Annotated in this window: 48 protein-coding genes and 1 pseudogene (2 of these 49 only partly in view); 34 read left to right on the top strand and 15 right to left on the bottom strand. The window is 40.9% G+C overall.

What is annotated here, in order from left to right:
- From EGC82_RS16155 to tnpC, 8 genes are all read left to right on the top strand, one after another.
- On the top strand, positions 1-183 hold the 3' portion of the coding sequence (locus EGC82_RS16155) for a hypothetical protein (RefSeq protein ID WP_124731669.1). It extends 330 nt beyond the left edge of the window; 183 of the gene's 513 nt are visible here — the last part of the coding sequence; its start codon lies off the left edge, out of view; it ends in the stop codon at positions 181-183.
- Positions 180-362, top strand: a complete 183-nt coding sequence (locus tag EGC82_RS16150; RefSeq protein WP_124013269.1) for a hypothetical protein — start codon at positions 180-182, stop codon at positions 360-362. The genes EGC82_RS16155 and EGC82_RS16150 overlap by 4 nt, the downstream gene beginning before the upstream one ends.
- Before the next feature lie 83 nt (positions 363-445).
- On the top strand, positions 446-682 hold the full coding sequence (locus tag EGC82_RS16145) for a DUF4160 domain-containing protein (RefSeq protein ID WP_124013270.1): 237 nt from the start codon (positions 446-448) through the stop codon (positions 680-682).
- Positions 645-905 (top strand): DUF2442 domain-containing protein, encoded by a 261-nt coding sequence (locus EGC82_RS16140; protein ID WP_124013271.1) that lies wholly within the window; start codon positions 645-647, stop codon positions 903-905. The genes EGC82_RS16145 and EGC82_RS16140 overlap by 38 nt, the downstream gene beginning before the upstream one ends.
- Positions 906-921: 16 nt before the next feature.
- Entirely contained in the window at positions 922-1,155 is a 234-nt protein-coding gene (locus EGC82_RS21865; RefSeq protein WP_425272655.1) for a hypothetical protein, read from the top strand.
- Between the two features lie 27 nt (positions 1,156-1,182).
- On the top strand, positions 1,183-1,512 hold the full coding sequence (tnpA, locus tag EGC82_RS16135; protein ID WP_124730989.1) for an IS66 family insertion sequence element accessory protein TnpA: 330 nt from the start codon (positions 1,183-1,185) through the stop codon (positions 1,510-1,512).
- A complete protein-coding gene (tnpB, locus tag EGC82_RS16130) occupies positions 1,506-1,853 on the top strand; it encodes an IS66 family insertion sequence element accessory protein TnpB (protein ID WP_124730990.1) in 348 nt (115 codons plus the stop codon). Before tnpA ends, tnpB begins: the two co-directional genes overlap by 7 nt.
- An 83-nt stretch (positions 1,854-1,936) precedes the next feature.
- Positions 1,937-3,532, top strand: coding sequence for an IS66 family transposase (tnpC, locus tag EGC82_RS16125; RefSeq protein WP_124730991.1), 1,596 nt, complete (start codon positions 1,937-1,939; stop codon positions 3,530-3,532).
- 177 nt (positions 3,533-3,709) lie between these two features.
- On the opposite strand, the gene EGC82_RS16120 is transcribed toward tnpC, so the two are convergent.
- Positions 3,710-3,976, bottom strand: a complete 267-nt coding sequence (locus EGC82_RS16120) for a DUF4209 domain-containing protein (protein WP_124731668.1) — start codon at positions 3,974-3,976, stop codon at positions 3,710-3,712.
- Between the two features lie 417 nt (positions 3,977-4,393).
- On the opposite strand from EGC82_RS16120, the gene EGC82_RS16115 reads away from it, so the two are divergent.
- From EGC82_RS16115 to EGC82_RS16080, 7 genes and pseudogenes are all read left to right on the top strand, one after another.
- The gene (locus EGC82_RS16115; protein ID WP_124731667.1) at positions 4,394-4,684 is read left to right on the top strand and encodes a helix-turn-helix domain-containing protein; all 291 of its coding nucleotides are present in this window, start codon (positions 4,394-4,396) and stop codon (positions 4,682-4,684) included.
- Positions 4,674-6,026 (top strand): type II toxin-antitoxin system HipA family toxin, encoded by a 1,353-nt coding sequence (locus EGC82_RS16110; RefSeq protein WP_124731666.1) that lies wholly within the window; start codon positions 4,674-4,676, stop codon positions 6,024-6,026. The genes EGC82_RS16115 and EGC82_RS16110 overlap by 11 nt, the downstream gene beginning before the upstream one ends.
- A gap of 17 nt (positions 6,027-6,043) precedes the next feature.
- A complete protein-coding gene (locus tag EGC82_RS16105) occupies positions 6,044-7,048 on the top strand; it encodes a YecA family protein (protein ID WP_124731665.1) in 1,005 nt (334 codons plus the stop codon).
- A 10-nt stretch (positions 7,049-7,058) separates the two neighbouring features.
- Entirely contained in the window at positions 7,059-8,177 is a 1,119-nt protein-coding gene (locus EGC82_RS16100) for a hypothetical protein (RefSeq protein WP_124731664.1), read from the top strand.
- Between the two features lie 267 nt (positions 8,178-8,444).
- Positions 8,445-8,693: pseudogene (locus tag EGC82_RS16090) on the top strand (HipA domain-containing protein); the annotation flags it as partial.
- Positions 8,694-9,321: 628 nt separating this feature from the next.
- Complete coding sequence (locus EGC82_RS16085; RefSeq protein WP_233768636.1) at positions 9,322-9,852, top strand: mobile mystery protein A; 531 nt, start codon at positions 9,322-9,324, stop codon at positions 9,850-9,852.
- Positions 9,849-10,451 (top strand): mobile mystery protein B, encoded by a 603-nt coding sequence (locus EGC82_RS16080; RefSeq protein ID WP_124013277.1) that lies wholly within the window; start codon positions 9,849-9,851, stop codon positions 10,449-10,451. The genes EGC82_RS16085 and EGC82_RS16080 overlap by 4 nt, the downstream gene beginning before the upstream one ends.
- Positions 10,452-11,045: 594 nt before the next feature.
- Here the strand turns inward: EGC82_RS16080 and EGC82_RS16075 are convergent.
- The gene (locus tag EGC82_RS16075; RefSeq protein WP_124731663.1) at positions 11,046-11,435 is read right to left on the bottom strand and encodes a Cd(II)/Pb(II)-responsive transcriptional regulator; all 390 of its coding nucleotides are present in this window, start codon (positions 11,433-11,435) and stop codon (positions 11,046-11,048) included.
- Between the two features lie 75 nt (positions 11,436-11,510).
- Between EGC82_RS16075 and EGC82_RS16070 the strand changes: the two genes are divergently transcribed.
- Positions 11,511-13,592 (top strand): TonB-dependent receptor plug domain-containing protein, encoded by a 2,082-nt coding sequence (locus EGC82_RS16070; protein WP_124731662.1) that lies wholly within the window; start codon positions 11,511-11,513, stop codon positions 13,590-13,592.
- A gap of 46 nt (positions 13,593-13,638) precedes the next feature.
- On the opposite strand, the gene EGC82_RS16065 is transcribed toward EGC82_RS16070, so the two are convergent.
- Positions 13,639-15,048: an MBL fold metallo-hydrolase RNA specificity domain-containing protein gene (locus tag EGC82_RS16065; RefSeq protein WP_124731661.1), complete on the bottom strand. Its 1,410-nt coding sequence runs from the start codon at positions 15,046-15,048 to the stop codon at positions 13,639-13,641.
- Between the two features lie 237 nt (positions 15,049-15,285).
- On the opposite strand from EGC82_RS16065, the gene EGC82_RS16060 reads away from it, so the two are divergent.
- From EGC82_RS16060 to EGC82_RS16035, 6 genes are all read left to right on the top strand, one after another.
- Entirely contained in the window at positions 15,286-15,972 is a 687-nt protein-coding gene (locus EGC82_RS16060; RefSeq protein ID WP_124731660.1) for a DUF6933 domain-containing protein, read from the top strand.
- Positions 15,973-16,099: 127 nt separating this feature from the next.
- Entirely contained in the window at positions 16,100-18,568 is a 2,469-nt protein-coding gene (locus EGC82_RS16055; RefSeq protein ID WP_124731659.1) for an alpha/beta hydrolase family protein, read from the top strand.
- A gap of 1,172 nt (positions 18,569-19,740) precedes the next feature.
- Complete coding sequence (locus tag EGC82_RS16050) at positions 19,741-21,282, top strand: OmpA family protein (RefSeq protein WP_124731658.1); 1,542 nt, start codon at positions 19,741-19,743, stop codon at positions 21,280-21,282.
- Positions 21,283-21,305: 23 nt separating this feature from the next.
- On the top strand, positions 21,306-22,925 hold the full coding sequence (locus tag EGC82_RS16045) for a hypothetical protein (protein ID WP_124731657.1): 1,620 nt from the start codon (positions 21,306-21,308) through the stop codon (positions 22,923-22,925).
- Positions 22,925-23,764 (top strand): hypothetical protein, encoded by an 840-nt coding sequence (locus tag EGC82_RS16040; RefSeq protein ID WP_124731656.1) that lies wholly within the window; start codon positions 22,925-22,927, stop codon positions 23,762-23,764. The genes EGC82_RS16045 and EGC82_RS16040 overlap by 1 nt, the downstream gene beginning before the upstream one ends.
- Positions 23,765-24,005: 241 nt before the next feature.
- Entirely contained in the window at positions 24,006-25,793 is a 1,788-nt protein-coding gene (locus EGC82_RS16035; protein WP_124731655.1) for a zinc ribbon domain-containing protein, read from the top strand.
- Positions 25,794-25,883: 90 nt separating this feature from the next.
- Here the strand turns inward: EGC82_RS16035 and EGC82_RS16030 are convergent, their stop codons facing one another.
- From EGC82_RS16030 to EGC82_RS16015, 4 genes are all read right to left on the bottom strand, one after another.
- Positions 25,884-27,389 (bottom strand): S8 family serine peptidase, encoded by a 1,506-nt coding sequence (locus EGC82_RS16030; RefSeq protein WP_124731654.1) that lies wholly within the window; start codon positions 27,387-27,389, stop codon positions 25,884-25,886.
- 22 nt (positions 27,390-27,411) lie between these two features.
- Complete coding sequence (locus EGC82_RS16025) at positions 27,412-28,362, bottom strand: hypothetical protein (RefSeq protein WP_124731653.1); 951 nt, start codon at positions 28,360-28,362, stop codon at positions 27,412-27,414.
- 401 nt (positions 28,363-28,763) lie between these two features.
- Positions 28,764-29,429 (bottom strand): hypothetical protein, encoded by a 666-nt coding sequence (locus EGC82_RS16020; protein ID WP_124731652.1) that lies wholly within the window; start codon positions 29,427-29,429, stop codon positions 28,764-28,766.
- 128 nt (positions 29,430-29,557) lie between these two features.
- Positions 29,558-30,730, bottom strand: coding sequence for a hypothetical protein (locus EGC82_RS16015; protein ID WP_124731651.1), 1,173 nt, complete (start codon positions 30,728-30,730; stop codon positions 29,558-29,560).
- 532 nt (positions 30,731-31,262) lie between these two features.
- Here EGC82_RS16015 and EGC82_RS16010 point away from each other — a divergent pair.
- Positions 31,263-34,115, top strand: a complete 2,853-nt coding sequence (locus EGC82_RS16010) for a serine/threonine-protein kinase (protein WP_124731650.1) — start codon at positions 31,263-31,265, stop codon at positions 34,113-34,115.
- A 23-nt stretch (positions 34,116-34,138) separates the two neighbouring features.
- Complete coding sequence (locus tag EGC82_RS16005) at positions 34,139-34,747, top strand: sigma-70 family RNA polymerase sigma factor (RefSeq protein ID WP_124731649.1); 609 nt, start codon at positions 34,139-34,141, stop codon at positions 34,745-34,747.
- 367 nt (positions 34,748-35,114) lie between these two features.
- On the opposite strand, the gene EGC82_RS16000 is transcribed toward EGC82_RS16005, so the two are convergent.
- From EGC82_RS16000 to EGC82_RS15985, 4 genes are all read right to left on the bottom strand, one after another.
- Positions 35,115-36,437, bottom strand: coding sequence for a hypothetical protein (locus EGC82_RS16000; protein WP_124731648.1), 1,323 nt, complete (start codon positions 36,435-36,437; stop codon positions 35,115-35,117).
- A 34-nt stretch (positions 36,438-36,471) separates the two neighbouring features.
- Positions 36,472-36,810 (bottom strand): hypothetical protein, encoded by a 339-nt coding sequence (locus EGC82_RS15995; protein WP_124731647.1) that lies wholly within the window; start codon positions 36,808-36,810, stop codon positions 36,472-36,474.
- Between the two features lie 327 nt (positions 36,811-37,137).
- Positions 37,138-38,469, bottom strand: coding sequence for a hypothetical protein (locus tag EGC82_RS15990; RefSeq protein ID WP_124731646.1), 1,332 nt, complete (start codon positions 38,467-38,469; stop codon positions 37,138-37,140).
- Between the two features lie 405 nt (positions 38,470-38,874).
- Positions 38,875-39,924 (bottom strand): diguanylate cyclase, encoded by a 1,050-nt coding sequence (locus EGC82_RS15985; RefSeq protein WP_124731645.1) that lies wholly within the window; start codon positions 39,922-39,924, stop codon positions 38,875-38,877.
- A gap of 335 nt (positions 39,925-40,259) precedes the next feature.
- Between EGC82_RS15985 and EGC82_RS15980 the strand changes: the two genes are divergently transcribed.
- Positions 40,260-41,390 carry an FIST signal transduction protein gene (locus EGC82_RS15980; protein WP_124731644.1) on the top strand — a complete coding sequence of 377 codons (1,131 nt, stop codon included), beginning with the start codon at positions 40,260-40,262 and terminating at the stop codon, positions 41,388-41,390.
- A gap of 11 nt (positions 41,391-41,401) precedes the next feature.
- Positions 41,402-43,294, top strand: coding sequence for a sensor domain-containing protein (locus EGC82_RS15975; protein ID WP_124731643.1), 1,893 nt, complete (start codon positions 41,402-41,404; stop codon positions 43,292-43,294).
- Between the two features lie 60 nt (positions 43,295-43,354).
- Here the strand turns inward: EGC82_RS15975 and EGC82_RS15970 are convergent, their stop codons facing one another.
- On the bottom strand, positions 43,355-43,927 hold the full coding sequence (locus tag EGC82_RS15970; protein ID WP_124731642.1) for a TetR/AcrR family transcriptional regulator: 573 nt from the start codon (positions 43,925-43,927) through the stop codon (positions 43,355-43,357).
- Between the two features lie 127 nt (positions 43,928-44,054).
- Here EGC82_RS15970 and EGC82_RS15965 point away from each other — a divergent pair, with 127 nt between their 5' ends.
- The 4 genes from EGC82_RS15965 to EGC82_RS15950 all read left to right on the top strand — a co-directional run bounded on the left by EGC82_RS15965 (position 44,055) and on the right by EGC82_RS15950 (position 52,002).
- Positions 44,055-44,699 carry a peroxiredoxin-like family protein gene (locus EGC82_RS15965; RefSeq protein WP_124731641.1) on the top strand — a complete coding sequence of 215 codons (645 nt, stop codon included), beginning with the start codon at positions 44,055-44,057 and terminating at the stop codon, positions 44,697-44,699.
- Positions 44,700-44,713: 14 nt separating this feature from the next.
- Positions 44,714-45,802, top strand: coding sequence for an L-dopachrome tautomerase-related protein (locus EGC82_RS15960; protein WP_124731640.1), 1,089 nt, complete (start codon positions 44,714-44,716; stop codon positions 45,800-45,802).
- 359 nt (positions 45,803-46,161) lie between these two features.
- A complete protein-coding gene (locus EGC82_RS15955) occupies positions 46,162-51,051 on the top strand; it encodes a PAS domain S-box protein (RefSeq protein WP_124731639.1) in 4,890 nt (1,629 codons plus the stop codon).
- 3 nt (positions 51,052-51,054) lie between these two features.
- Entirely contained in the window at positions 51,055-52,002 is a 948-nt protein-coding gene (locus EGC82_RS15950) for a diguanylate cyclase (protein ID WP_124731638.1), read from the top strand.
- Positions 52,003-52,450: 448 nt separating this feature from the next.
- Here EGC82_RS15950 and EGC82_RS15940 read toward each other — a convergent pair whose 3' ends face one another.
- Positions 52,451-53,419, bottom strand: a complete 969-nt coding sequence (locus EGC82_RS15940; protein WP_124731637.1) for a DUF3187 family protein — start codon at positions 53,417-53,419, stop codon at positions 52,451-52,453.
- Positions 53,420-53,672: 253 nt separating this feature from the next.
- Here EGC82_RS15940 and EGC82_RS15935 point away from each other — a divergent pair, with 253 nt between their 5' ends.
- From EGC82_RS15935 to EGC82_RS15925, 3 genes are all read left to right on the top strand, one after another.
- Entirely contained in the window at positions 53,673-53,882 is a 210-nt protein-coding gene (locus EGC82_RS15935; RefSeq protein WP_124731636.1) for a hypothetical protein, read from the top strand.
- A gap of 366 nt (positions 53,883-54,248) precedes the next feature.
- On the top strand, positions 54,249-54,446 hold the full coding sequence (locus EGC82_RS15930) for a hypothetical protein (protein ID WP_124731635.1): 198 nt from the start codon (positions 54,249-54,251) through the stop codon (positions 54,444-54,446).
- Positions 54,446-54,787 (top strand): hypothetical protein, encoded by a 342-nt coding sequence (locus EGC82_RS15925; protein WP_124731634.1) that lies wholly within the window; start codon positions 54,446-54,448, stop codon positions 54,785-54,787. Before EGC82_RS15930 ends, EGC82_RS15925 begins: the two co-directional genes overlap by 1 nt.
- Positions 54,788-54,869: 82 nt before the next feature.
- On the opposite strand, the gene EGC82_RS15920 is transcribed toward EGC82_RS15925, so the two are convergent.
- Both EGC82_RS15920 and EGC82_RS15915 read right to left on the bottom strand, forming a co-directional pair.
- On the bottom strand, positions 54,870-55,181 hold the full coding sequence (locus tag EGC82_RS15920) for an EscU/YscU/HrcU family type III secretion system export apparatus switch protein (protein ID WP_124731633.1): 312 nt from the start codon (positions 55,179-55,181) through the stop codon (positions 54,870-54,872).
- Positions 55,182-55,192: 11 nt separating this feature from the next.
- On the bottom strand, positions 55,193-57,247 hold the full coding sequence (locus EGC82_RS15915) for a superantigen-like protein SSL4 (protein WP_124731632.1): 2,055 nt from the start codon (positions 57,245-57,247) through the stop codon (positions 55,193-55,195).
- A 343-nt stretch (positions 57,248-57,590) separates the two neighbouring features.
- Between EGC82_RS15915 and EGC82_RS15910 the strand changes: the two genes are divergently transcribed.
- On the top strand, positions 57,591-57,671 hold the 5' portion of the coding sequence (locus tag EGC82_RS15910) for an MlaA family lipoprotein (RefSeq protein WP_124731631.1). The gene runs 699 nt beyond the window's last position; the window shows 81 of its 780 coding nt (coding positions 1-81); the start codon lies at positions 57,591-57,593; the stop codon falls past the right edge of the window.

Below are 57,671 nucleotides of genomic sequence, written 5' to 3'. Positions count from 1 at the left end.
AAAGCAGGAATGAGCACAAATGATATCATGATCACAACAGGCTTTAGTGATGATTCCATTAGCAAGATCCTCGCAATGGATTATACGGCTTTTAGTCCGATTGCAGAGTGGTTTATCAAAAGAAAAGCAACAAAACAAAAAAGGTTAGAATCCTTCAAGTTGAGAAGAAAGTGGATGATATGACAAATAAAGAACAAGGCGAATTTTCAAAGTATTGCAAAGCTAATTGTGGCCTAGATGCAACAGAAGTCGCAGATCTCGCCCAGGTTCCACGCCGTACCTTTTATGATTGGTGGAAGACCCGCCGCCGCGCCGTTGAATTGATAGTGTTGGGTTTGAAAATAGAACGTGATAGCAAATAGTGTGCAGTATTCGCTCAAAATAACGTTGCATGTGAGCGGCAATCGCTCATAATAGTTTTAAGTTAATCAGATAAGGCGTACAGATGAGTCCAGCAATTTACCTAGAAAGAGGGTTTAAGTTCTTCTTTTTTTCCAATGAAGAAGCAAGAATGCATGTTCATGTCGTAGGGCATGAAGGCGAGGCAAAGTTCTGGTTAGAACCTGAAATTGGCTTAGCCAGCAGCTACCACCTTTCAGTTAAAGAGCTTTCTAAACTTGAGCGCAGCGTTAAGGATCACGAAGATGAAATCAGAGCAGCTTGGAATAAACACTTTGGCTAAGGTCTTGGGAGTTACTCCCCATGGTCTTTGGCTGTTTGCTAAAGGGGAGGAGCACTTCTTAAGTTTTGAAGCCTTTCCTTGGTTTAAGGATGCGGCTGTAAGCGCCGTCTTTAATGTTGAAGAGCAAGGTCGAGATGGTTTTTGTTGGCCAGATCTTGATGTGGACTTATCTATGGACGGTATTAAACACCCTGATAAGTACCCATTGAAAGCCAAGCACTGACAAAGGAAACAGGCACATGGAAATTGAGGGGGTAATTAGCTCTTTACGCTCGACTGATAGGTATGTTGAAACCATATTTCTTGAAGGTGGGTGTTACCAATTTCACCAGTTTCTGGCCGCTCTGTTTCCTGAAGCCAAAGCCGTGATTAATGTGGGGCGAGATCACGTTGTTACTCTACTAAATGACACTTGCTATGTATGCGTCCGGGCAAGTACGTCTTCAACTGCGCTCATCGAGCCTTTATCTTAACGACTGGTAATGACATCAGGAGTTAACATGGCTACACGTTCACATCAAGATTGGGCTGCTTTGATACAACAGCAATCCGCTAGCGGCTTAACGATTTCAAATTTTTGTCGTGTGCACAAGCTTAGTCTTAGTGGGTTTTACGCCCGCAAAGCGGACATGGCTAAAACGGGCACCCAACAGATAGCGCCGTTTGTTAAGGCTACCGTGACATCGCCGACAGCGATGACAACCCAAGCTCAACCTTCCGCTTCAGCCCAGGCTATCCATTTTCAGCATCATACAGGGCTATGGACTTTCCCCAGCACCTTGCCTGCACGATACCTGCTTGAGATTATAAAAGGCCTACAAGCATGTTGATGTTTCGTGAGCTTCCGTGTGTTTATCTGCACCGTGCACCGGTGGATTTTCGTAAATCGATAAATGGCTTAGCTGTTATCGTTGAGCAGCAATTATCCTTACAGGCCACCGACGGCAGTGTGTTTGTCTTTTGTAATAAAGGCCGTGATAAATTAAAAATCCTCTACTGGGATAACACCGGCTTTGCACTTTGGTACAAACGCCTCGAGCAGGATAAGTTTAAGTGGCCGACGAAAAGTATTGATGAGTGCCTGAGTTTATCTGAGCAACAGTTTCATTGGCTGTTATCTGGCTTTGATGTGTTGGGTCATCAGCATGTGAACGGCTTGAATTACAGTTAATTGATCGCCATTGCGAAGGCTGTTTTCGATAATTAGATCACTGCTTTAGCCTTATTTAATGGGATATTTGATATAATAACACCATGAAACTAAACCCTGATAACTTACCCAATGACGTTGATTTACTTAAGCAATTATTGCTTGAGACGCTGGCGGCTAAAGATAATGTTATCGAGTTGAAAGACGCTGAAATCGCCGAACTTAAACACTCTGTGCAGCGTTTGCTTGAACAATTTCGCTTAGCCCAGCAACAACGTTTCGGCGCCAGCAGTGAAAGCCATGATTATCAAGGTGAGTTGTTTAACGAAGCTGAAGTCACGGTTGATGAGCCTGTTGAATTAACAGCAGATACTGACGCGCCTGTGTCACCTAAACAGCGCGCCAAGCGTAAATTACTGCCTAAAAACCTGCCACGTGAAGTGATTATCCATGATATTAGTGATGAAGATAAGCAGTGTGAGTGCTGTGGTCATGAGCTGGCGTTAATGGGCCAAGACAGTAGTGAGAAGCTGAAGTTTATTCCGGCGCAAATCAGTGTGATTGAGCACGTTAGATTAAAATACAGCTGCAAGCATTGTGAGACTAAAGGACCCCAGGCCAATATCAAACAAGCGCCCGTGCCAGTCAGTCCTATCCCTAAAAGCGTGGCGACGTCAAGCTTGTTAAGCCAACTCATTACCAGTAAGTATCAGTACGCATTACCCCTTTATCGGCAAGAAACCTTATTCAAGCAACACGGTATCGCCTTAAGCAGGCAAACCATGGCGGATTGGATGATGAAATCTGCAGCGCTGTTCAAGCCATTATATGATTTACTCCACCACCATTTATTAACACAAGATGTCATCCACGCCGATGAGACCACGCTCAAAGTGATTAACGATGAGCGGGTGAAATCCTACATGTGGGTGTATTGCGCTGGCGCGGATAAACCAAGCACTGAGCCTCGATATCAAAGTTTGCGCAATATAGTACTGTACGACTATCAAGACGGTAGCCGCGCGGGCACCTGCGTGAGCCGTTTTCTGGCTACCGAGCAAACGGTATTTAATGGTTATTTACAAGTCGATGGCTACGCGGCTTATCAGCAAGCAAACAATAAACTGGTCGGTTGTTGGGCTCATGCGCGGCGTAAATTCAAAGAAGCGCTAATAGCACAAGGCAAGCCCAAAGTAGGCAAAATCAGTAAAGCGGATATGGCGCTGAGCATGATAGCCAAGCTGTACCGTATTGAAACCCAAATACAAGCACTGAGCCTGGAAGAGCGATTGTATTTTAGGCGCACCCACTCACGTGCTCAGCTGGGGTTATTTAAGCAATGGTTGGATAAATCAGTGCTGCAAGTATCAAAGGAAAGTCCGCTAGGCAAAGCCATCCATTACAGCCTCAATCAATGGTCAAAGCTGAGTTGTTACACGCAAGACAGTCGCCTCAATATCGACAACAACCGCGCAGAGCGGGCAGTAAAACCGTTTGTGATAGGGCGTAAAAACTGGCTATTCAATCACAACCATCGCGGCGCTGAGGCGAGTGCAATTTTGTACAGCATCATAGAAACGGCTAAAGCGAATGGACTCATCCCGTTCGATTACATCGAACACTGCTTAGAACAATTATCCTACCCTGATTGTGACCTCAACAGTCTCTTACCCTGGCAGGTTAGGCTAGACAAGACGTAGTTCGCCGGACGCATACCTTGCTATGACATTATTGGAAAGGTTGAAAGCGCTGGGTATCATGAGTTGTCGAGATAGGATTTATCGCTTGTAGAGAGCTGGAGCTTTTCAAGGACAAGACATAGGGGATATTTCCTGAATAAAGTAGGGAGAGCATTGTGCTGCACTGCCTGCTTTAGATTACTCAACAGCCTCTTCTACTTTGTAGTTTTCTTTCCAATGCCTCGCGAGAGGCAGCATTAAAATGTGAAGAGCAAGCCACCATAAATACTTCGGAGCAGTTCCCCAATAGTTTGATGCAGGCATATACCCATGAGATAGCTGGTTTCTGAAATCTCCGTACATTTTATCTAACAGGATCACTTGCAGGTTACTTGTAATATCAGAGCCAAGCGTATCTATAATGGCTTGGTGTCCTAGCAATGCTTTTATGCTGCGTAATAACATGAAACCGATCGCTCAATAACATTGAAGACGATCACTTTTTTGTTTTCCAGTAGACCTAGAGTGTGAAAAACTGGGTTCAGCTAAACCAGCCGACTTGGGGGAGTCTGTAAGGCTGCCAGAATAAAAGCTATACCGTCACTAATAATACGTCACTAGCTTATCGAAAAGAAACTGTTCAAAAATGCCTGTTTGCCCACCACTTGCCTATGGCTTTTACTCAATTTTAGTGGAGCTTCTTGGTTATGAGTACGAAAAACAGTGGTGTTTTCACTTTGCTGTTAGAGCTAAAAAATAGCCGTTTTGAAAGGCTTTATCGAGTAAATTTTCAATACCTTTTCTATTAATGGATACAATAGTGGCTATTTTTGCTTCTTTACCGCTACAATGGATATAACTGTATCCACTGAGTCGTTGCGGATGAATTTTACCTTACTTGATGATACCGATGTGAGCCAAGCCTATGCTGCTTATTTGCGTGAGTTACGCCAACGCGCAAAACTATCACGAACGGCATTGGCAGAACGCAGCTGCGTGCCTGCGTCCACCATTAAGAAATTCGAGCTGACAGGGCAAATTTCATTTTGCCAATTGCTGTTGCTTTGGCAGACTCTCGACTCATTGGATAGGCTTTATCAGCTCACCCAACCTAACAAAGAGCGCGTTGCTACCCCCATTAGCATTGATGAGGTCCTAAAAGATGAGTTTTAAACCCATTCAAAAACTCACCGTAACCCGCACGTTAAGCTCAGGTGAGCAGGTATCGGTAGGGGTCTTGGCTCAGAACCGGCAAGGCGTTTTTTTTCAGTATGCAGACAGCTATTTGCAGCAGTTTGGCAATTTATCGCCTTTTACTTTACAAGCTCATACGCAAGTTCAAGCAGCACCTAAACAACCGCATCAAGGTGTGCATGGCGTATTTGGGGATTGTTTGCCCGATGGTTGGGGCATGCTGTTACAAGATCGTATTTTTCGGCAAAAAGGGATTCTGCCTAATCAATTAACAGCGATGGACAGGCTGGCCTTTGTTGGTGATAAAGGCATGGGGGCGCTGTCTTTTTCTCCGGAGTCTGAGTTTTCAACCTCGACGCACGCTGATATTGATTTAGCAACCTTGGGCTTAGAAGCACAAACGCTGTTCGATTCTTCAATGTCAGGTTATATGGATGACAACAACGATGATTTAGATGGGCATACTCAACAAGTGTTGGCCGCATTAGTCGCTGGGGGGAGTTCGGGTGGAGCAAGACCAAAGGCGCAGATTTATATGCCTGCCGGGGAAACTCAGCATTGTCGAACCGTAGCCCAATCCGGTGATGAAGCTTGGCTGATTAAGTTTACCTCGAAAAATCTAGCGCTCGGTCATGAAGAAGGCTTGTGTGAGGCGGTCTATTTGCAAATGGCCGAGCAAGCAAAGTGCCAACCGCCAATTTGGCAACTTATTGAAGCACCAAATACAAGCGGTGCGCCTGCTTGGTTGGCGCTCAAGCGTTTTGATTACTTCACTGAACAGACCCATTTAAGCAGCAAGCGCAGTTCAGGCCGCTTGCATATGCACAGCGCCTGCGGGCTGCTGGATACAGACTTTCGAACGCCAAGTTTAGATTACATTGACTTGATCAAAGCCAGCCGTCAGCTGTGTAAATCTCCAGCCGCTGGGCAACTGCAATTTCGCCGCGCCATTTTTAATCTACTGTCGTCTAACCAAGACGACCACAGTAAAAACTGGGCGTTTTTGCAAGCTGATGATGGCCAATGGAATCCTGCACCTTTTTTCGATGTTACGTACAGCCCACATCCATTTAACGAACACGCCACTGCATTCGGAGGTTATGGCAAAGCGCCACCGATTAAGGTGATGCAAAAACTTGCGAGCAGTGCAGGCTTTTCGAATTGGAGTGATGCAAGGCAAGTTATTGAAGAAGTTGCTGAAGCACTCAGCCAATTTACTTATCTTGCACAGCAACAAGGGACCAGTAAAACGACAGTATCTGCGATTGCTAAGACATTGGAGCAGCGTAAACAGGAAAACGCAGCGCTTTTTCTACAATAATAAGAAGGGACATAACAATGAAGCTTGGTCGTAACGATCTTTGCCATTGTGGCAGCGGTAAAAAATTTAAACGTTGCTGTATGAGCAGCCTCTCCAAACAACATGCCCAAGTCTTTGATGATGTCGACGCCATGCTGGCAATGAAACCAAATTTGACCCTTGATGAACTCAACGCTGCTTTACAGCACAAAGTCCAGGATCGCAATAATCAACCTCATCCCGATTTTTGTGGTGTGACACCAACGCAAATGGCCAATTGGCTTTATGCGCCTTTCGATGAATTACAGTGGGTGACAATCAGCACACCATATGAGCTGTTGGCCAGCCCGGTGATGCGTTATCTCGCTCTCATTCTTGATGAGGCCATGGCGCAAGATGGATCATTCAAAGCAACGAGCAAAGGCAACTTACCGGCTAAATTGGTCAAACAGGCCAGTGAGTTATTGCCTGAGTTTGCCGTTGCTCAATTCGATCGTCACATTAGTATCAGTGAGTTTGCAGGTAGTAACGAAGATAAGTTTAATGCTTTGCACTACACCAGAGTGCTAGCCGAAATTAGTGGCATTATTTATCGACGCAGCGGCCGCTACCATGTGAAAAAATCAGCGCAAAAACAGTATCAGGCCGAAGGTATACAAGCATTTTTCAAACTTATGTTAGAAGCTGCAATCAGCAAATATAACTGGGGGTATTTGGACGGTTTTGAATACAATATCGACTTGCGACCCTTTTGGTTGTTCATGCTGTGGCGTATTCAAAGCCACAACAGTGTGGATCAGCTGGTTGAAGAGGTTATGACGGCATTCCCCGATTTACGACAGTCTTTCCCTACGGAAGATGACTTCTCGTCAGAAAGAAGTTTAAGCATACTCATTGAATCACGTTTTATTGAGCGATTTTTACAGTTTTGGGGATTTGTGACCATTGACCCCAGACGTTATTTAAACGCTGAACCCGTCGCCAGAGTGGTTCAGGTACAGCCTTTGTTAAAACACACCTTTCAATTCACCATTAACGCATAGCAAGGTCATCGTGAGCGAATATCAATACTATAAATTCGAGCGATTGGATGGGTACTTGGATGCTAAGGCACGCCAATCACTCAGAACCGTTTCAAGCCGCGCTGAGATCAGCGCTACGTCCTTTCAGGTGTATTACACCTACAGTGACTTAAAGGCAGAACCCGCTGAGCTGATGTTAACATACTTCGACATTGGTTTTTACTATGCCGATTGGGGCACAATCGATGCTTACATCAAGCTACCAGCAGGAACTCTTCCTGATGCGTTACTTGGTTTTTCACGTGATGGGTTTCATGTACACGAAAGTGAAGAATGGCAATTGCTGATTTTTTCCCTCGAGGAGTATTATGAATATTTTGACGATGAAAATGCTAACGACTTTTTCCAGTATTTAGCTGGTTTACGCAGCGAGTTAATCCAAGGTAATTGGCGCCTTGTGTACTTTATGTGGCTCAAAGCGTTAGATTGTAATGACGAACTTGAGGAAATACCTTTAATTCAATTCGATTTTGAGCATCTTAGTGAGGAATTACAGGCTTTTTCTGCGTTGTATGATATTTCCTTAGCTTGGGTTAAAGCACTTGCGATGGTACTGAACGAACAACCACGTCACCAAGCAAAACAAGCCCAATTTCAGTATGATGTGTGGCTGCATAATCTCACGGAAGCGGAGAAAAACACGCTATTAAGCACGCTTTTTGAACAAGGCCAGCTAACCCGTCATCAAGCCTTAGCGATGACGCGAAAAGAATCTGCCAACAAAGACGAAACCTATCAGTATTGGTTAACCCCCGACGTGATTTCTTCTTACTTTGAACAAGCTCAAAGCCAATTACAGCAGGAGCAAGCCGCAGCGATCGCAAAAAAAATGGCGATTGAAAAAGCGGAAAAAGAGAAAATGTTGACGGATCTCTACAATCAGCGTGAGCGCTGCTGGCAGCAAGCACAAGAGCAAGCGGATCGAACTTGCGCCAGTGGTTACGATGCGGCATCACGCGATTTGCATCAGCTGAACGAAGCCTATCAGTTCAAAGGGGATCGTCCTGCTTTTGAACAGAGTTTCAAATGCTTCATTGTGGCTAATAGTAGCCGTAAAGCGCTGTTAAACCGGCTCAAAGATCTACTTTAATAGGGCGTCCCGTTTCGCCCCTTCCTGTAGTACAAACATGTGATAGCCAAACTCGCCTAGTTAGCGTCAATCACCCTAAGCAGCAATACACCCACCTCGTCAGCAGCGGGTTTTGCGTTTGCCCGAGGTGAAGGTAAAAACTGGTTTTGGCCGCAGTACCATATTATGCCCCTGTTTATACAAAGAGAGAGGCCAACGGTGAATTTCCTCTTTGCTGAGCATCCTGTCTTTACTAGACTCAACGCCACGGGCATCATCTACTGTAAATGGATTATGCGTTTGCCCCAAGAGGACTTTTGCCAAGCATTAAACATTCCGCTAGCGAGAAAATATGAAAGCCACGGCGGTCCCGATATTGAGCAGATTATGTCATCTTTATTAGGCTCCACCAATTCAGAGCAAGATCGAGTTAACTTCATGAAGTCTCAGGTGCTGTTTTGGCTATTAGCGGCAACCGATGGTCACGCTAAAAATTTCTCACTTTTTATTGAGGCGGGTGGTGGGTATCGACTAACTGTGGTCGAGTAATAAAGTGCCATACCAAGTATTAAAGTATCATACTGGTTGCTCAGCGGTTCATTTTTCTCGACATATTAGATAAAACAGCCCTTTAACCATAAAGCCAGACTTTAACCATTGTTCCTAGGTTCATCTGGTGATACAGATGGTTCACTCAAAAGCGGTGAACAGCGCTTCATACGACCTCACGTCGCACGCCCCAATGTGAGCTACGGCTCAAGTTGTGTTTTTTTGGGGGGGTTACTGATTTTAAAATACAAAAAGTAATGGGTGATAAGAGGCAACACTTGACCTCATTGTCTTGCGCGAGCTACTCACCTCAGCTAGCCTTCAAGCACAAAAAGGCCGCTATTAAGTGGTTTTTTGTATCTTAATCCAATTACAATAGTTAATTTGATGTATCCTTTTTAAGATACAAAATCATAATTAGTATCTATAATCTCATACGCCTAACAAAATATGTATCTTAATTAAGATGCATTTACTGTTTTTTTGTAATCAAAACAAATGCAATACAAAATATTATGTATCTATTATGTGATACAAATATCAAATTTGTGTCATCATATTGAAATACGCAAAATGGAAAGTGTATCTAATTTCGATTACGCTTAAGACATAAACAATGGAAAACGAGGTTACTATGTACTCTTTTCGAAGCAATCCGCACAAGCAACAACCCGTTAAGAAAACGGTTTTAAGACAGTACAGAGAACTGGTTGATGCAGTTAAGGGAACGCTAATCCCCTCAATACCTAAAGAGGGCTGGATTAGAACAGTAAGAAAAGCTCTGGATATGTCAGGCGCCCAGCTAGCAGATAGAGCTGGCATGACAAGAAATAGAATTTCAGTCCTTGAAAGGCGCGAGGCTGATGGCGACATAACTCTAAATCAGTTAAGGCAACTGGCTGAAGCTCTAGACTGTGACTTCTCATACACTCTAAAACCTAAAAAGGCTGTTTCTGACATAATGCAAGAGCGTGCGCTGATGATTGCGACAATAGAAGTAAAGAAAGCATCTAAAAATATGTTTCTAGAGGCGCAATCAGTTAGCAAAGAGAAAGAAAATATCTTAATAAATGAACTAGCCGAAGAAATTATGCGTGCCGGTGGGCGTAAGCTATGGGGTAAAAATATGGAAGACAAAGTATTTTGATTATTGATGAACCAGAAGCTGCTACACCGCTTGATCCAGATGATATGGAAGGGTTGAAACACCCACACGTAACAACAAGAGAACAACTTAACGAACTTGAACAATCCAATATCCTAGCAGGCCAGCAATGGGTTAGTGGTATCTCTGGCCTAACGCTGGATTCTATTTTCTCGGCTGAGTTCGTTCTTGCCCTCCATCAGCACCTATTTGGTGATGTATGGACCTGGGCTGGGGCCACTCGAAACAAAGAGTTAAGCATTGGCTGTGATCCCTTCCAAATCAGGCCCAAGCTCCACAACTTTCTAGAAGATGCCAAGTGCTGGGTAAAGTTCAAACACTACTCACATCTAGAGCTCAGCGCTCGCATACAGCACAAGCTTGTTGAGATTCACCCTTTCCCAAATGGTAACGGCAGGCACTCGCGTATATTTACCGATGTTGTTCGCATGGTTTTACTAGAAGAGCCACCGCTTAACTGGGCAGAGGGCAACCTAGAGAAAGTGAGCGAAGAGCGCAAAGCTTATATCTCTTGCCTTAAGGAAGCTGACAAAGGTGATTTTGCTCCGTTCGTTAAATACCTAGAGAACCTTGGCAATTAACTTAAACAACAGACACAAAAATGTATGGTCCGCCTCGTTATTGCAAATGATATTGTCGATAACGAGGTTGGTTTGCGCTAATGTATTCGGAGTCTTCATTAGGTGCTTCACCACCCGCTCCACGATGAGTTCCGCGCTAGATTGTCCTCAAAAAGCCCAAAGCAGAAAATCGAAAATCGTTATCCAATGCCACCCTCTCAGATAACAAAGTAGCGTTTTCCACATAGTGGAAAATCGAAATTCGTTATCCAATGCCACCCTCTCAGATAACAAAATAGCGTTTTCCACATAGTGGAAAATCGAAATTCGTTATCTCAGCACCTCACTCAGTTAACAAAATAGCGTTTTCCACATAGTGGAAAATCGAAATTCGTTATCCCACGACACCCTCTCAGTTAACAAAATAGCGTTTTCCACATAGTGGAAAATCGAAATTCGTTATCTCACGACCCCACTCAGTTAACAAAATAGTTTTCCACATGCTGGAAAATCGAAAATCGTTAGCTCCCGAAAGGCGAACACTCATTGCAAATGTTCACTGGATTACCCCATTGCCTTTGCTAACGGTACCTGTAAGGTACTGTTTTAATTCACTTAAACCGATTTCAGCGTTTGTAAAATACTGCAATCTTTGATCTGATGGCTTTTACAGCAGCTCGCGAGTGCCGCTAATGATTGTTCTAGTAATGCCAACTCTCGCTGGGTTTGTTGAATGCGGGCAAGTTGTTCGGCAATGATATTGTCGACTAGTGCGCACGACGATTTTGGGTCTTGTTGTGTATCAACCAAGCGCTTGATGTCATCGAGTCCGATGTTTAATTCTCTGCATCGTCTTATGAACACTAATGTCTCAATGTCTTTTTGTTGGTAATGACGATAGCCATTACTGGTACGGATTGGCGGAGAGAGTAAACCAATTTGCTCATAATATCGGATGGTTTTAACCGATACCTGGGCAATTGATGCCAATTCACTTATTTTCATATTGACCTTCCAGTGGCTGTAACCTTTAAGCTTAAGCATATCATTTTCGGTAATGTGTTGTTAAAAGGAAGTTGTATGTTGAGTTATTCCGCGGCGTCATTAATTTTGTCGCTAGGTGTTATTGGGGTGAGTGAAGCCAGTGTGGTGGACGACTCGATAAATACGTCTGGACAGAGTGCAAATCACAGTGAGAATGACAGTAAGAGCCAGACTGAAAACCATGAACATTCTGAGCATGATGCCCCAAAAGTGGATGTCGATGAACACGAGCATGAACACGAAGAAGAAATGGAAACCATTGTCATACAAGCCACTCGCTCTGGGCGAATTGCCGATGAACAACCTATTCGAGTTGAGGTCATTAACCGCGAAGAGATTGAAGAAAAAGCAGCGATGAGACCGGGTAATATTTCTATGCTAGTGGCAGAAACGGGTGGGGTAAGGTTACAAACAACTTCACCTGCGTTAGGCAGTGCTAATATTCGCCTACAAGGCTTGTATGGTCGTTATACCCAATTATTGGCCGATGGTTTACCGTTGTACGGTAATCAAGCAGGATCGATTGGTTTGTTGCAAGTGCCGCCGACTGATTTAAGTCGCGTTGAAATTATTAAAGGCTCGGCGTCATCACTTTATGGTGGTTCAGCACTCGGCGGGGTCATTAACCTTGTGTCTCGAACGCCTGGTGATGAATTAAGCGGTGAAGTGTTGGTCAATGCAACCACGCGCGATGGTCAGGATGTGACCACCTATTTTGAGTCGCCATTGAGCGAGAATATAAAAGGGTCGGTGACGGCAGGTGCTCATTATCAAGACAAGCAAGATATAGATGATGACGGCTGGATCGATCTGGCAGGTTATGAGCGATACACTGTACGTCCTCGATTATTTTGGGAAGGGCAAGAAGGACAAACACTGTATGTGACTAGCGGGTTTATGACCGAGCAGCGTACTGGCGGTACTTTAGGTGATAATACGGTCGCTGATGGTACTTCGTTTGAGCAATCGCAAGATTCAGACCGGCTTGATGGCGGCCTTGTGTTTAGTATGCCGTTACTGGAGACTCTGACGTTTAATACTCGCGCATCGGCGATGGTACAAGATCATGTGCATGTTTATGGTGCCGATATAGAAGAAGACCAACACGAGAGTTATTTACTTGAAAATAGCATCGCAGGTTATACCGATAACAGTGATTGGGTTGTTGGTTTAGCCTATCAGTCTGAAATTTTTGCCTCTGAGACTTTTCCTGAGTTTGATTATTCTTATAAAGTGCCGGGTGCATTTGCTCAACTTGATTATGAGCTGACAGACCAAATCACCACTTCTTACAGTGCGCGCATTGATGATCACAGTGAATATGGTACTCAATTTAGCCCAAGAGTGTCGGTGCTTTATCGCCCAAGTGACTTAACCATAAGAGGCTCTTATGGGGAAGGGTACTTTGCTCCTACACCGTTTGTTGAAGAGATTGAGGCTGCAGGATTATCAAGGTTAGCGCCGATTGACAACTTACAAGAAGAGCGCGCGAAAACGGCTTCGCTTGATGTGAGTTATACCTTTGATGATGTGGAAACGAGTTTGACCTTGTTTGGCTCGAATGTGGATAACGTCACGGGTTTAGAGGCTTTCTCTGCCAATAACGATGGTTCCTTAGACGCTGTTAGGTTGGTTAATGCACCCGGCGAAAGTCAGATCCGTGGTTCTGAAGTGTTGCTGCGTTACTATTTAGGCGATGTTAAGTTGACCGCAAGTTACTTGTATCTAGATGCAACTGAAGTGTCACCCGACGGGGACGGCAGAAGAGCCATTGCCTTAACACCACGTCACTCTGGTGGTTTTGTCGCTATGTGGGAGCAACATGGCAATTTTAGAGCGGGCTTTGAAGCTTATTATACCGGTACTCAAAACGTTAACGATAACCCTTATATTGATGAAACCAATCCTTATTGGCATCTGGGTTTAATGGGCGAAATTACTGTTGGCAGAGTCAGTTGGTTTATTAACTTAGAAAACTTACTCGATGTAAAACAAACCGATGAACATCCTATGTTACTGCCTAATAGATCGCCTAGCGGCCAATGGACTACTGATATCTGGTCACGTAATGATGGGTTTATTGCTAACGCAGGTGTCAGAGTTAAATTTGGTCATTAACTTGTCATCTCACCGGTGAACTGTTTTTGATTGCCGTTTGGTGTTGTTAGGCTTTACCGATCTCAATCTCTGCCATGGGTAACAATGCTTGATATGCTGAGGCCAACGCTTGTTTAGCCTCATCATCGCCATGAACAATACGAATATGTTTAGGTTTGTGGTGCATGCGTTTAACAAAATTGATGAGGTTGTGTTGGTCTGCGTGAGCGGAGTAACCACTGATGGTGTGAATCGTGGCGTTAATATCAATCTTTTGTTCGTTGATATACACGTATCCGCCTTGAGGTCCGTATTCTTGTATGTCTCGACCTGTGGTGCCTTTAGCTTGGTAGCCGACAAATAATACGTCGGTAGTGGCTTTGGGTAAAAAGCGGCTAAGGTAGTTGCTAATTCGGCCTCCCGTGCACATGCCCGATGCGGCAATGATGATGGCGGGCTTATTGACCGAATCTAAATAGTTGATCACCGCCAAGTGATCTTGATGGCTGTCGATGGTGGTGAGTTGTTCAAAATCTAACGGATGACGGCCTTGTTTAAGTTTTCGCTTAGCCTCTTTGTCCCACAGGTTCTTAAATTCCCTGTATTTTTGGGTGAAGTTTGCTGCCATGGGGGAGTCGACAATAATGTCGATATTTTGCCACATGGGGTTGTGTTGATTACGATAAATGATGTGTTCAAACTCGTAGAGCAACTCTTGTGTACGTCCGATACTAAATGCAGGGATTAATACCACGCCATTGTCCTGTACCGCTTTTTTAATAATCCCCCTAAGCTGTTTGCTGCGATCTTTGCGGCCTTGATGGTTTTTATCGCCGTAGGTTGATTCAATGACTAAGGTATCTGCTCGGTAAGGGCTTTTAGGGCTGGGAAGTAAAGGTGCATAGGTTGCGCCTAAGTCACCTGAAAATACCACTCGATGTTTGTTATTCGGCCCTTTTAGGTCAAGCTCGACATAGGCTGAACCAAGAATATGCCCCGCAGGTTTAAATTTGAGTTTAATTTGATTAACAGGCTGAGTCGCATTGGAACTCAGATTAACAGGCAGTGAAATCCATTGGTTGTAATCTATCGGCACAATGAGTTTGTTGAGCTGATTTAAACACGCTTGAATCAGCTTTTTATCGCGAGTCACGCCCACTTTTAATGCATCTTCAATCACTAATGGCAATAACGACGCGGTTGCCGTAGTGGCGTAAATGGGTTGATTAAAGCCTGCTGCGAGTAGATAGGGAATTCGGCCAACATGATCGATATGACAATGAGTGACGATTAACGCTTTGATATTGTCGATAGTGAAGTCTATTTGCAATTGATCCGCTGAGTTTTGACCTGCGGTTTCAGCCCCTTGAAATAAGCCACAATCGATAAGGTAACTGCTTGGGTGTTGTGGGTTAATGTCGAGCTGATGGCAAGACCCCGTTACTCCATTAACCGCGCCATGGTGAATGATCTGCATGTTAATCCTTGAATTGAATGAGTACCTCGTTAACTTAGCAGTGGATACAGTATTTTGCGAGATAACCATTATCATGCGATGGCAAACGGGGCGGGTGCTCACGAGCAATGCTACTGATAATAAGCGCTTACAAACTAAGCATGATATTTGGCGTTAATTAACCTTGTGTAGTGGTCGTTAATATCCTGTTGTTGATATAATCAGTTCAATTTCTGGCTTATGTTCGATGGATTGCTGATGTTAGTGTTTAACTGTACCAAAGCGGCTGCAGAGTTTTTTAGTGTCACTCGCAAAGGCGAAGTGTTGTCTTGTTTAGAGGCTGCACCGCATAAAACCATTGCTGAGTCAGTCGCGACTCCTGTTTTCCCTTTAGATGTTGAACCGCATGAGCACGATGGCATTCAATGGCATTGGGTGGTGCATTGTGTCACCGTTAAGCGCAAAAAATACTTATTAGTGATGGATTATGTTAGCCGCTATTGCTTGACATTTTTGGCGACAAAAAAGGGTGATGAAATTGATTTTCTCAATATGTTCGAGAAAATGATGCTGTCTAATTTTATGTTTTTAGCCAATAAAAAAGGCGTTGATAGTGTTGAGGCTGACTTAGCCATCGCACGATATCACGATAAATTTACTACCTGTGCATTTCATCCACGAGGTGATCGTAGCGTACAAGGGCATTTAAACGAAGTTGCCTGGCACTTAGAGCAACAATGTCATAAAGATGGAATGTTGTTAATGCCCAATCAGTTTATTGAATTTAGCGCCTTTATGGGACAATTCCCTCGAAATGCAAAAGGGCGCAGTAGCCACTTTTTTGCTAACGATGTGTTTATCGATACCTGGTTACAAGATCTTGATGTTGAAGATGGCCCGGTAGACACCACGAATGTGGTTTACCTTAGCGATTATCGAAAATAGATAGCGATGAATAATAAATAACTCACTAAAAATAATTAACTGGCCTATTAAAAACTGATTTATTACAAGCTGGTTAATTACGCACTGGTTAATTACGCACTGGTTAATTAAAACAAAAGGACATGTAATGAAAGCTTTTTCTCTGGTATTGACCAGTTTAGCGATGGCCATTTCGGGCATGGCTCACGGCGTCGAGATTGATGCTAAGCACATTGAGCGTATTGGCCCTGTGACACAAGCCTCTGCTACGACGTTATCTAAAAGCGCTCAAGCCGATGCCTTGCGTGCCAATGTAGTGGCAAAGCTCAGTCAAGCAAATAAGGCCAGTAAGGTTAGGGTATTTAATCAAGCGCTTTCCTGGCAAGCCGCCACATCGAAAGTAGAAGGAGAGGGCTGGTTAGCTTATCGTTTACCTGTTTCTACACAGCGATTTACGCAAGGTACATTAACCGTTAAAGGCCTTGAAAACCCTCAGGTGTACCTTAATGGCCAGTTAGTGAAATCAGCCGACAAGGTCGAGCTTGAACTTGCTAACGGTGATTATCAACTCATGTTGCTTGCAGATGGCTTACAAAAAGACGTGCCTTTTGGCCTCGATTGGCAAGGTAAAAGCGATGTTGATGAGCTCGATGTTACCGCGCAACAAACACAACGCGTATCGGCAGAGCAGCTTTTTGACTCAAAAGTGATTAGCAATTTAACCTTATCGCCAAATGGTAAATATCTACTGCAATCAACCATTGAGTATCAAGCCGCTCAGGGCGATAAACCGATCCAAGTGACAGAGCTGCGCAAATTGCCAGACAACAGCGTAATTTATCGCTGGCAAGATAGCCGCCCGAGCAGTGCGGTATGGTCTGATGATTCAAGACACCTCGCGTTTGTGGCTAACAAGCAAATTCAATTATTCAATGTCGCTGATTTAACTATCGATATTGCCGCCACTGAGCTTGATAATGTGTCTGGGTTACAGTGGTTTGGCGACAGTTTACTGTTTAGTTGGGAAAAGCCGTTTAAAGCAGATGACAAAGCCACCTCAAAGCGTTTTCAAGCATTGGAAGATCGCTGGAGTTATTGGCGTAACAATAGTCAGCTTTATCAATTAGATGTGGCCTCGGGGTTTATTCGCCAACTTACCGACAGTAAAATCACCAGTTCGCTGTTAGACAGTAATGCCGATAACGGCAGCTTGTTGCTGACTCGATCACCTGTGGATTACAAAGCACCAGCTCATGGTATCACTCAGCTCATCGAACTTAAGGTAGCGGATTTAAGCGAAACTATAATTGGTGAATATCGCAGCTTCAGTGGTGCTTTATATGCAGATGATGGCATGTACATTACCGCTGGGCCGCGCTTTATGGACGGCACAGGCATGCAAGACCCCAACATTGAGGTCAATGATTATGATGGTCAGTTATATTGGCGTGATGCTAAGGGCAATGTCAGTGCATTAAGCAAAGCGTTCGACCCAGCCATTGGCAGCATGATCAAGCTTGAAAATGATGATTTATTGGTCACCGTTACCGAAGGCGATCGCTCACCGCTTTACTTGTTTGATAAGCGTAAAAGCCGTTTTAGCCTCATCGACACCGGTGTCGATATGGTTGACGGTTTCAGTGTGGCCACCAAGCAATCTTCGCCGACCTTAGTGGTTGCAGGCACCTCGGCCACTGCGCCGCAAAAAGCTTACCGTATGTCGCTTAATTCAAGCCGTAAACAGGTGTTATTTGACAGCCAAAAGCAAAACTATGCCGATACGCGTTTAGGTAAAATTGAAGATTTTGATTTTACCAACAAGCATGGGCATAACATTGACGGCCGTGTGTACCTACCTGCCGATTTTGATGCCAATAAAAAGTACCCTGCATTGGTGTACTACTATGGCGGCACTTCACCGGTAGGGCGTCACTTTACTGGCCGCTGGCCATTTAATTTATGGGCAGCCCAAGGGTATGTGGTGTATGTGTTGCAACCTAATGGTGCCACCGGCTACGGCCAAGCCTTTAGCGGACGTCATGTTAATGCCTGGGGCAAGTACAGTGCAGACGACATTATTGAAGGCACTAAAGCATTCTTGAATGCCCACAGCTATGTTGATGCAAAACGAGTCGGTAACATGGGCGCGTCGTATGGCGGCTTTATGACCATGTACTTGGCGACAAAAACCGATATTTTTGCCGCGTCGATGTCACATGCGGGGATCAGTAATTTATCATCGTACTGGGGTCATGGCTGGTGGGGGTATGGCTATTCTGGCGTCGCGAGTCGCGGCAGTTTTCCGTGGAATAATCCTGAGCTTTATGTCGAGCAAAGTCCGCTTTATCATGCCGATAAAATCACTACGCCGTTATTGCTGATCCACGGCAATGCCGATACCAACGTGCCGGTGGGCGAAAGCCATTACATGTACACCGCACTTAAGTTGTTGGGTAAAGAGGTGGAGCTGGTGGAGTTTAATGATCAAGACCATCACATCAATACCCGCCAGGCGCGCTTTGATTGGTGGAACACCACCATGGCCTGGTTTGATATGAAACTTAAAGACGAGCCACAATGGTGGAACAGCCTTTACCCTGAGACGACAGATAAGTAGGTAAGTGCTTTCTTACCAAGCCAAATGGATAAGCATGTAATGACATATTGATAACGAGGTTGTCACTCTTTACTCGCTGCTGCGCGAGATAACATGTGACGTAAAGAGTGACGACCTATATCAATTGGATGGGCATGTGTCGTTCCAGTGATGGAAAACACTCGTGACAACAGGTGCTGTAAACCTAACCCATGTGTATTTCAAACCGCTGCCAATAATGAACGGTCTGTCGGTTAACCTTGCCTTGCAGAGCGAAGGAAATGGCTTTCTGTTATCGAGAAGGGGCTTATTCAGCGCATAAAACAGATCCCATCTGACCTATTCTTAGGCCCCCCACGTCAGAGGTCTCATTTTGCAACGTCTGATAATGGTGTCTCAATGGCTGGCTTTTTGGCCATTTTCAGTCTCAGGAGGAAATCGCGTTAAGTGAAAAGGTTATTTTAAATCAGGGGCATAGGGTTTGCTTGTTTGCATGTGTAAAATAGCCTAGAACTATTTTTTCTTGATTCTATGATGTGGACACTTTAGCCGAGGCAGCCTATTTTAGGGGGCGGGTATTTTAGCCTTGCCCTGTGTGAAACTCCACCTAACCACCTAATTAATTCAGTTTTCCACCTATTTAATGCGCATTTCTCCCCGTGGCAGTTAGAGCAATCCATTCATCAAAATTAATGGTATTAAAATCTACATCAGCTTATGAGGAAAATGGGTACTGACTCTGCGTGTAGGACTTTTTCGCCGCTGATAGAAATCACATGAAGTGGATATTTAGGTTTTGTTCGCGTGAACACCATTGACAACAAAAACACGAACGGGAGTTGGCATAATTGTCTCATAGCTTAACGAGCTTAACGCGGCTAACTGAATTCAGTTGGCCAGATAATGTCATAACACATCAGTTTACAATGATATAACGGTAAGCTTTTTGGCCATATCATTCCCATCATGAGCCGCAACAATTGATTATGACAAGCTCAGTTGCTTAAAAGAACAATATGAGCTGGCAACAAAATATAATCGACCAAAAAGTGTTCTGATTCATTTTTTAATTGAACATTGTCAAACTAACCCCTTTTTTTAATTGACTTTTTAACTGAATCTCTTTCTAATCGTTAACAATAGTTAATCATACGAAAGTATTCTTGTGGAGCATCGCCTTGTTAAGGAATGACATGAAAATAAAACCTATCGCGGTAGCCGTAGCTGTCGTTTTTTCACTGACCAGTTGTGTATCAACGGATCCATTGAAAAAAAATAAAGAAACATTGATTGGTTGTGCCATCGGTACGGGTTTAGGCGCATTACTGGGTAATTATATTGCTGGTAAGGACGGGATTGCCTATGGTGCCGCTGCTGGGGCCGCGATTGGTTGTACGATTGGGTATGATGTTCAGAAAAAACGCGAAGCCTTAGAAGCATTAGCCAAAGCCGAAAACCTCAATATCCAATATGCCTCGATTAGTACCAGTACTGCTGAAGATTCTCCATCGAGTATATTCATCAACTCCACCGACAATACGGTCACCGGTGAAGATGCAGAAAAGTACGCCGACTACCAGGATGTCGGCATGGCGGCGACCATTTCAAGTAACGATGACACCATGTTCGTTTCGGGTTCTGCTATCGCAACCAATAAAGCCAAAGTACAGTTTCAAAAATTGTCAGAGATTTACAAAGACTCATCAGCAAACATCTTGATAACCGGCCATACAGATTCTAGTGGCAGTGAAGAGTTGAATCAAAGTTTAAGCGAGCAAAGAGCACGATACGTTGCCCAAATATTCAGTGAAGCGGGCATTGCACCGGAGCGATTATATTTCCAAGGTGCTGGTGAAAGTCAGCCTGTCGCGGCCAATCGCGCTGAATCCGGTAAAGCTCAAAACCGTCGAGTTGAAGTCATTGAGATTGTTGGCAAACCAGAACAATTACTCGCATATTCATCAAAACAAAAATCAAACTTAGCGTATCTATCTCGTCGCTCACAAGACCGGGTTAATTCGGTTGCAGCGCCAGCAAAAGAAACAACACGTTCAAGCTCGGGGTCACAAACCCCTCAAATTGATTTAGCCAAGGTGTCTCAAGCTCAAGTGAAAAAATTGGTCAAGCCTACCAGCCTTAAGGTACCAAGTGTCGATTTTGGTGGTACAGAAATGACCCAAATAGCATCAAATTTTGCGTATTTAGTGGGTGAGAGAAAGCAAGATAGTTTTGCCCTGTTTAGTAAAGCGTATGCATCAGAAATATCAAATTTAAATTGTGCTGCAGAAGGTCCTCGAGTTGATGGTGAGGTCAAGAGCCTGGCAACCGGCGATCGTTATCAAAAGAGTGATTACAATACTGGTGATTACTTACCTGGCATGAATGGCACTGTGTGGGTTGAAAAAGTCAATGGTCATTATATTGGCCTTACGCCTGTTGCTGTTATCAGTAATGGTGGCGCTGCGGTTACAGCGCCGGTGATTAACATTTGGAAAGATTTTGATAGTGGTAAAACACAAGACACCCCAAGCTACCAAGTCAATAGCTCAATAGAAACCTATTACGGCGAAACAGGTCTATTATACCGCGTTTTCTCTACGGACCGTAATGCTCCAGTTCGTTGCATGGATATTGTTATGCCAATTGATAAAACGGCAAAGGCGATCGCTGGCAAATTATATTATGAAAAAAATAAAACAGTTTACGAAGCTAACTTTGAACCTAAATTGTTATAACAAATAAGTGTTATGGAGTAAAAATGGATTTTTTAACAACCCTATTTAATGAATACCGAATATTAGTATCTGCACTGCTAACGACTTTGATGTTGATCGTCATGATCACCATTTGGTGGGATAAAGTCAGTTTTTGGTGGCTCAATGTGTATTACTCGTTACCCTTGGTCGGTAAAGAGAAGCGTTTGTCAAAAGATTATGAGACACCCGTAAAAGTGTACAATAAAACATGGTTAAACAGTGAAGTGTCATTATGTGCTGATTTTGCCAGTCATTATGAAAAAGTGAATAAAGATGAAGAGTTATTTGCTAAAAGCCAAGATTATCTTGGCAAAGTAACTGAAAATGGCCGTAATAACTTGCACGCCATTGGTTGGGTGCTCATTGCCGCATTAGTGTTTGTTGAAGCTATGGGGTTCAGTTATGTACTGTCTGGTTTTACCATTCCGGGCGCATCTGAATCGATGCAGCAACAAGGTGCTATCGGTATAGCCTTTATTATTTCAGTACTGCTTGTGGGCTTAACTCACTTTACGGGGCATGAACTTCACGGTAACTCGCTAATCAAAAAAGCAAAAGTATGGTGGAAAAATGCGAAAAACAGAGATCGAAATACACCTGAACTTGCGCCCAATACCCGTATTAATTTAGATAAAACATTTGAAGATGATGCTGAGCCACAATATAAGCAGCTAATTAATCGTATCGCGACCAATGCTGAGGTGAAACCACGTTACTTGGTGACTATTATTACTGCTGTCGCAATTATCGTTATCGCGGTACTGGCAACATACGTACGCGGTCAAGTATTAGAACGAGAGCATATTGAAACGGTGATTATTGACACTAGCTCTTCTATGTATCAAGAACAAGATCCATACGCAGAAGCTGTACCCGCTATATTGTTACAAAATAAGCAAGAGACCGATGCTAAAAGTGATGAAGATATATGGGACCGTGAGAAAAAAGGTGGTTGGGGTACATTTATCTTCTTGGCGTTCTTATTTGTGCTATTACAAATATTCGGCATTTTAATCGGTTTTAAAACCGGTTTTGCCGGTAAACACTCTAGTGATGCACGTAAAGAAATTGGTCCTTTTAAAAGTGAGCGAGAATTTAAAGCCCACTACTCCCGTTTGAAGCAACAAGTTGCTCGTATTGCGCAAAAAAGATTGACCAACCTGCAACAAAAAATGAATCAGCGTGCAGAAACCAACTGTCAAGATCCTAAAGTGTTGCACGTATTAGAAGCCTGCGGCGATCGCTCATTTTTAACATACATGGAAGAGCTTGGGGCAGCCGAAACTAAATTTGACCAGTCGACTCGACGAAGAGAGCACCAAACTCAAATTGATAACAGGGCATTACATGCTTCTAATGCTCACCCCGAAGCAGCAGTCGCTCCTACACCAGCAGAGCTCGTTGCACCTGTATTAGACGCAGTCGTTGTGCCAGAAACCATTGTTGTTGAAACCGTTGTGGCACCAGCCGTTGCAGCAGTAGAAACGTCAGCCGAAGCAGAAGCGCGAATTCGTCAAGAGTTGCTCGCTGAAATCGCTAAAAGCAAAGCTGAAAAAGTGGTTGAAACCGAAGAGCAAATGCGTGAGCGATTACGTAAAGAGTTAATGCAGGAGATGAGCTAATGGCATTAAATGCAACCAAGATAGGATTATGTAGTGCATTATTTCTAGCATCGACTCAGTATGGTGTTGCTGCTGAACGAAATGATATTAAAAGTTGTTATGACTATGCTAAAGTCAATCCTCAAACGGCAACTCAAGTCGCTGAACGTCATCTATTTGTGGCAATTGATGGCACGTTTTCGCCTGACATGAATATTAAAAAGCTTGTGCATCAAAAAGTGCAGCTTTTTTTACAACCGGGCGACAAAATTACCATCATTAATTTTAGTGCCTACGTAGAAGATTTTTATACCAATATATTGTTCACGGGTAAGTTAGATACCGATATTGAAGATCGTGATGATGTATCGAAAAAGCTCTTGAGAAAGTTTGATAATTGCATGAACCAACAAGGCACGTTTGTGCAGCGTAAAGTGGACTCGAGCATTATTCAGTCCTTTAAAAAAGACGCTGTTGATGTGCCAAAAACGGAAATATTGTCAAATCTATCACAAGTTATTGCACCGATAGTCGCCGCCGACAGTGAAGGTCGCCGTGTATTATTGTTAGTGTCAGACATGGTTGAAAACTCAGACGTGACTAGTTTTTATGCCAGCAACTCATTGAAAACCATTGCACCAGAACAAGAAATCACCAAAGTGACTCAGGCAAATATGCTCAGTGACTTTAATCAGGCTGATATCTATGTACTTGGCGCAGGTTGGATAGCGTCGGACACAAAAGGGTTTCGTGGCGGTGAGAAAATGCTGCCATTAAAACAATTTTGGAGCCAATACTTTAAGCAATCTAATGCGAAGTTAAAAGCATTTGGGCAACCTGTGTTAATGGTTGATATGTAATAAAAACACCGCCTGTAGAGCCTAGCGATACAGGCGGTGTCATTTATACAGTTTGTGTACTGCTGGGCAAACGTGACATTAATGCCAACGTTTACTCACGGCGTTAACGAAGATTGATTTATTAATAGCAAGCCTACCGCTAAATAAGCCACTAACTAACCTAGTCGCACCATCACTTAATTTAACGTCTTGATGTTTGTACGGACAACAAAGCGCATTGCGTAAAATAAAGGATTATTGAATGAAACATTGCACGACAACGCTGACGATTGAAGATCACTATTGCCCAGATTGTGGCGATAAAATAGATAACCTTGTCACCATAAAATCAATAACTGTATTACATCCAGATATTATTGATGAACTAAAAGTACATTGTCCTAATGCGACGATTTATACTGGTTGGGTAGAAAAAACGCATTATTACAAACGCCGTTTTCAATCCGGCGGAAGTAATAGCGAAACGTTATATTATTCATACTGGTTTTTAACATTTAACAATGAAAATGGTGAGCAAAAAACGGTCAGTATCAGCGCAGAAGACAGCTCGCTTGCTCGAGTCGTCAAAGGCGATGTGATAACTATTTTAATGCCAACCGACTACAGTGCTAATTATCCATTAGCGTATAAGAGTGAAGCCAACTTAGTGACTCATAATGAGCTTGCTCCCGTTGTCGTTTTTCATCGTGATAGTGGCCAGGAATCTATACGTGAACCTGGTTATCGCGTTGAAGATTTTTCTAAATTCGGTATTTTTATCAGTGCTTTATTTCTTTGTTGTATATTGGGTGTTATAGGGGGGTATTTTGCGTTATACCCCTTTGAGTTGGGTGCGACACTCACCGTCATCGCTACCATTATTAGCTCATCAATGTGGATCAGCCGCCGCACAAAAACATTTGATGCAGAGACCGCAAGATTAGATGAAATAAAGAATACAACGAAACGTATATTAAGTGTGTCGATAGACGACATGGGCTATAACCAGCGTGCTCGACAAGCCAAAAAAGACGATGTGTACTGCCATCATTGTGATGCGCTTAACGATAACCAATACCGGTATTGCTCATCTTGTGGCGCATTGCAAATCAACGAGATGGCCAGTGAATTGATTGTGGACGCTAACAAAGCGCATAACGAACGTGACACTCATTCGTTAACAGAGCTTGGCAACAATACCATTGAGCGTGTTGTGCCACCTTCGCGCCTCACAAGACAAGAGAAAATACAGCAAACTTGCCACCCTTTCATTACGCACAATGAGAGTGATTACTTGCATAAGCATGTATTGGTGTCTCATTTCCCTTGCACAATTACCAGTTATTCCCAACTTGTGAAAGTGATTGATAAGAGTGTCCAATCAGACGTGAGTGACAATACGCAAGTTAGTTCGAGAACAACACGTACCGATTATAAAAATCACTATGGCATGACTATTCGCTCAGAGTACAACACCACCACCACAAGTCATCGTCAACGAGACTCTAGTATTTATGGCGAATTGATGGTCGAAACTCCAGAAGGGGAAGAAAAAGCGTTTAAGGCACCTCAATCACTTTTAGGTACTGCAGATATCGGTGATTGGATTTTATTAGGTTACAGTAGGGTCGAAGGTCGTGATACCAATGACGATTACAATGAGTTTTATTTTAATATTAATAAGAATGAAACGATAAAACCTGAAACCGCAACGCATTGGAGCAGGACGTCAAATAAAAGTCAGATGATTATTTTAATGCTTTTAATATTAGCCATTGCGGTTACCGTATATTTTCAACCCGTCATGAATGCTATTTTTTCTATTATTCCGTATGCAGTGGGTTACCCAGTATTTAAACTGACTGATATGTTGCATATTCCCATTAATTACTCACCACTAGTGCTCTTTACCCTCGTTTTTATATTATTAATCATTATAAAATCGAAGTTTAATCGTAGTAATCAAAAACGTCGTACCCTTGCGCTAGGTTCTTTATACGACACGCTACAACAATGTCAACGTGCAAGAGAACCTTTCTTAAAGCTATAGTCTACTAGGTAGTTTCAATACAAAAAAACGGTCATCGTGAATACGATGACCGTTTTTTTTATCGGTTTTTTATCATGAAATCGTTATTGTTTATTCGCAGCTAGCGTCTTTTTCTTCGTATGTTGTGATGTGAATAACATCATCAGAACAATCATCTGAGAAGCACACTGTAAATCCATAGTCGAATGATTCGATATCGAAATCAGGTACTAGCTGTGTTGTCTTTTTCGTGTCACTGATGAATAACTCAGTGGCACTGTCATTCACATCAATAGCGGTGCCTTTTGGTGCACGATAGACGTTATAGGTTACATGATCTCTTTCTGTACCAAGCGCATTCAGTGTTAATTCAAGCATTCCGCATAACGGAAGTGACTCGCCAAATGTTTCAATCAGTAGCTGTTTATCACATGCATTACCATAAGGAAGTGCCTGCTTGATGTAGCTTAAATTGCCCGCCTGATAAAGTTCACCCGCTTCAACAAGTTTGTCATTGTTAAGATGACCTTCACCACAGCTATCAACAGTACACGTTGTGGTGTCACTAAACTCAGTAGATGTTGATAAAAGAAGGTATTTCACTTCTGCTGGCGTTAGCCCGTCAGTAACACTAAGTACGTTGGCAATCGCTGATGAGACTAGAGGGCCAGAAAATGATGTTCCTGATCCAATGTATGTCTTATTAGGCAAAGATGGATCATCTAAGCCATAAAGGGCAACATCAACTCCGCGAGAAGTAATGTCATTTGCATGCCCATAATTTGTAAAGCTTGCCTGGTTGTCGTTTATATCAGTAGCAGAAACAGTAATAACACCCTTACAGCCTGCCGGCCACGAAAGTTCTGTTTCGACGTTACCATTTCCTGCTGAAGCGACAACGGTAATGCCTTTTGACATAGCATAATCAACTGCTTCCTGAATATCGATAGGACATCCACCATAACCACCACGACTAACATTAATAACATCAACAGAATGACTGATATCGGCGATACCTTCATCAGCAAAACTTCTTCCAGCCAGCCAAGCTATGCCGTCACTTGTTTCAAAGTTGCTTCCTTGGCCACAGGCAGCCACTCGTGCTGGGACGACTTCAACGTTATTGCCAGCACCAAAGATACCCACGCCATTATTGCTTTTTGCTGCAATGATTGAAGCGACATACGTTCCGTGAGGAGTGCATGAGGATGACTCACGCATTATCTTTTCACTGTATGCATCATTGTCATTTTCAAAAAAGTCGGCACTTTCATTCGCGTAGTTGATATCAGGATGAGGAGCAAATCCCACATCAACAACTCCAACACGGATTTTTTTTGTCTGCTTGGTTTGTGATTTTAGCCACGAGCCAATAAAGTAATTGCCGACCGTTGCCTCAGTTAATGAAGAGTGCATGTAAGAATACTGTAGGCGTTGAAACTCAGCATCGTTAGGCAATGAGCCATCAGATGACACAGACTGTTTACCAGTAGGCTGGGGCGCAAGCTGTGGCGTAAAGTAACGTTCAGTAATCTGCGTTTCTTTTGGCGCAGACATTGCTGCTGTTGCTACGAAAGACGCGAGTATTGCCATTGATAAGGTAGTTAATTTTTTCATGATATTCTCCGGTAATACAGCGTTATTCTGCGGCACAAGTTGATGAAATGATTTTGCCGATTAACGCAAATTCGCTATTAAAAACCCACTGGCCGTTCACATATGAGCCCATGGATGGATTACCAATTAAAGATGACATGCCAGTCAAGGTCATACTTAACTCACCCGGAGTAAACACCGGTAGCTTGTCTGAAAGCGCTGCAATATCACTGATTTTTGTCGCCAAAGTGGTGTTGATTGAAAGAATGTAGGTTTGCAAGCCGCTTATAGTTGAATCAATATCGGTCTCACTCAGTGCGCCAGTCTTGTAGTCTGCAAGCATTTTGGTGATTGCTGCTGAAGAGTAAGAACTGTTTTTGGCTAAGGTGCTGTATGCCACTGTTTGCGAGTCACTAAAGGCATCTTGATAATCATCTGCATCGGATGCTGTTGTTTCGCCAACATACACCCCAGCACTACTGTAAAAGCGGTAAATATTCGTCATGTCAGCAAATAATGATTTTTGGCTCACTGATGATGCGTAGGCGGTTAAAAACGAAACCTTACTGACGGCTGATGTGTTTTTAACATTGGCCGTGAACGTAACGGTATGTGAAGTTTTGCTGTCTTTAGCGGTAACGACAAACTGCTCAATGAGATCGTTGTTCATTTCAGGGGCAGTAAAGGTCACATTAACTGAATTACCACTAACATCAATTTTGACTTTTCCTTTGCCTGAATAGCTACTTGTTGCCGACAGTGTGCCATTAACATTGCCTGCTGAGAATGAGCCAGAAACTGAGCCTAGCTCATCTACTGAGGTGCTAATCAAAGACGTACTAACTGTCATTGGTTGAGATGGCTGTGTGGTTACTGGTGGCGTTGGTGTTACCGAGGAGCTATCATTTTCATCGCTGTCACTGCCCCCACCACAAGCAGAAAGAAAAACGGTTATAACCGCAGTATAAATAAACAGAGCGATGTTCTTTTTCATTATATAATCTCGATTAACAGAGTTGATTAAACTGGACATATATAATTGATTAATACTGATTCTTTTAAATAATTCAGCATTAATTAATTACTATGTTATTTGTTATTTGTTATTTGTTATTTGTTATTTGTTATTTAAATCTAATTGCATAATCCATTATTGCAGGGCGAGATCGCGAACGTTTTACGAACAGATTCAGTATATTTTTAAAACTACATTTGTTCAGAACGTTATCATTTCATGAATGATTGGAAGTGGTTCTGTATTGATACTATTCATTATGAACAAAAAACGCACACTCATGCGGTTACCCTGTCCATTATTGCCACCTATTTAACAAAATACTTGGTAATAATTAACTGCCAACTTTACCTGCCAGGTATTATAATTAATTCATCATATTATTGTGGCGGATAAAACATTGGTGACGGTTGAGATTCAATTGTTTGGTTTAATATTTTCTCTATAATCAAAAGCCACTTCTCTGCTTCATTATACTCCATTTTCGCAAACACTTTTGGCATTAAAATATTGTCTAAACTAAAATAAAGTCCAGTTTCAAGACTAGAATTAACCTGAGAGTTAATGTTTTTTGTTAAAACACTGTGTTTATCCATTGTACTAGCATGGCCAATGACATCTGTTAAGGTATGCCCAGGAGAGTAGGCTTTGTAATCCTTTATGATTTTTGCGTCAAAAGTTATAGGTGATAATAATTTTAACTTTCTATCAGTAGCAACAACGACAATAATGTTATTTACAACATCAACACCCATAGCACTACCTGCGGAAGTGTAATAGTAGTCGGTATTCTCAAGCAGTTTTTTTACATTACTCTCAAGTAAGTCAGCAGACTCGTTGAGTTTATTTATTTTCCTAGATGTATGAAAGTAACTTAATGCTATAGGAGAGCATATCAACCCAAAGAAAAACGCGGTGCTATTGTATTGATAACCTAAAAAACCACCAATTATTAATCCTAAAAAAATCCAAATTGGAGATAGGACCATAAATGAAAGAAAGTATAGGCCAAATGATTTATTTTTTACTATTCTATGACTACTCATGATTACCCTTTATACATTTGTTAAAATTGTTGCAATGAGAAAAATGTTATTGTGCAAGATAAATGTGTTACTAGGAGATAGACGTTTAATTTGAAATTAGGGTAACTTATCGCTGCCCCTAATTTATATTATTTCCAGTCGGCTACCCATGTTTGATAATTTGATTTAAATGAACTGTAAGTCATTACTTGCCCATAATGATTCTTTAATCCAAGCGCATCAAACGCTGACTCAAAACTAGTGATACCGCTTGCTGTATTTGAATATAACTTGTTTATGGTATCAATATCGTTATTTAGGTGAAGATAGCTATAAGCCAACCCATATTCTTCATAGTACAAGTTTTTATCTGATGCGTTGTTCATATCATCAATTGATGTATTTGATACTTCGCTTCGTTTAGCTATTGATTGGCCTGAAAGATACACTGCCTGACCTTCTACAAGCCAGTACGGAAGGTTGTATATGCCTATAACAGAACCATCAGTGACTCGATAGTGTTGCATTTGAACATGGTGAATAAGCTCGTGCTTGGTGTATACTGATTCTAATACACGACTATCCGTTTCTGGCTCAGCGAAGTTTAGCCCTCGAAATGTCCCTTCAGCAAAACGACTTTTGTTCATGTGTCCAGCAAGACAGACAATAACTTTGTCGCTGCGTTTTTCAACTTCCGTTCCTGATAGTTCGCTAAATTTTTCGGTTAGAATTAAAGCCGTGTCAATAGCGCCCTGAGTGTCAAGAGACTGATAATGATCTGGAATGCCATAGATAACATCGCTAGCGGTCATTGACTTCCAATCAAGATCTTTATGAATGCCGGTATAGACATAGTTATACGCAAGTTCATCATTGTATTCGTTTGTTTGTAAAAAACGATTTGCGATAGTTGGTGCGTATTGCGGCATAAATTCTTTTAGGGATGCCGTGGTAAAGTTCATTTTCCCGTAGGAAAAAGACATGTTGTTCTGAACAATTGTTGCAACAGCCATTAAGTCATTATTGCCAACTGCGCTGTTAGCATAAACTCGTACAAATTCGCTTTCAAAATACTTGTCAGAACTACCATTACAGTAATAACCCTGACCTACATCTTCTGTTGGATATTCTATATAGCCAGCACTACCAGATTGCACCGTATTACCAGACACATAGGTTTTAGATGGTGTTGTATCTGATGGGACATCGGTTTCTTTTTCTGAGTCAGCACCACCGCCACCACAAGCCGATAACACCAATGATGCTAATAATGTATAAGAATGTTTTTTCATTTTAATGTCACAGAATCTCAATAACGCCATTAATATCCATCCACACATTAAATGTGTGGTGATAAAAGCTAATGTAAAAACAACAATGCTTCGTTGTTTTCAGCCTCAGTGTTTAGTACCCAATTAATTACTCGCAATGAGCAGTAAAGGGGACATGAATGCGCAAACACCCTATAAAAAAATAACCCAATTTACAGAGAATGGCTACAGACGGATTTTTTAAAAAAAACCACATCAGAATCGAATATTTTTTATATTATAGCGTTTCAGGTCAAATTTTAAGCATTTAAATCAGTCTGTTATAGACTTTTAAACAGTTAAGGATATAGTCATCAAATTACACGGTGTCATACTTTGTGATGACTCTGCGATACGCTTGATCAAGGAGTCAATTACCCTATGTTGCTGCGTAAACGTTAACGGTGCAGCACTAATAACGACATGTTGATTTTGTGAAAGATTAATAACATAGCTTTGGTGTTTATATGGTTTCATTATTTGCGTGTTGTTGAGCATTTTAGGCATCTTTATACGGATATAACTCTCATTCACAGGCGGGAACGTGACTTCACTTTACGATATTTTTATTCAAGCAATCTCACTTCCTGCTACACAACAACGTGCATTTATTCATCAGCAGTGTGAAGGTGAACAAGCATTAATTGATGAAATTAATGTGCTTATTACCAATGACAACGAGCTTGCTGAACATGATTGGTCAAGATTAATGGCAGACCAGTTTGACAGCTTATCTAACCATGTGACCGCGTTAACAGGCTGTTTTGTGGGGGCATTTAAATTGGTGGAACTCATTGGCCAAGGTGGCATGGGAGCCGTTTATTTAGCCGATAGAATTGATGAGAAATTTGAACAGAAAGTGGCTGTTAAAATTATTAATCATCAATTAGAGTCATTTATAGGTAAAGAAGCCTTAATTCGTGAAGCCAGCTTTATGGCAAAGCTCAATCATCCTAATATTGGTAAGGTTTTTGACGCGGGGATCTCCGCTGAAGGTTATTCTTACATTGTGATGGAGCTCGTTGATGGAAAGCCAATTTCAACGTTATGGGCCGATAACAGCGTTCGATTAAAAGATAAGTTAAGCGTTTTTTGTAGCTTATGTGACGCCATTCATCATGCGCACCAAAATCAAATTGTTCATGCAGATCTTAAACCCGCCAATATTCTGGTCGATAATAGCAATCAAATAAAGGTATTGGATTTTGGTATTGCGCGTATCTTTTGTAATAGTGACGAACCAAGCCAACAGATATACAAAACGTATGTTAAGGCGTTAACCCCCATTTATGCCAGCCCAGAAGTTAAACTCGGCGAACTTGCCAATACAACAAGTGATATTTACTCACTTGGGTTAATTTTAAAAGACTTACTGCTTTGCTCAGATGAATATGGCAAAAGTGTGGAGTTACATGCGATTGCTGATAAAGCATCCAGCCTTGATAGTTCGTTACGTTATCTTTCTGTTTTAGATCTTAAATATGATATTGAACGCTATTTAAGTCATCAAAATGTAACTGCGTATTCGGGCAGTTATAGGTTTAAATTAACAAAGTTTATTTTTAAGCGATACCCTATCCCAACATTGACAGCGGTGAGTTTTTTAGCCGCGATAACTTATCTAACTGTGAATTTATATATACAGTTTGAAGACCTTAAAGTGGCTAAGAATCAGTCTGACTTGGTGGTAAAAAAGTTATCTGAGCTATTGGAAATGGCAGACTTAAAAAAATCGAATGGTAAAGAGTTACTCGCGGTAGATTTATTAGATAATGCTAAAAAAATCGTCAAAGATGATAAAGTCCTTAATGCCGATTCTATTGCGAAAATCAAACTGACTCTGGCTGATAGTTATGAGTCTATTGGTAATATTGCACAAGCTAAAGTTCTGTATCAAGAAGTGATAAATAACGTTGCATTATTAAACGACGCTGATACGGCTTTTAAAGCAGGTGGACAATTAGTGCAATTGTACAACTATTCAAATGAATTTAGTTTGATTGACCCTAATACAAGTGTGTTACTTGACCATTTAACATTTTCGGATGTTGAGGGGTTACCTGATACACCATTGCAAGCCATTTTTTATCACAATTACCTTAATGGCCAGAAATACCATTTATATCAAAGTATGCCCAGCGATATGGGGTTACAACACATTAATTTACTGAGAAATATCAAAGCCCATTATTGGAGTGAATTAACCGATGAGCTTAAAGGTAATGTGCTTGGGGCACTTGGTGGTGCGCTAGAGAATCAAATACCCATTGGGATAGAGTTTAACTTTGAGCAAACCGATGAACTCATTTTTGACTCTCAATATAAACCACTTATTGAAGAAGCCGCTGTTGCCCTTAATCAATCGGTCGAGATTTATACTGGTTTGAACAACCAAATTGAAGTGTTAAAAAAGCAGTTGGTATTAGGCCGGGCGTACATAGAATTAGACAGATTTGAAGAAGGACAGCGTGTAATGAACCAGGCGCTGAATAACCACAAAAAAATTGTCGGTGAACAACATCCTAATAATATTTACTTTTATCGCATGATTGCTGGTTTTTATGCTTATGATGCGCCGCAATTAAGTTATCAAGCGGCGGTAGACGGTGTCACGTTAGCGGAAACATATTTGGCGACTAACCCCGGTTTATATCTGAATTCGCTTGAGGTACTGTTGTTCACGTTATACAACATAGGGGATTTTGAACAATATCAACAATATGCTAATCGGTTGTTTAATGTGTATTTAACCCTTGGTACTGATAAGCGGGACATTGCATCGGTGACGTTAGCAGCAAAAATTATAGATGAGTATTTGTCTATTATTGGGAAAGCCCCTGAAAACTTGCCCGCGATTGTGACTCAAATTTTAAATGATGTTGATGGGCTGGTGAGTGGCAAAGACAATATTTCAGAGCGAACAACAGCGCTATTTACACCCGCATTCAATACTTATTTACTGAACTTAGTCACAAGCCAGGACTTAGCACTAACGCGTATTGATTATTTGCAATCGCAAGATGTGCTTACTACAACAGCAAAGCGAGATGTTTATTTTTACAATAAGAAACAACTTGAACTTGCCTATTTACTAAGTGAAAGCGTAAGCACAGAAGCGGACTCTGACATTGTGTTAGCTGCATTACCTCAGTTTACGTGGGGAGCAAAAGAGCGTCGCAATTCTGCTAATCGTCTTGATGTATTGATAAAAGAAGCCAACATCGCCCTGAATTACCGCAATATAGCGTTTTCAAAGCGCAACATTACCCAGATTAAAACACTGTTAGATAACCGAAATATTCAGAGTAATAGTAATTGGTATAAGCAATACCAGCAGCTGGTGGATGACGTAGTGGTTGCTGAACGGTCTGTGGGTTTAGCGAAACGCAGCAGTTAATATAGATTCAAAGGAGCTTGTTAATGACAGAAAGTGAAGTGTTGTGTTTAATTAAAGCTTGGCAGAATGGCGAGCCTGAGCCAACGAAGGTATTGATGGAATTGGCTTATATTAAAATAAAAGAGTATGCCAATATTCATTATGACAATCTGCCTGAGGATGTAAATACTGCATTTTTATCTTTGTCTGTTACGGATTTAACGCATGATTGCTATGAAAAGTTGTTGGTCGCCGAGTCAACTTTACCTGTTGAAACATTACGTGAGTTTTACAGTTATTTAAATTCAACGGTGAGAAACCTATTTATTGATCATTATCGTAAGACGGTAAAGAGCAAGGCGAGGGGGATGAGTAAAGTGTCATCAACCATTGCGATTAATCAAAAAGGCCAATCTTTGGAGGATGACTTTAATAGCATCATTTTGTACCTCGAAATGGACGGCTTTTCTAAACACTATGCAAGGCAGGCAGAGGCACTGGATTTACGCTATTTTGCTCAAAAGAGTAACAAAGAAATTGCCAGGTTACTCGGAGTGTCTTTAAGAACGGTAGAAAATGATTTACGGTTTGCCAAAGCATGGTTAAAGCAACGCATGCAGCCGTCTGTTCAACCGTCTAGAGAGTTTGCATAAACGGTGTTGTGATAGTGATTTAATACCATTCCGAATTAATATGTGACCACTCAGAATGCGTCCAGCGGTTTTTGATTAAGGTGTCGCTATGTAGTAATGGTTGTTCCCTTTCAAATAGCGAGAACGCAGAGCAAAAGCCGCTGGGGCATTCCTTTCAGGCGAGTTTTAAAAGGGCTTATACTGCGTTGCATGACTTCGAAAGAGAACAACTATTCATTCAGTCATTCGCCTTGTTTAAGTCCTTTTAAATTCTCGCTGAGAGATCACTTACTAACGCTGAATGGTATAAGATACGTTTAACCACCAATAAAAAACCAGACAAGCTGTCTGGTTTTTTTATTGAACTCATTTAACTAACGAATAAAGATCAGTCATCACAGGTTTCACAAACGTTAACACCGGTGAAATCAATATCACCTAATTCACCATTAACAACGGATTGTGTCATTGGACCATAAGCATTTTCATCAGCGGTGTCGATGGCGTAAATCTGGTAGTCGCCATCTGGAATGCTGCCAACGGCATAGCTATAGCCGCTCTGATCTGTATTTACCGTAACTTCATACTCATTTTCTTGATCCAGTGTTGGTATAAGAAACAATCTGGCGATGGTGACTGTCGCTGAAACAGATGTAAATGATGCTGAATATTGATCTGTATTCAGCCAGTCATTTAGGATTAGTTCACTGTATCCTTCTGTTGTTAATAGGTCTGTGTAGTCATAGCCAGAAGGCAGTGTGAATGCGCCTGTTGCTTGCAACATTGCGATTTCACTGTGAAACTGTGGCATTGTTTGAGGATCTTGTCCTGCTTGATACGAATTTCTAATGAGTGAGATAAGTGCTTGATCAGTTAACCCTTTGTCTACTAAGTAGTTAACCGAGGTTTTATAGATTGAGTATAGTTTATTATCGTATTGTGGATAGGCTTCTAAGATATCTTGTTGGTGATTATAGGTGTTAATGCCATAAGCTGATTGCAACCCTTGTAATGAGGAATTGCTTGCCAGATCGCTTGTAAAGTTCATTAATAATGAACGGCTTACATTACTTGAATCCATTGAAGCAAAATACTCTGCACTGCCTTCTTGGAACCAACGAGGCAAGTGAAGATATACAGTACTTTGTTCAAGCAGTTCGGATTGAACAACATGGAATAATTCATGTTTTGCTAGTTTGAAGCTATCTGCGTCAAGCTCGAATGGGCTAAATGTCATACTGGCAATTGAGCTTGTTCCAATACCCGTTTTATTATTATCGAGACAAATTACCCACTTATTTTGTCCATCCAAATTTAGGTCATTGCTTTTATTTAAGCCCGTCGCTGTTACCAGTTCATTTAAGGCGACTTGAGTAAGTTGTGCTGCATAAATTAAATCAGCGTCATTCCCATTACTTTTGGCGCTTGAGCTGAAACCTACATACAAGTCAGTCGTTTCATAGACACTGCTTGTTGTCGAACATTGAGCTTCTACGCTGTTATCTGATGCAGATGGGGTTATCGCCAGCATTTTTTGAGCAAGTTCACCTGTTGGGGCCATATAGACACTTTGCTCAGAAGAAGATGAGCCGTTGCCATTGCTAGGTGTATTGACTGAATCGTCGGTGTTTTCATTACTGTCGCTGCCACCACATGCAGTTAATCCTGCAGATAATAATGCGATACTGATTAACGATGTATATTTTTTCATATTATTTTCAACTTTCTTCATGGTCAGAGTGTCATTAATCAACTTTGGTAAATTTTATGGTCGCAAGACCTGATTTAATCAGTAATGAACCGTCTTTATCGATGATGTAGGCTTGATCGCCTTCTTGTGTTTGCATGATTAAAAATTTTCTGTCGTCTTGTTCTTTGACGTAGATTTTTTCGACTTCTATTTTTTGACCATTTGATTCAATGTAATCAGTGCCGATGTACATTGTTGTTTTAGGCATCATGCTATTTAAGCTGCCTAATCCGGTAGCCTCGATGCTTGACTCATATTGACCTTCATAGCCATGTCCCCCGCAAGCGGCGAGTAAAAGTGATAAACCTGCAACGATAAAAGATTTTTTCAGCATAAATTTTCCTTTGCGAACTCAAATATAAATCATCTAGAGGGTGTAAAAGCAGATGTCAGACGATGCGAGCAGATAAAAATACCTAGAAAAGGTGCAGTTTGCTACAGACGTAGTTTTAAAAAAAAACCACAATTTTTTTATAAAATGTTGAATTAGATACTGATTTTATTGCAAAGTGAGCGATGTTCGACAGTATTTGAAGAATTACAGTTGCGGCGTGGCCAAACTCATTTTGACTAAAAAAGTCCTATAAGTGATTTATATTAGGGGATTACCGTTTTAGTTTTTGGGAGCCTGTAAATTATTTTCAGGCTCCATCGGTCAAGTTTATAGTGTAATTGTTTGGAATTCTTTTGATGTCAAAATATCATTCAGCCCTATGGTGACTAAAGCTTTATCATCAAATTCAGCAAGTCGAATTATTTTATAAGCGGCTTTTTGATTGATTTTTCTCTCTGGACGTGCAATTAACAAATTAAATTTTTCACTATTATCAAGCTTAAATCGCCCATCCGCGCTAACAGTAGCCACATAATCTAGCTGATTTAAAAGAATATTATTGTAGTGAAATTCCGAATACAAATTCAAAGTACGCATATGTTCAAAAGCAACTTCGGTAGCTATTTTTTCATCACTAGGAATTATCACTCTATCCACAGCGTCTTGAGCCCATTTAACTTTGGTTTCAATGCTTTCTAGCATTCTTCTGTCATTACGTTGGTATCTGTTATGTAGATCAGCTATCTGAGGATGGTCTTGGTAATACGAGTTGGATTGTTTTATTAACTGATTGGCGTCTCGCAAATACGATTGAGCTTTATTTAAGGCAAGTTTAATTGCGTTAATTTGTGGTTCTTTAAGTTTCTGGTTTTCCGTATTATCAGACCCATAACTAGAAGGGAAAGCAATTTTTGTGCAAACTAATTCTGATTTATCGTCTGTTATACGGGCATCTGAATAATAAATAGAATTTGGTTTATTTCCTGAATTCCTGTCTAACTCGCGACACGTTTTATCTTTTAATGCCTCGGTAAAATTATACGAATACGTATTATAAAATCTATCAATATTTAATCTTTTACCTATGTTTCCAGCCGAATCAACTCCTACATCAGCCAGACTTTTAATGGCTTCTGTTTTTGCCAATTGAAACGCATCACTTAACGCATCTCTTTGAGATTTAAATGACTCAATATCAGATCTCCCTTTTTCAAAGGCAGCAAGAGATTCGTTGTAAGTGGGAAGAAATGCATCTTTTTCAGCTTTACTCGCTGCTAACTGTGCTAATTCGTTATCAAGTTGTGCTTGATAGGTCGCTTTCAGTTTTGCTTTAGCCTCTACTAGGTTAAAAGGCTTTACGTCATCGACTAAATCAACAAGATCCATTTCATCAATTAAATCGTCAACGGCTTCAACGACAGCTTCAGCATCACTAAAATCCTTCGTGCCCGTAACTTCTTCCATTCTTCGTTTGAAGTCTGCTTTAGCTTCAGCCCAATCCTCGATTGCCGATGAATCGAGTGTATAAATATCGACTTTACTCGAGCCTAAATAACGCATTGATGAATCATCTATCTTGCCAATATCAGGGCCTTGAGTACAACCTTGGGCTATAAAAATTGCAGCGACTACAGTAGAAAATTTAAAGATATTTGTCATTTAACGAACCCTTATGCGTAATTTAATTATCAAATAACAATCCTTATTTAATTAATGAGTTTTATGTCAAATAATCAGCCTTAAAGGATGTACAGATAGGAATGAACAAAGAAAATACCTTGGTGTTGAATCGATTGCGACAGACGTAATTATTAATAAAAACCACAATTGTTTTTATCAAATTTTGAGTTAGATACTGACTTTACAGAGTCATTTTTGAGTGGGATGGACTTTAGGTTAAGTGTCATGCATCGGTGTTTAACGATTTTGTCGCGATAAAAATAAAGCATAGCTAGGCTGCTAGTGCTGACAAATACAGGGTACTGGAATGATAATTTTGGTCAGCCCCTAGAGCAGTAGGCTATTATTGATTAATCAAGGGGTAGTGTGATTGAGAAATGTTATTTAACCGGGATGAACCCGATTTCTGCCTAAGGTTTTAGCCTGGTACAAGTTTTTGTCGGCGTGGTTGATCAGTTCGTCGATACTTTGATCTTCACTGAGTTGAGCTATGCCGATACTAATGGTGATTTTGATTTGATGTTTGTGAAAGATGATGCTGTGTTGTTGCACACTGGCACGAATTTTTTCAGCGATAATGTTGGCTTGCTCGGCGGATGTTTGCGGCAATATAAATAAAAACTCTTCGCCGCCCCAACGGGCAACACAGTCTTGTTGTCTGACATGATCAGTAAATATTTGCGACAACTCCATTAACACCATATCACCTGCGTTATGACCGTATTTGTCGTTAACCGCTTTAAAGTGGTCTAGATCGCACAATAGTACCGAAAGCGGCTCGTTATTTCGATTTACGCGTGACTTTTCTTGTTGCAATACTGCTGATGCATTACGTCTGTTAGCGAGTTTTGTGAGTGGATCGGACATGGCTAATTGTTGGTATTTGCTACTCAACGCGACGACATTTTTGTAAGACTGCATTCTAGAGTATTCGTATAATGCAGATAAAAATGTCATGGTTAAAAATGACAATATGAGTCGCAACTTAAATTCTGGAGTGTACGATGCATGCTCAATAACATGTTGCGGTAAAAACATGATGATACTGACGACACTCAAAAATACTGCCAGATTAATTAAGCCTTGGCGTAAGCCTAAAACATACACGGAAACGGGGGCTACAATGAAAACCCATAATGGACCAGTTTGTGCGACTCCACCGCTAAAGACCAAATAAAACATTAATAAATATAATGAATAAATGATGATAGTCCCACTGACTTTTAAGCTGAATTTTTTTGATAAAAAAAAGGCGCTTAGGTAGATTGCGCTGGCAATAAAGAGGATTATTGTTAAGGTACTGCTGTTACCCCACAAGCTGAGTATTCCCATAGCGCCAGTGATGGCCATTCCCACCAATGAAAATAGTGCAATGACCCTAGCGTGTTTGAGGTTACCGTTACTTTTTAAGTGTTTTTTAATGGAAGTAAGCAATGAGTAATCCTTACATTGTATGAACGATGGGTCCAATGACCAGCCATTTTAATCGCCTGAAATAATACCATACAGTGGTATATGAGTAATGTCTTCTGCTTGCTGTAAAACGGTTGTTTTTCTTACGACAGGTTGTTAATTAAGTGTACCGTCATTGCTCATTAAAATGCGTTTTTACTGTTACGTTATACGGATGAAAATAGCATAATAAACGGGGTTTACTTTAAGATAACAATCACGGTATGTTCAATTGCTCAAGCCATCCTTAGTGGTTATTACTTGGTGTAATCGTTTCGGCTAAAATATGGCCTATCTCTTTAGTGAAGGATTACCGAATGCACGTTTTTCAAACAATATATCAAAATAGTCATTGGGATAAACCATTACCCCAATGTTTATCGAGTAATCTGTTATTAGCATTTGGTTCACCCGAACTGATGTTAAGCAAGCAGCTTAACGATGAATTATCAATAGCTTTTCCGAATGCGCAGATTGTTGGCTGCAGTACCAGTGGAGAAATTCAAGACGATTGTTTGTATGACAACAGCATATGTGTCACCGCGATTGATTTTGATCATACTCAGGTGCAAGTGGTGAGTCATTCGATAAACCAATTTGAGCATTGCACCGAGTTAGCCAAGCAGCTGGTTGGTGAACTATCACTAGATGGATTAAAGCATGTTTTGGTTATTTCTGATGGCCAGTTAGTTAATGGCTCTGAATTGGTTGATGGTTTACAGCAATATTTACCTCAAGGCGTGATGGCTACCGGCGGGTTAGCCGGTGATGGTGAACGTTTTAGCCAAACCACGGTATGGCATAATAAGCGCATAGAAAGTGGTCTTATTGTACTGGTAGGGCTTTATGGTGAAAGGTTATCTGTTGGTTGTGGTAGCTTAGGAGGATGGCGTCCATTTGGGCCCAAACGTGAGATCACTAAATCGACGGATAATGTGCTTTATGAACTCGACGGGCGACCAGCGTTAGATTTATATAAGGAGTTCTTAGGCGAGTTTTCTTCGGGTCTTCCTGCATCGGCTTTGTTATATCCTCTAGCGTTACAACAACATGGTGAGCAAGAACACGTAGTGCGTACTATATTATCGATTGATGAACGGCAAAAAAGTATGTTGTTTGCCGGAAACATGACCGAAGGTGCTACATGTCAGTTAATGCATTCCAATTATGAAGATTTACTGGAGGGGGCTCAACTTGCGGCAGATAATGCCGGCGCATCTTTTACCGAAACGCCAGTTGAGTTAGCTATTTTAATCAGTTGTGTCGGTCGCCGATTAGTCTTTGGGCAACGGGTTGAAGAAGAATTGGAAATCATAAAACAAGGCTTACCTGAGCAATGCGTTATTTCGGGTTTTTATTCGTACGGTGAGATATCACCTGTAAAATCTATTGGTCGGTGTGGTTTACATAACCAGACTATGGCTGTCACGCTACTTTCTGAGAAATAATGATATTGAAAATGCATAAATTGTTATTACGCCAGCTTAAGCGCACTCAAAAAGATGAGTTATTTATTGCCGACAATAATAACTTGTTATCTTCGATATCTGACGCCTATGCTCAACATGAGCAAAGTGTAAAAATGTTAGAACGATCTTTATTTCTTATCTCTAATGAGCTCAATGAGCGCAACGAAACCCTAAAGAGCCAGCTGGCAGAGATGAAACAAGTTCAACATAAACTTGAACATTCTATTGGTTTATTAAATGCGACCTTCAACTCAACCGGTGAAATTTTGTTTGTGTATGCATTAAATGGTGAACTCTTGTCATTTAATAGCATGGGACAGGCTTTTTTTGACGAAAGTGGTTTTAAACCGGTGTCGCACTGGGAAGAGTTTATGAGCATCGTAAAAGACAAACAGCATATGCTGTCTATTATTGATGATCTTAACCAAAACCCATTTCAATATTTAACGGGCACCATTGAATTACTCGATAAACGTTTCTTTGATTTTAGGTCTTTGCCGCAAATACAAGAAGAGAAAATTTCTGGCCGGGTGTGGTGTTTTCGCGATGTGACAGTGCAAAAGCAATATGAAGCGACTATTGAATATCATGCTTTTCACGATGCGCTTACCGGTTTGCCAAATCGTGCATTATTACTGGATAGAATTAGCCATTCTATTGCCTCGAGTAAAAGAGAAAATAACAAGCTAGCGGTGTTATTTTTAGATTTAGATGATTTTAAAAAAATTAACGATACAGAAGGCCATGACGCTGGCGATTTGGTGTTAAAAGAAGTTGTAAGACGACTTCAAGGACGCTTACGCGAATTTGATACCTTATCTCGCCAGGGCGGCGATGAGTTTATTATTGTATTAGAAAAAATAGAGTCAGAAATGGTTATAAAGCAGGTCTGCCAAGACTTGTTAGCATTGATTAAGCAGCCTTTTATTATTGGTTCGCGTCAATTTGTGGTGACATCAAGTATCGGTATTTCGATTTTTCCTAATGATGATAACAATGCCAATGCACTGATCCGTAAAGCAGATTTAGCCATGTATCAGTCAAAGTCTTTAGGTAAAAATAGCTTCCACTTTTACAGCCAAGCACTTGAGAAAGAAGCGTTAACTCAACTGGCGATTGAACAATCACTGCGTAAAGCCATTGAAAATAATGACTTGTATTTAGTCTATCAACCCAAAGTTGATTTACACACAATGAAGGTTGTTAGTGTTGAGGCTTTATGCCGCTGGACCCAGGAAGATGGCACCGTGATCCCACCTGATGTCTTTATTCCAATAGCAGAACAAACCGGGTTAATTATTGATATCGGTCGGTTGGTCATTTCTAAAGCCTGTTTACAGTTAGTAAAGTGGCGAGAAGCTGGTATTGGTGAGTTGGCTATTTCAATTAATTTAAGCTGTTTAGAATTTCAAAATGAAGCTCTGATAACACACTTAATTGATACCTTAACGCATCATAAATTAGAGGGTAAGTCTTTAATTATTGAGCTCACTGAATCGATTTTTATGGAAGATAAATTCAGTGTTAAAAACATCATGCTTCGGCTTAATGAGTATGGAATTACTTTCGCACTGGATGATTTTGGTAAAGGTTATTCATCATTCAGTTACTTACAGTTTTTGCCGTTGCATTATCTCAAAATTGATAAAGCATTTTTACAAGATGTTGAAAGCAGCAGTTCATCGGCAGCAATTGCCAAAACTATTATCGACATCGGTCATAACCTCGGTTTAAAAGTAATTGCAGAGGGGGTAGAAGACCAATTTATGCTTGATTATATAAAGACCTATGAATGCGATTTAGCTCAAGGTTTTTACTTGTATAAACCCATGCTGCCAGAGGCTATCGAATCCTTATATCTTGTTAATGATCCCAGTCACTGAGCTGCAATACCAATAAAACACTTCGTGACTAGGATTTAGCTACCGCTGGCTATCACTGGCTTAGCCTTCGACTATGGTTGTTAACCACGGCAATAATGCGGTTACTGTATTGGCACTTGTTTCTGCTGAGTCGGCCTGATAACCATAAATACGAATGCCAAATATCACCGTCATGAGCTGTGCTGCATAGGCTTTCGCTTGAGCCTCAGTAACGCTTTTACTTAGGTAAGTAACGTAAATTTGCTCTATTTGTGCCAATTGGGCAGAGGCAAACTGATAAAGCTTATTACCTTGAGATGCTAGTTCTAGCTGGGTTTTTATTAAAAAGCAGCCGCAATATTCGCATGATTTTGATTGTTCGATGAGGTCATTCAAAATCTGTTTAATCGCTTGGTTTACGCTGGGCGCATTGGCCATTGATTGATGAATAGCGTCAATCGAAAATGTGGCATAGCGTTCTAACGCGGCTTGGAATAAACCTTCTTTACTCTCAAATTCATAATATAAGCTACCCGGTTTTAGTCCGGTTGCTTTGGTTATTTGTTGAATACTCGACGCGGCATAGCCATTTTGCCAAAATAATGTAATGACCTTATCTAATACGTCTTCTCGTTCAAAGTTTTTCTTTGCCATGACATCGTTCCTTAATCGTTTGTGTTGCTATATTACCACTACTTGAATGATTGTTCAAAAACTGCTTGCGCAATAGTAGTTATTTCACTATCTTGAACGCATATTCAAAAATAAATGAGAAACTATTATGTCTTTATCTGCTCAGCTCACGGAAAAACGTGATGCTACCAAAGCCAACCTACCTGCACAGACGTTGGCAATTATGTCGGATGCAACATTGAATTTGAAGCTATCGGGCATTATTGATAGCGCTCCTAAAGCGGGCGATAAATTGGCTGAGTTTTCGTTAATTAACTCATTGGGTGAAACGCGTCATTTGGCCGATTTATTAGCCAAAGGACCATTAGTGGTGACATTTTATCGTGGAGGTTGGTGCCCTTATTGTAATTTGGCACTGCGAGCTTATCAGCAACACCTGGCGGAGTTTAAACAGTTAGGTGCAACTTTGGTGGCCATTACGCCAGAATTACCGGATATGTCGTTATCGACTGCACAAAAGAATGAGCTTGAATTTGATGTATTGTCTGATGTTAATGCCGAGTATGCCAGACAGTTAGGGCTAGTATTTTCGTTACCCGAGTCAGTGCGTGAGTTATATCAAAACTTTGGTGTGGAGGTAGAGAAGCATAACGGTGCGGATCAATTTGATTTTCCGCTTGCTGCGACATTTGTCGTCGCCAAAGACGGTATCATTGCTAAAGCATTTGTAGATGCCGATTATACTTATCGTCTTGCTCCTGAAGATATTATTAGCTCATTAAAAGCGCTGTAAGGATTTGATTTATTATGTTTAAACGTTTATTTATGTCTAGAAAGTCGATTTTAGCATCATTAGCATTGCTCAGTAGTCTACTCAGTTGCAGTGTGTTGGCGGCAGATTACTCGGTGTTTCGTGAGCTAGATGGCCAGCATCCTCCGGGTAATGTGGCGGTTTCGTCCAGTGGACGAGTGTTTATGAGTAATCATCACTTTTACGGTGTTAATTCGAGAATTGTTGAGCTTAAAACGGATGGTTCGATAGTTGATTATCCTGATACTGCATTTAATCAAAACCTTAACCCTGTGCTAGGTGTGGTAATTGATGAACAAGGTATTTTATGGATGTTAGAAACGGCTTCTGCCGATGATGGTGTTGGTCGACTTATTGGTTGGGATACTGAGCAAAACAGCTTATATAAAATGATCTCTTTAGCGGCGCCGGTATTACCTAAAAATTCATTTTTAAATGATCTTGCTGTGGATAGAAAGCATGAAACCGTTTATATCACCGATCCTGCTGGTGGCAGTAATGCGGGATTGATTGTAGTTGATTTAACAACAGGGAAAGCCAGACGAGTATTAGGCGGCAGTGTTTATACTCGCCCAGAAGATGTTGATACTGTGATTAATGGCAATACTTTATCTATTGGCGGACAACCGATCCGTATCGGAGTTGATTCATTAACCATTGATCCGAGTAATGAGTGGGTTTACTTTGGTGCGTTAAGTGGTGAAAAGCTGTATCGCGTTCACACGCAGTACCTGCTGGATGCCAAAATGTCGGCTAATATGCTGCGCAGTAAAGTGGAATTTTATGCCAATAAGCCAATTAGTGATGGGATCACCATTGATAATGGCGGTAATATTTATGTTACCGACATTAGCCATAACGCGGTGGGTTATATTGACACTGATCGTCAATATCATATTTTATATCAAGATGATGATAAGTTCAGTTGGTCTGACGGTTTTTCAACTACAGCCGATGGAAAACTATTGGTCACGGTGAATAAGTTACATCAGTCTCCTGCGGTAAATAACCAGCAAGACAAAAGTGATGGTCGCTATTATATTATTCAGTTTGATGCACTAACCGAAACGACGGTAGGACGTTAAAGATATCGCTCTGGAAATGAGAAGCTAGACGACTAGAGCGCTGCTAGTACGCTGCGCGGCTAGAGGCTATAAAAGCAAAAGCCTAGATGACTGAATTCTAGCTGACTAGAGCGCTGCTAGTACGCTATGCGGCTAGACTCTAGCATCTAAGCTTAACAGCGCAGCGGTCCTTAGCAGGACGTAGTCCGCCCTAGAAGTGCAGCGCACTATCAGCGAAGCGGCCTAGAGTCTAAGCTTAACAGCGCCGCGGTCTAGATTAGTAATCAATTTTGGAAACACTATATTTTTCAATGTCTAGCTTGTAAAAAAAGCATTTTTCGTCCAAAGTTAATGTCTGTGACTCTTAACTACTGATAAAAATGACCAAACTATCGAGTTATAAAAATGCGCTTAAATTGGGTATTGGAGTATTTGCTTTTGGCTTAGTCATTAGTTTTGTTACTGCTTTAAGTGTTAAGAATCAAAATAACGATATTATTACAAAATCACTCAAAGCGGTGACCGAACAAGTTGCCAATAATATTATTGATCGTATCGTATTGTACCAATATGGTTTACGAGGTGCCCGAGGTGCCGTTTCTACCATTGGTGAAGATAACATCACACGTGAAATTTTTAGCAAATATAGCTCAACGCGTGATATTGAAAGTGAATTTCCAGGCGCTCGAGGATTTGGTTATATCCGCCGAGTGCCTAAAGCTGATGAAGCAGATTTTGTTGCTAAAGCCAAAATGGATGATTGGCCAGATTACAGTGTCCGCCAGCTGAATCCTCATGACGATGAGCGATATTTAATCGATTACATTGAACCCGTTGAGCGTAATGTTGGCGCTGTCGGCTTAGATATTGCCTCAGAAGAAAATCGTAAAAATGCGGCGCAACAAGCATATTTAACCGGTGAAGTACGCTTAACGGGGCCGATTACTTTAGTACAAGCCACTGGTCATCCGTTACAAGCTTTTTTGATTTTAATGCCCATTTATCGCACAGGTTTTACCCCATCAACGCCGGAGTTAAGGGAGCAAAATGCTTTTGGTTGGAGTTATGCGCCATTAGTTGCTAATGAGGTTTTTGATAACATCAATCTATCCCGTAAGACGACCAAAATTTTTATCAATGATGTGAGCGATGATCAAAACAAGGTCATGTTTTATGAAACCCATGTGAATGATCTTAATCCGTTATCATCTTTTTTCGTCACCTTAGAACGCGAGATTTTTGGCCGTAAATGGCAAGTATCGCTATTAGCTTATCCTGAGTTTATTAGTGGTTTACATTTAACCTCACCTAAGATCGTTTTTAGTTATGGTGTGATTTTTAGTTTGTTACTCGGCGGGTTTGTTGGGTTTTACGGTTACGCTTTAGGTCGTAAGCGTATGATTATAGAAGATAATGAAAGACGCGCTAATATTTTAGAACATTCACTTGATGCTATTATTAGTTTTGACTGTGATGGTGTGATCACCAGCTGGAATGATGGTGCGATAACGATTTTTGGCTATGAAAAAAGTGAGGTGATTGGCCTCAAAAAAACCACGTTTATTGTGCCTAACGACGGTATTGATGCAGAGAATGAACAATTTAATCAGGTATTAAGTGGTAAGTCATTATTAAACTTTATTAGCCAACACAAACGCAAAGACAATGAACTACTGTCAACGTCGATGACCTCACTGGCAATTTACAATGAGTTTGGCAAAATTATTGGCGTCAGCCAGACTATTCGAGACATCACCATTCAGCTTAATGCGGAAAAGCAAATTTTAAGCATTAATGCCAGTCTTGAGCGTAAAGTTACCGCACGTACCCATGCATTACAACAAGCCCTGTCAGAAAACAAAACCTTACTTGATAACATCAATCAGCAGCTGCTTTATTCTGAAACCGATAAAAATGGCGTTATTTTAGCGGTGAATGATTATTTCTGTATAACTTCTGGCTTTACTCGAGAGCAGATGATTGGTAACAATCATTCAATTGTTAAGTCGAATGAACATGATGATGCGTTTTGGAAAAACATGTGGCAAACCATTAATTCAGGTCAGACTTGGCATGATGAAATTTGTAACCGTGATAGTCAGGGTAATATTAAATGGCTCGATACGGTTATTGCACCCGTTATGGATCAAAGCGGTAACCTTGATCGCTGTATTGCATTGAGGATTGATATTACCGAACGTAAAAACAGCCAACTAGAAAAAAATAAACTCGGCTCTTTACTCACCAATGTGCTTGCTGCGGCAACAGAAATTGCCATTATCTCAACGGGTAATGACGGTATTATTACTATGTTTAATCGTGGTGCAGAGCTGTTACTCGGGTATAAGGCTGAAGAAATTGTTGGTAAACAAAGCCCGGCGATAATGCATGTGCCTGCTGAAGTTCACCAACGCAGTATCGAGTTAAGCGAAGAGTTTGGTGAAGAGATTAGTACTTTTGATGTGTTTGTGTATAAGCCAAGAACTCAAGGGCCTGAAACTCGGACTTGGACCTATATCCGTAAAGATTTTACTCAGTGCCAAGTATCGTTGTCGGTATCGGCTATGCGAGATCAAAGCGGAGAGATTATTGGTTATTTAGGCGTTGCTGTGAACATTGATACCATGCTTAAGCAACAAGAAGAGTTGGTGTCTGCCAGTAATCAACTGATCAAAGCGGCAGAAGTGGCAGAGCTAGGTATTTGGAATTTAGATTTAGATACGAATGACTTGCAATGGAATGACCGTATGTTTGCCATGTACGATTACCCATTATCGTTGAGTGAAGAAGGGCTAAATTACCAGCATTGGCAACGACGAATTCATCCTGATGATGTTGATATGGCTACATTTGCTTTACAGCAAGCCATTAACTTAAACATTGCTTATGATCCTATATTTAGAGTGATTACCCGTTCGAATCAAGTTCGCTATATTCAGGCTGGAGCCCAAATTAGCTATGACAAATTGGGTAAGCCAGTGCGGGTTGTTGGTATTAACCGTGACATTACTGAGCAACGCGAGTTAGAGCAAACATTGCGCTTAGCTAAACAGGCTGCTGATGCCGCCAGTGCGGCTAAATCTGCTTTCTTAGCCAATATGAGCCATGAGATTCGTACGCCAATGAATGCTGTATTAGGGATGTTACAGCTGATCCAGCACTCTGATATGAGCCGCCAACAAGTTGATTATGTGACAAAAGCCGAAATTGCTGCCAAGTCATTATTGGGCCTATTAAATGACATTTTAGATTTTTCTAAAATTGACGCTGGTAAGTTAGAGCTTGATTTGCACCCATTTCAACTCGAAACCTTAATGCGCGAGTTAGCGGTGATGTTGGCGACGAATGGACACAATAAAAATATAGAAGTTATTTTTGATTTAGACCCTGCTATTCCATACTTAATTGAAGGTGATGAGCTTCGTTTACGCCAAGTATTGCTAAATCTCGCCGGTAATGCGATTAAATTTACTGCAGAAGGTCACGTAATTGTTAGCGTGCATTGCAATGAATCTAATGAAAAACAAGTTAATTTAACCATTTCTATCACCGACACGGGCATTGGCATTAGTGCTGAGCAAGGGGATAAAATTTTCCAAGGTTTTGTTCAGGCTGAGTCATCAACCTCAAGACGATTCGGTGGGACTGGATTAGGGCTAGCAATTACTAAACGTTTAGTTGAGTTGATGGGCGGAGAGTTAACCCTAAAGAGTCACATTGGTGAGGGAAGTCGTTTTTGGTTTGATTTGACGTTTAACATTGTTGAAGTGAAAAACAGTGATGTAGATATCGATTTGTTGGGTAAAAATATTCTGCTTGTTGATGATAGTAAGATGAGCCGTAAAATATTATCAAAAACCTTAATGGCCCATGGCGCCTATGTTAATGAAGCCCATAATAGTAAACAGGCCATCAATCTTATTGATCAAAGCTTAAATGCTACTAGCCATTATGATGTCATTATTATGGATTGGCGTATGCCTGATATGAATGGCTTGGAAACGGCCAACCATATTCAATCAATGTTTGCAGCAGGTAAAGCTCCTGCCATTATAATGTTGACCGCGTATGGTGCCGAGGTAATGGAGCAAACCAAGCAATATAGTCATGCGCCTTTTGTCAGTATGCTAACCAAACCTGTTACAGCCAATTTAATGCTTGAGGCAGTTTACCAAGCCATTAATGGTTTAGAGCAACCATTGCAGACTAAAAAAATAACTCAATTGGTTCTAAAAGATGTCAGGGTTTTAGTGGTTGAAGACAACCAGCTGAACAGACAAGTTATTGATGAATTGTTACGGCTACAGGGTGCTATTGTTACATTAGCTAATGACGGTATAGAAGGCGTTGATTGGGTTACCAAATCTAATAATCAATTTGATATAGTGATTATGGATATGCAGATGCCGGTTATGGATGGCCTTGAAGCCACGAGGCTTATTCGTGCAGATGGCCGCTTTAATGATTTATCGATTTTAGCCATGACGGCTAATGCTTCGCTTGCTGATAAAGCATTGTGCCTTGAGGCCGGTATGAATGAGCATATTGGTAAACCAATAGACATGGCGCTTTTATTACCTTGTATGCTTAACCTCTTGACCCTAGAAGATAATACTTACTATCATTCTATTGTTGATAATCAACCTATTGGGTTACCAGAGGTGTTGAGCGACAGCGACGATGATGTGATTATAGAGGATCCTGATTCTATTTTGCGTCGTTTTGGCGGTGAACTTGCATTTTTCATTGATGTAAAACATCATTTTGCAGCAGAAATGTCAGAGCAATTATCAATGCTGACTCAAGCATTCGAACAGCAAAATAATGACGCGATTAGCAGTATTGCTCATACGATTAAAGGTACTGCCAGCAACCTTGGCGCTAAACGACTCGCTGCTTTTGCTGCTATGCTAGAGCAAAATATAAACAATGCTATTAATGTGGATTCGGTCACTTGTTTAAGCCAAATGCAAAGCCAGATTAATGATAGTTTGCATATGTTAGATACTTTATTTCCAGACGAGAGTGCGGTATTAACTGCCAGCCCCCTAGATAATAAAGCCGCATTGCCGATACAAAGTATAGCTGCTGATAAAATGAATCATTTAATGGAATTATTACTTGATCAGAATTTAGATGCCATTGAATATCTTGAGCGCCTGTTAAACAATGTGGCGGCAGATAAGCAGTGGTTAAGATTAAAAAATCAAGTGAGTCAGCTTGAGTTCTTGGATGCTATCGATACATTAAAATCGATAATTAAGGAGTGATGCGTGTTCATAGATGAGTATATTTCTGGTGCTGAGCCAGTTAGAGGTAAAATACTGTTAGTTGATGACCAGGTTGTTAATATCAAAATATTGCATCAACTATTACAAGCTGATTACGACATTTATATGGCTCGAGATGGACACCAGGCCATTGATATGTCGAAAAAAGTCAAACCAGACATTGTGCTGTTAGATATTGAAATGCCGATGTTAAATGGCTTTGATGTGTGCGCGCATTTAAAAAATGATCCCGAGACCGAAGATGTCGCGGTTATTTTTGTGTCGGGACATTTTGATGAAGATAAAGAGGTTAAGGGTTTTCAGTTAGGTGCGGTCGACTTTATTCACAAACCCATCAACCCCGTTATTACTAAAGCACGAATTAAAAATCAGATTAAATTGAAGTTAAATTCTGATTTATTACGAGCGATTGCCCTATTAGATGGATTAACAGGCGTGGCTAATCGACGTAAGTTTGAACAAGTATTACCCGTAAGTTGGCTACAATGCGCGCGTGAAAAACAGCCTTTAACTATTATTTTATTAGATATCGATTTTTTTAAGCATTTTAATGATACCTATGGTCACACCGAAGGCGATATTTGCTTACGTGCCGTGGCACAGAAGATACAAGACACAGTTAACCGCCCTTATGACTTAGTGGCGCGTTTTGGCGGCGAAGAGTTTATTTGTGTGTTACCCAATACCGATTTAATTGGCGGGACTTATGTGGCTCAGCAAATTGTTGACAGCATAGTGTCATTGAAAATTGCTCACAAAAATTCACCAATATCAGATTTTGTCACGATTAGTGCAGGTGTTTCTACCATAGTACCGATGTTTGATATGCCGAATAAAATTTTAGTTGAAACGGCAGATAAACAATTATACTTAGCAAAAGACCGAGGCCGAAATAGAGTGTTGGGTTGTTTAGTAGAAGAAAACACCTAGGTAACTAGGGCCTGTTGATCTTTCAAGGTTGTTTTTGCAGCGAATTGTTGACCATTACTCACATTTACAACTGCGCGGCAGAGACTTTGAGGTGTAGTTATTCTACATAAAAAGTCGATAACACAGTAAAAATGGCCAACAAACGCTGCCCGAAGGGTTCGGCTAAAAACGTTTTACTCTTTGTTGAATGCATTTTGCTTAGATGACTAGGCATCAATCCATTCGCCTCGATTAAAACGTTTTTAACTCGAACAAAATTCAACCAGCAAAGATCAACAGGCCCTAGAGTGCTGCGCTGCTAGATGCTACGCGGCTAGATGCTATAAAAGCTAAAGCCTAGAAGCGCAGCGCACAGAAACTAGAGTCTAAGCTTAACAGCGCAGCGGTCCTTAGCAGGACGTAGTCCGCCCTAAAAGCGTAGCGCACTATCAGCGAAGCGGCCTAGAGTCTAAAACTTATGCCGATAACCTAAGTTAAAAGCAATGTCAGCACTGTTATCCATGTTTAAAAAGTTCTCAACCATAGTGAATTCGATTGCGCTGCTGTTGAAGTAATAGCGATAACCTAGTAATGCTTCATTAGATGCCTCTGAGAAGTTCTCATCCCAGCTCACCATCCCATCATAACGGTGGTATTCAGCTAACCAACCGTGTCGACCAGTACGGTATTCATACCCGAGACCTAGCATTAAATAATGTGATTCAAACGCCCTTTGCGATACCGGTTCCTTATTATGCAAGAAGCTGATTCCAAGGGTTGAGTTAACATGATGATTACCATTGTGATAGCCATAATTGATTTGTAGGCTTTGCTGAAGACTTTCATCGACAAATGGGCCCGAATCGACATATTTATAGTACAGAGCACCGCCGACGGAAATGCCATGATGCTCATTTTGTAGTACTTGGTAGCCTAAGTATGCATTAAGAGCATTGTTGAGCGTTTCGCCACTAAAGTTATCTAAATTAATACCGTTTTTGTTCGAATGAATTTGGTTTTGATGTTTAGCTTGCTGGTTACGTCCATTTTGATCAAAACCAAAAGCATCGTGAAACCACATTGTTAATGAGTCTAAATGGTTATCGCCACTAAATTGCCAAGTGTAACTAGCATCAAGCAGTAAATCTTCAGTGATTTGCCACTTTAGGCCACTGCTGATTGCATTTTGGTAGTAATCGGCTAGCAGATCATCTGATTCAGACCAGACGCTGGCGACATTAGCTGTGATGTACCATTCTTTTTGCCCTTTGGGTAACGAAAAGCCAGAGCGTAAAAGTGGAGTCAGATTAATAGACTGCATGGGTGATTGTGCGTATACCTGCAATGGTCCGTAATCATCAAAACTTACCATTTGTGCATGAGCAGGTAAGATAGAACAAGCCGTCAGTACGGATATCAGTTTAAGGTTGGTTGTCATAACTATTTCCTGCGTTAACTATTCAGTTATTAGCTGAATTTGGCTTAACTTTATATCCAAGTCACTTCAAAATATTTTTTTAATATTTTTGTAGAATAATTGAACAAAGCCGACATTGAAGATTATGGCGAGTTGCTTATTAATATCATCAGCACAGTGCAGATATTGATGGAAACTTCCTTAGGGCAATGGGGCAAGCAATATGTTTCTAGGTTATAAAATAGAAAAACGATAGTAATGAGTCCGCTATTTTATGAACATTACCACAAAAGATGGTAACGACGTTTATGCGGGAGAAATTAACGATCTTGAATTTTATGACTTCTCGGGATGCGAAATATTGCATATCGAGATTGTTTGGCTATATGTGCGATTAATTTTCAAGCAGTATGGTATTCGTTATCTCAACTATCGTCATATTGGTTATATTAGTTATATTGTTCATTTGTCAGGCGTTCATTGATAAAGTTATATGCATTATGCTGGTATAGATACATAATTAGAATGTTTAAAATAGAACAGGTTATGACGTTCAGTTATATCGCATTTCTTGGCTGGCAATACTGTTCTAGGCTTGATACCGCACATGAGTCAAAAAAACTATTATTTATTGGTTGTTTTTTGTTTGTAAAATATTGTTTTTATATATTATTAATGTATAAATAAGTTGTGGTTAGTGATGTTGACCACAGTGCTTTAGCGTTGATTTACTCCGTAGATTGAAGTTGAAGTTGAAGTTGAAGTTGAAGTTGAAGTTGAACTTGAAGTTGTTCAATAGTTATTTTTTAGCACATGTGTAATGGATATGCATTAGTAAAATGGATTTGTAATGAAGCGATTGTATTGTCGAGTTACCCAAGCTTTATCTCTTAATATTTTTTCTATTTCTCCGATCCTTGCTATTCATCATTTACTTATTCGTCTTGGCGTTTATGCTGCTATTTTTGTTGACGACTTTATTCTTGATAATATTATTTACAGCAATGTAGATATGGATATTTGTCACAGCCCAATAAGGGGGGCGTGATGAATTTTATTGGATTATTAGGATTGCTGGCAGTTTATATTCCAATCCAGATGTGTATTGATGTGTTTATTGTGAATCGAAGTAACGTACAAAAAAAGGGCAGTGATTATGCACTGGCATTTATTCCATTATTGACTCTTTTCTATCCAGAACACTACTTATATAGTTTTATCTCTTTAGCGCTGATTGTGTTGTATGGCATATCATTACGGTATTATGCAGCATTTAATGATTGGCTCGATTTTGATCAAGATCATTTAGCTGGTTTGTGTCTCGGAGGCCTTATTTTAGGTGGCATTATTATTACCATAAGACTGTTTTACCAATTTGTACTGCATTAACTTTGTTAACTCATAACCCCATTATTCACGCTATATAAATTATTCTATTATGGTTTAAGGTTTAAGGTTTAACGCTTATGACTTAAGCTTGGGCAACGATTTTTTGATGAAGATTACTCCATTGCTCAGGAAATTTTCCATCCAACATGTACACAAAAGCAATTAGCTCTGCGATTAATAGGTATAGCTCCTTAGGCACTTCGTCGCCTAATTCTAAGAGTTGTAAAAACTCACTGAGATGTGGGTCTTGATGGATATGGATGCCAGCTTCTTTAGCAATTAATATCATTTCTTCGGCAACTAAATCCTTGCCTGTAGCGGTAATTTTAGGAGCACTTTTACCATCAAAACTAAGTGCGACAGCCTGTTGTATTTTTTTTGAGTCATCCTTCATCATATTCTCTATTAAGCTCTCGTTTTGACTAAATAGTGGTCGCCAGGTAATAAGGTTGCTGGGATTTGGGCTAACTGAGTTGTAAGTTTACCTGGGGTAAAACCTATTTGAGATATTTTTTCTGATAATGCTTGGTTAAAACGTTCTACTTTAGTAAGTAGCATTTGGTTATTGCCTTTAAATTGAATATCGAGCACCTCTGCTTGCTTATGTACACAAATCAACAATGAGCCTTGAGCTAAGTTAAATTTAAGCTGTAGCTTCCAGCCAGCTTTTTTATCTGTGTTTGGATCTGTTTCTTGTTCAAATTTACCTTCAAATTGCTCATCACGCTGGTTTATTGAGTAGGGCAAGGCAAAGTACCATGTCATGGCTTGATTAGGATCAGTGCTTGCGTGTTGGTATAGGGCAATACTACTGGCTAATTGTGCGAGTGAGTCTGTGCCACCTAACTTATCTAGAGCTGCTAATAATCCTGAATTAGCGCTGAGTTTACTCAGGGTACGTTGTTGTAATTGTGCCAAGTGGGCTTGAAGTTTGTCACTGATCGCCGTACCTGTTGATTTAGTTTTTACCCCTAATAATATTTGAAATAGGCTGGCGATTGCGCTACCTGAAAATAGTGGTGAGGTTTGTGAGCTACTTGTATGACCAAGTTGAGTCTGGGCAAGGTTGAGCGCCGCTAAACTGTATAGTTCACTACTGAGTAATGCAGGGTCGCTTAATGCACTTAATGGATGTGGGCCAATTTGTGGTAAATGTTTAAAGAGTTCGCTGGCCAGGTTATGCGGGATTTGTTGAGTTAGCTGCTGTTTTATAGGCATAGCGCCTGCTTTAGATAAGGCTTTATTGAGAACTTCAATTGGAGCTGGGTCGGTAGTTAACTTATTGGGCAGATCATTTTTTATGATGATAGGTGCCGTGTCTGCTTTGAGCGTGTTTGGCGAAGTGATGGCGCTTTGAGGAGGCGTTGTTGGTTGCGTCTTATCTATACTCGTTTTTGCTAGGTTAGTTTCTGGTGGCAGTGTGGGTGCCGCTTGTTGTGTTATCGGTACGGCTGTTTTTGCTGTACTGCTATTTTGGCCTATTTGAGACATAACGCTAGCCGAACCTGTATTGATATTGGTTAAGGTGTCGCCTGCTTTAGTCACATTATTATTGCTAGGCAATGGGGTTGATTCTAGCTTTTTTAAAAATTGACTAAGAATTTGTGCCGGTTCATTTTTAGTGATAACGATGTTTTCTGTTTGAAGAGGCTGTATTGTTTGAGGGCTATTGAGTTTAGCTAAATTAACGCTTATTTCTGCAATGACAGGTGTGAGAGCGAGCTGCAGTTGCTGATTTTGTACTACAACTTTGGCTAAATATTGCCCTGAGCTTAAAGAGGTATTGGACGCAAGTTTAATACTTGTCCCTCCAAAAAACGTTAATTGTCCTTGATCTATTACGGCGGTTGGCAGCGGATAACCCTGAGCCCTTGTTGCTAATGTCGCTAGTTGTTGTGTTGAAACACCATTTTGTTTTGCTAATTCCTCAAGAGCTTGTGGTAAGGCAAACAGAATAGGTTGTGCCAAAAGCACTAGCTGAGTGGTGACCGTTTGAGGTGGTGATACTGTAGCTGAAGCCGTTGACGCAGAAGTCAGTGTTGAAGGCGTTACTTGGTTGCTAATAACCTCTGCCTGGGCTGTTGGCTGATTTACGCTGGCAGTAGCTCGAGCGACCAGTTTAGCTTGATCACTTGCTATTACCACTTGGGTTGTTTGTTGCAATAATTTTTGTAATTCAGCGGTCTTATTAAGCTGATACTGCTGATTTTCAATGGTTACATTGAGTTGTGCGCTTGTTGGTGGTTGCAAAACCTTTACAGGTAATAACGCTGCGGCTAAATCTGATTTTGTGGAGGATGGTGTGGATGAAACCGATTTATCGTTTGTTGTTTTTGTTGGCAAAGAAGTACTGTCGATTTGCGTTTTTTTATCTTGAGGCACTGGTTGTTGACTTGCATCTGCAGGTTTAAATGTGACGGTATTGACCGCTTTTTTGGGAAGCGTTGTTGGCACAGCCATAAAAAATCCTATCAAACGAATGTGTTTATCTATAGAAATCAACCAAATTGTAAATTAAGAATATCTGCTTCATTTACAATTTTTGATTGATATTGTCAAAAGGCGCAGTATCCTTAGCCCCCTGTTACCGTTATTGGGGCAACTCATATGGTTTGGATTACCATTTAGTGAATGATTGCCAGTAACAGAGACGTATTAACAACGCCCGACTGTTAAATATTGTAAGATAACAGCCTAACACTAGCCTGTTAAATTATATCGACTTGAACAAAAATTGCTTTAATAAAAAGACAGAAATAGCAGTTTGTTGAGTAGAACCTTTTGTCATTTTAAAGAGAGTTATATGAAGTATAAATGGATATTACTTCAGGTGATCTTTGCTGTTAGCATACCAGTATATGCCCAAGCAGAAGCACCTCAAGTT

The organism is Shewanella livingstonensis (assembly GCF_003855395.1).
GTDB classification, from domain to species: Bacteria; Pseudomonadota; Gammaproteobacteria; order Enterobacterales; family Shewanellaceae; genus Shewanella; species Shewanella livingstonensis.
The sequence above is the reverse complement of the archived record's forward strand: the minus strand, read 5'-3'. Positions and strand labels throughout refer to the sequence as shown.

Excerpts from the sequence above, each read along its gene's own strand:
- EGC82_RS16120 (WP_124731668.1), bottom strand. The coding sequence starts at position 3,976 with ATGTTATTACGCAGCATAAAAGCATTGCTAGGACACCAAGCCATTATA.
- EGC82_RS16085 (WP_233768636.1), top strand. The coding sequence starts at position 9,322 with ATGGAAAACGAGGTTACTATGTACTCTTTTCGAAGCAATCCGCACAAG.
- EGC82_RS15955 (WP_124731639.1), top strand. The coding sequence starts at position 46,162 with ATGACCAAACTATCGAGTTATAAAAATGCGCTTAAATTGGGTATTGGA.
- EGC82_RS16070 (WP_124731662.1), top strand. The coding sequence starts at position 11,511 with ATGTTGAGTTATTCCGCGGCGTCATTAATTTTGTCGCTAGGTGTTATT.
- EGC82_RS16050 (WP_124731658.1), top strand. The coding sequence starts at position 19,741 with ATGAAAATAAAACCTATCGCGGTAGCCGTAGCTGTCGTTTTTTCACTG.
- tnpB (WP_124730990.1), top strand. The coding sequence starts at position 1,506 with ATGTTGATGTTTCGTGAGCTTCCGTGTGTTTATCTGCACCGTGCACCG.
- EGC82_RS15960 (WP_124731640.1), top strand. The coding sequence starts at position 44,714 with ATGTTTAAACGTTTATTTATGTCTAGAAAGTCGATTTTAGCATCATTA.
- EGC82_RS15930 (WP_124731635.1), top strand. The coding sequence starts at position 54,249 with ATGAAGCGATTGTATTGTCGAGTTACCCAAGCTTTATCTCTTAATATT.
- EGC82_RS15920 (WP_124731633.1), bottom strand. The coding sequence starts at position 55,181 with ATGAAGGATGACTCAAAAAAAATACAACAGGCTGTCGCACTTAGTTTT.
- EGC82_RS16105 (WP_124731665.1), top strand. The coding sequence starts at position 6,044 with ATGAAGCTTGGTCGTAACGATCTTTGCCATTGTGGCAGCGGTAAAAAA.
- EGC82_RS15925 (WP_124731634.1), top strand. The coding sequence starts at position 54,446 with ATGAATTTTATTGGATTATTAGGATTGCTGGCAGTTTATATTCCAATC.
- tnpC (WP_124730991.1), top strand. The coding sequence starts at position 1,937 with ATGAAACTAAACCCTGATAACTTACCCAATGACGTTGATTTACTTAAG.
- EGC82_RS15975 (WP_124731643.1), top strand. The coding sequence starts at position 41,402 with ATGCATAAATTGTTATTACGCCAGCTTAAGCGCACTCAAAAAGATGAG.
- EGC82_RS16015 (WP_124731651.1), bottom strand. The coding sequence starts at position 30,730 with ATGGCGTTATTGAGATTCTGTGACATTAAAATGAAAAAACATTCTTAT.
- EGC82_RS16040 (WP_124731656.1), top strand. The coding sequence starts at position 22,925 with ATGGCATTAAATGCAACCAAGATAGGATTATGTAGTGCATTATTTCTA.
- EGC82_RS16030 (WP_124731654.1), bottom strand. The coding sequence starts at position 27,389 with ATGAAAAAATTAACTACCTTATCAATGGCAATACTCGCGTCTTTCGTA.
- EGC82_RS15995 (WP_124731647.1), bottom strand. The coding sequence starts at position 36,810 with ATGCTGAAAAAATCTTTTATCGTTGCAGGTTTATCACTTTTACTCGCC.
- EGC82_RS16150 (WP_124013269.1), top strand. The coding sequence starts at position 180 with ATGACAAATAAAGAACAAGGCGAATTTTCAAAGTATTGCAAAGCTAAT.
- EGC82_RS16020 (WP_124731652.1), bottom strand. The coding sequence starts at position 29,429 with ATGAGTAGTCATAGAATAGTAAAAAATAAATCATTTGGCCTATACTTT.
- EGC82_RS16140 (WP_124013271.1), top strand. The coding sequence starts at position 645 with ATGAAATCAGAGCAGCTTGGAATAAACACTTTGGCTAAGGTCTTGGGA.
- EGC82_RS15970 (WP_124731642.1), bottom strand. The coding sequence starts at position 43,927 with ATGGCAAAGAAAAACTTTGAACGAGAAGACGTATTAGATAAGGTCATT.
- EGC82_RS16145 (WP_124013270.1), top strand. The coding sequence starts at position 446 with ATGAGTCCAGCAATTTACCTAGAAAGAGGGTTTAAGTTCTTCTTTTTT.
- EGC82_RS16065 (WP_124731661.1), bottom strand. The coding sequence starts at position 15,048 with ATGCAGATCATTCACCATGGCGCGGTTAATGGAGTAACGGGGTCTTGC.
- EGC82_RS16000 (WP_124731648.1), bottom strand. The coding sequence starts at position 36,437 with ATGAAAAAATATACATCGTTAATCAGTATCGCATTATTATCTGCAGGA.
- EGC82_RS15935 (WP_124731636.1), top strand. The coding sequence starts at position 53,673 with ATGAACATTACCACAAAAGATGGTAACGACGTTTATGCGGGAGAAATT.
- EGC82_RS16005 (WP_124731649.1), top strand. The coding sequence starts at position 34,139 with ATGACAGAAAGTGAAGTGTTGTGTTTAATTAAAGCTTGGCAGAATGGC.
- EGC82_RS21865 (WP_425272655.1), top strand. The coding sequence starts at position 922 with ATGGAAATTGAGGGGGTAATTAGCTCTTTACGCTCGACTGATAGGTAT.
- EGC82_RS16075 (WP_124731663.1), bottom strand. The coding sequence starts at position 11,435 with ATGAAAATAAGTGAATTGGCATCAATTGCCCAGGTATCGGTTAAAACC.
- EGC82_RS15965 (WP_124731641.1), top strand. The coding sequence starts at position 44,055 with ATGTCTTTATCTGCTCAGCTCACGGAAAAACGTGATGCTACCAAAGCC.
- tnpA (WP_124730989.1), top strand. The coding sequence starts at position 1,183 with ATGGCTACACGTTCACATCAAGATTGGGCTGCTTTGATACAACAGCAA.
- EGC82_RS15915 (WP_124731632.1), bottom strand. The coding sequence starts at position 57,247 with ATGGCTGTGCCAACAACGCTTCCCAAAAAAGCGGTCAATACCGTCACA.
- EGC82_RS16035 (WP_124731655.1), top strand. The coding sequence starts at position 24,006 with ATGAAACATTGCACGACAACGCTGACGATTGAAGATCACTATTGCCCA.
- EGC82_RS16055 (WP_124731659.1), top strand. The coding sequence starts at position 16,100 with ATGAAAGCTTTTTCTCTGGTATTGACCAGTTTAGCGATGGCCATTTCG.
- EGC82_RS16045 (WP_124731657.1), top strand. The coding sequence starts at position 21,306 with ATGGATTTTTTAACAACCCTATTTAATGAATACCGAATATTAGTATCT.
- EGC82_RS16025 (WP_124731653.1), bottom strand. The coding sequence starts at position 28,362 with ATGAAAAAGAACATCGCTCTGTTTATTTATACTGCGGTTATAACCGTT.
- EGC82_RS15940 (WP_124731637.1), bottom strand. The coding sequence starts at position 53,419 with ATGACAACCAACCTTAAACTGATATCCGTACTGACGGCTTGTTCTATC.
- EGC82_RS16110 (WP_124731666.1), top strand. The coding sequence starts at position 4,674 with ATGAGTTTTAAACCCATTCAAAAACTCACCGTAACCCGCACGTTAAGC.
- EGC82_RS15980 (WP_124731644.1), top strand. The coding sequence starts at position 40,260 with ATGCACGTTTTTCAAACAATATATCAAAATAGTCATTGGGATAAACCA.
- EGC82_RS16060 (WP_124731660.1), top strand. The coding sequence starts at position 15,286 with ATGTTAGTGTTTAACTGTACCAAAGCGGCTGCAGAGTTTTTTAGTGTC.
- EGC82_RS15990 (WP_124731646.1), bottom strand. The coding sequence starts at position 38,469 with ATGACAAATATCTTTAAATTTTCTACTGTAGTCGCTGCAATTTTTATA.
- EGC82_RS16115 (WP_124731667.1), top strand. The coding sequence starts at position 4,394 with ATGAATTTTACCTTACTTGATGATACCGATGTGAGCCAAGCCTATGCT.